Below are 57,671 nucleotides of genomic sequence, written 5' to 3'. Positions count from 1 at the left end.
ATGTAGTGAGAGTTGACCCAGTTTAACTTGTCAGTGTCAAAAATTCCTCCAGACTTCCCTACTCTTTCAAAGGAGAATTTTTCTATTAATTCATCCATTGTCATAATTTCTTCCCCATCTTCTGGTGACCAACCAACAAGGGCAAGATAATTTACAATTCCTTCAGGCAAATATCCCCTATTTCTAAAGTCTTCAACGGAAACATCGCCTTGTCTTTTTGAAAGTTTTTTTCTGTCCTTATTTAAAACTGTTGGAAGGTGAACAAATTCTGGCGCATCCCAACCAAAACATTCATACATAAAAACATGCTTTGGAGTAGATGGTAGCCATTCTTCTCCCCTTACAATGTGAGTGATGCCCATTAGGTGGTCATCAACAATTACAGCCAAGTGATAAGTTGGGAATCCGTCAGATTTCATCAAAACTTGGTCATCAATTTCGTCTGTGTTTATTGTAACTTTGCCACGAACTGCATCGTGAAAAGTTATGTCCTTGTTCTTAGGAAGTTTTAGTCTAACAACATAGTCTTCTCCTGCTGCAACTCTCTTCTTTGCTTCTTCAAGAGGAATGCCACGGCAAAGTCCGTCGTACTTAGGCACCTTTCCCTTAATTCTTTGTTCTTCACGAAGATTGTCTAGTCTTTCCTTGGAGCAGAAACAATAATAGGCAAAGCCCTTTTCAATTAGTTCATCAACATATTTTTGATAAATTTCTAGTCTATTTGATTGGATGTAAGGACCGCAGTCGCCCACATCTGTTATCTTTCCATCTTTTACAAAGACACCTTCGTCGTGAGTGATGCCTGCCCATTCAAGGGATTCAATTAGGTTTTCTATGGCACCTTCCACATATCTTGTCCTGTCTGTATCTTCAATTCTCAAAACAAACTTGCCACCATTTTTCTTGGCAAATAAATAATTGTATAGGGCAGTTCTTAGTCCACCAATGTGTAAATAACCAGTTGGTGATGGTGCAAATCTTACTTTAATATCTGACATTTTTTCTTTCTCTCTCCTTATTTTGCTGTGATTTCTATTACTTGATAGTAAGCCCAATGTTTTCTGTCTATATCTTTAAATGGGTTCTTTGAATATTTATCTAAGAAAGATTTATTTATCTTTCTATCTAAAACTTTGTTAAAAATTGTGGCAGCCTCTGCCCTTGTGATCTTGTCCTTTGGTTTAAATTCATTTTTAGATTTACCAACCATGATGCCCTGACTTGAAAGTGTGTTAATGGCATCTCTTGCCCAGAAGTTTTCCTTTACATCCTTAAAGTCAATGGGATTATTGCCCATTGGAAGCTTCAAATAATTTGCCATCATGCTGGCAAATTGTGCCCTTGTCATGGCTTCCTTCGGTCTAAAAGTTCCATCATCATAGCCAGAAATTAAACCTGCCTTTTCAATGAAAACTAAATCATCATAATACCATGCACCTTCTTTTACATCTCTAAAAGAAGATTTGTCATTGGCAGATGCCTTGTCGTCAATTACTCTTTTTAAAACTGAAGCAGCTTCAGCTCTTGTGATTTTTTCGTTGGGAGCGAATTTATCCTTAGAAATACCTGACATATATGGAAGCCTAATTACTTCAATGGACTTTTGAAGTTCCTCAAAGGATTTATTTATTTCATCACTGGAAACTTCACTTTTTACAACAACATATTCAGCTGATGCAATGGCAGCACGAATTCTTCTTTCATTTTGAATGTTTGCCTTAGCTGTTGAAAGATTCTTTGCAAAGTCTACATAATCATTTAACTTTTCAAGAGTCTTTATAGTACTGTAAAGTTCCTTTTCATCGTTGTTGTCATTAACAAGTTCAGTAGATTTCTTTGACTCAAGCTTTGCCTTGACAATGTAATCTAAACTTGCCTCTTTTTCCTTATTTGCAGCAACAATTCTAATGATTGAGCCTTCCTTTAAGTCTAAATTTCCAATTTTAAAATTGCCTTCTTCATCAGAAAGTGCATTGGAAACAACTTTTTTATCAATTGCCACCCTAACCATGGCATTTTTTTCTGTCTTTCCAACAATTTCACTAGATCCATCGTAGACATCCTTTATAGAAAGAACACCATTTTGCGTCTTAGTAGAAGACTCAAGATTTTTTTGGTCGCTCTTAGTTTCTCCAGCCTTGTCCACATAACTTAGGACAAAGGAATTTTTAAGATTAGAGCTTGAACCAACATCATTTTTAACCCTAGTGTCGATTTCAATATTTAATTTGTCGCCCTTGATGACAGAAAGATCGTTGGCATTTATTGTGACAATATTTTGGTCCTTGCCCTTAATAGACGTCTCTCTTATATCAAGTTTACCTTGAGACTCCTCTCCATCTAAAAGTTTTGTGCCCTTAACTTCAATTGCCTTGTCAAACAAAAGAGTTACAGAGAAAGATGAATACTTTTCCTTGTAATTTTTTGGCAAATTGACAATTAAATTATACTTCAAAGAGTCGCCACTCTTCACTTCAGAAAGAGCTGGTTGCTCCAAGACAACTTGAATATCTTCAGCTGCAAAAACATTTACAAAAAGTGTAAAAGCCATAAGTATGTATAAAAACATTTTTTTCATTAAAAACGCCCCCTTAATACTTTTATTATACTAAAGGGGCTTAAACAATTCAATAAATGAGTCTTTAAATGTCATTAGCTTAAGTTTTAAAATAAAATTTTAAAGATTTTCATAGTGAGTCCACATACTAATAATTTTTACGACCTTCTCCTCTTCATAAACTTCATAGACAAGTCTATGCTGGATGTTAATTCTTCTGTATATAAGTCCATCAAGGTCGCCCTTTAATTTTTCAAAGGATGGTGGACTTTCATAAGGATTTTTAGAAATTAGTTCAATTAAATTTTTTACTTTACTTTCTAAAGCCTTGTTTCCTTTAATTTTTTCCTTGTCCTTAAGGGCAGCTTTGGTTATTAAGATTTTGTAAGTCACCACTTAAGCTCCTGGCAGTCATCAAGACTTGCCTTTTTTCCATCAATTAATTTTTCCTTCATGCCAGGAATTGACAATAGATAGACAGTTTCTACTAAGGAATTATATTCGTCTTCGCTTATTACAATAGCATTTCCATTTTTTGTGCTGATATTTATGACATCGCCAAAGGAAACTGCTGAGTTTAAGTATTCAAAAATATTTTTTCTAAAATTCGTTGCATTTACATTTTCCATATAATCACCTCGTACACTTTCATGTACATTATATAAGATTTTAAATTTTTATTCAATATTTTATTTCATCAATCTAAAAATTCTTCAAAAAAAGACCTTAGCAGTAATTGCTAAAGTCTAAAAATTAAAGATTAAAAAGGTAGTAATGGTCTTAAATATCTAAGGGTAAAGATTAGAGCCAAGATATACATTACAGGGCTAACTTCTTTGCCACGACCTGTTGCTACTTTTAATATTACATAGGAAATCATACCAACTGAAATACCTTCTGCAATTGAATAGGCAAAGGGCATTGTAACCATTGTCAAAAAGGCTGGCACTGATTCTGTGTAGTCGTCTAATTTTATTTGGTTAATTGGACTGATCATAAATAGTCCAACCATTACTAGGGCAGCTGATGTTGCTTGGGCTGGCACAATAGAAAATATTGGGAAGAAAAATAGTGACAAGAGGAAGAAGAAGGCACAGGATAGTGATGTAAGTCCAGTTCTTCCTCCGTCAGCTACACCTGATGCTGATTCAACAAAAGTTGTAACTGTAGATGTTCCGAGGAGTGCTCCCACAACTGTACCAATGGCATCAGATAATAGGGCACGACCAACTCCTGGAAGGTTTCCATCTTCGTCGATTAAGCCTGCCTTTGTGGCAACTCCAGTTAAGGTTCCCACTGTATCAAATAAGTCTACAAATAAAAATGTAAACATTACTGAAAACATATCAAAGGTAAATAAATCTCCCCAGTGAAGTTTAAAGGCAACGGGAGCAAGTGATGGTGGAAGTGAAAATAACATTCCTCCTGGAAGATGTGTAACTCCTAAAATAAGTGCAAGGACAGTTCCCGTTACTATTCCATATAAAAGAGCTCCCTTGACATTTTTTGCTGTTAAAAGAGCCATTACCATTAGTGAAACTATAAATACAAAGGATGGTCTTGATGCAATTTCTCCAAGGGCAACAAGAGTTGCGTCGTTATTTACAATCATGCCTGATGATGTAAGTCCAACTAGGGTTATAAATAAGCCTATACCAACAGATACTGCATTTTTAAGAGACATGGGTATTGAAGTAAATATTGCCTCACGAATGTTGAAAAAGCTCATAACTATAAAGATGATACCTTCTAAAAATACTGCAGTAAGTGCATAGGACCAATCGTGACCCATAGATAGGACGACTGTGTATGTGAAAAATGCGTTAAGTCCCATTCCTGCTGAAAGTGCGAAGGGCAAGTTTGCAAATAAACCCATAAAGAGCATGGCAATAATAGATGCAACAATAGTGGCAGTGAAAACTCCACCCTTGTCCATTCCAGTTTCAGATAACATATTTGGATTTACAACTAAGATATAAGACATGGTCATAAAAGTTGTAAGTCCTGCCAAAAATTCTGTCTTGGCATTAGTCTTTCTCTCATTAAGAGAAAAAGTCTTTTCTAAAAAACTTGAATTTGTTTCCATTTTTTCCTCCTCATATAAAATACATTTTTTATTCTATCACATTGAAAGGCAAATGACACAAGGATGGTAAAGTTTTTATTTTATAAATTTACAAATTAAAAAGGACTCTTGATATCAAAAGTCCTTTGAGTCTATAATTTTTTAAAAATCTTTTTTCTCCACTATTATTCTAGAGACTGTATAAATTATTATAATGAAAATAATTAAAGATAAGGATAAGACAAGCTTACTACTTCTATTAATTATTCCTATAAAAAATCCTGCTGGATTCTTTCCAAACTTATCTAATATAGGAAGTAGAGCTGGCGAAGATGTAAAAATTGTTCCAATGCCACTTGTATGTCCAAAGTAAAGGTAAATTGGAATACTTATAAGATAATATGCCATTACAAAAAGCATAATAAAAAATCCAAGGTTAAATTCAATTCCATTTATTTCAACATCTTGCATGATGTAATAAATTAATATTGAATCTATTATAAAAATCATAAGGATCTTTATAAATTTTACATTTATTAGGTCAGCTCTTGTTGAACCAAGAGTCAAAAGGTAGGGTTTGCTCTTATCTATAATCATTCCTTCGCTGGATATTATATATAGGACATAGTGAATTAGTAGGCTTATAATAAATAATAGGGTAAAAGCTCTATCTGAATAGAAAGAAAATTCCACTGACTTTAGTCCTATAGTCTTTAGGGAAAATATCATTGCAATAAATATGAAATAAGCAATAATAAATTTTTTTCTAATTTTAAAATCATTTAGTAAAAGTAATTTCATACTATTCCCCTCTCCCTCAAATATTTTGTGGAAAACTTGTAGTCTAACTTAAAGGACAAAATGCAAATTATTATTGAACCTATAATAAAGGCAGGTCTGTAGTTTAATAAATTTTCGTAATAGGCTGCGTAGGTCATGGCAAAAAATATTCCTAAGCCTACAATCAAAATACTGTAAAGAAATACAACTATTCCCTTTTTATATTTTGTAAAAACAATGTGACTAAGGCTAAGTGCCATAAAGTCTAGGGCAATAAATATACTTAGATAAAGATTTATCATAAAATTTTTATCTTCATCAGCACTAATAATTAGTCCAATTAAAAAAACAAGAGTGGTTAAGATAAATATTATTAGATTTTTTATAATTTTTGCATGAGAATAGTCTTCTAAAGAGACTGGCATAGTCATGAACTTTTGAAAATCTTTAAAGTTATCTCCAAAGACACCTTGTGCCCTAATGATAAATATCATTGTAAGAGTCCATTGGCTAAAAAATCTGTTGAAGGCTTGTCCTGTTATCAAAAAACCTATAAAAAGTATGGAAGTAATAAATATAACAATTGGTAGGGCAAGTTTCTTTACAAGTTTAAAGTCATTATATAAAACTGCTTTCATTGTTCACCTCTTGATAAAAATATCATTATGTCCTCCACATTTGCCTTGTCCACAACTTCATTAGGATAAAATTCTTTAAAAACTTGGACATTTTTTATCAAAGCTTCTGTTGAGTATTTATTTTTTCTCGTCTTTAAAATAAAATCTCCGTATTTTTCTAAATTTTCTTCAGAAGTTTTTAAAATTCCATATTTTTCTATGAGAGAGTCCTTTTCATCGTATAAGATCACTCTTCCCTGGTGGATATAAATTATATAGTCGGCAATTTTTTCTATGTCAGACAAGATGTGGGATGAAAATAAAATTGTCTTGTCCCCATCCTTGATGTAGTCAAATAAAAATCCTATGATCTCGTCACGAATAACTGGGTCAAGACCTGAAGTCGGCTCATCAAGGATCAAGAGGTCCGGGTCGTGACAAATTGCAGAAATAATTTTTAATTTCATTAGGTTACCTGTAGAGAGTTCATTTAACTTTTTGTCCCTTGGCATCTTAAATTTATCTGCACAGTCATAAAACATATCTTCATCAAAATTTTTGTAGGCAACCTTTAAAATATCAACAACATCTTTTATCTTAAAGGTATCGTTGAAGAAGGAGTCAGGTATCACTGCCCCAATTTTTTCAAAAGATTCTTTATGAATTTTTTCTCCAAAAACTTTTATGTCTCCATTATACCTATAGAGGTCAAGGATGCACTTAAGTAGTGTTGTCTTACCTGCACCATTCTCCCCAATTAGTCCTAGGACTGCTCCTTCTGGTATTTCTAAATTGTCTATATCAAGGTCAAAGTCCTTAAATTCTTTTTTCAAATTTTTTATTTCTATGCTTTTCATACTTCACCCACTTCATCTAATGTCTTTAAAATTTCTTGCAATTCATCTATACCAATGCCAGAAGCCTTAGCAACAGTCATTGCGTCAGTAAAATATTTTTCTATTTCAGCAAGAGCATTTTCTCTTACAACTTCTTCATTTAATTTTTTTACAAAGGAACCCTTGCCTGGCATGGAATAAATGTAGCCCTCTTGTTCCAAGTCATTGTAGGCACGCTTTGTCGTTATGACAGAAACCTTTAGGTCGCTGGCAAGAGTCCTCATACCAGGAAGAGCTTCGTCTGCTCTTAGTTCACCAGCAACAATTTGAGCCTTGATTTGATTTTTTATTTGCTCGTAAATAGGAAGGCCAGAGTCATTGGAAATAATAATTTTCATATCACACCACCTTTTTGCCTGTATACTATTTTCTTTACACAATACTTAATACGATAATTTAATAATTTTTATAATTTTGTAAAATCAGAAAATAATTAGGATTCATTAACTTTCTCATATACAGATTTTCCCCAAAGTTCTTCATCCTTTATATACTTTGAAAATATGAAAATTCCAAATAATATTATTGAACTTACTATTGAAAATAAAGTTCCTTTTAAATCATAATGTTGTCCTGAAAATATATCCTTAGAAAAATCTGTGACAAATAGTATGGCAAGATTGTTGTTTAAATAATGAATCATAACAGGAGCCCAAATTGATTTTGTCCTATTGTAAGCATAAGTTAAAAATATCCCTAAAAATATACAAAATACAAGTTGTACAAGTATGGAATAAATTTGTGATGTCAATAGCCCATCTGAATAATAAAATAAATTAAGTGGTAAATGCCAAATTCCCCAAATAAAACCTGTCATTAAAATAGATTTTTTAACACCATAAATTTCTTTTAGCCTTGGTGCTAGGTATGCCCTCCAACCATATTCTTCTCCAATGAATGGCATAATATTTAAAAAAGAAAAAATAATAATAGACATAAAAACTTTTAAATTTTTAAGATTAAAGATTTCTACAAATTCCCTTGTTTCTCCTTCTAAAATGCAGCCAATAAATAATCTTAAAAAATATATAAATATAAAAATTAAACACATTAAAAGCGTCATCTTTTTATTTGGATTGTCTAGAGATAATTTCTTTTTAAGATCTTTATCCATAGTGAAGATGGCTATAATCATTGCGATAGCAGACATTAAAATTAATGTACCTGAAAAGCCATCAAATTTGGGATAAAAAATATTTAATATAGCAAATACAAACATAAAAATACTTGTAAATATATAAACTTTAAAAGGAAAAGCTTTTAAAATTCTTTTGTCTTCTTTGTATAACAAGGCTATTACAGCTAAAAATGGAATAAACATTTGAAATAAGGGATAAATACTTGTACTTATGTCGTGTAATTTGCAGTAATAAATGGCAAATCCCATTAGGTATGGAATAATAAATGATATAGCAATAAAGATTTTTAAATCTTTTTTCATATTTCTTCAACTCCTTAATTTAATTTTAAGTGTATATACTTTATATTTACACTATAGTCCCGTCAAATAATTTTGTCAAGACTTTTAAAAATTTTCTCCAATAAAAAAATCCGGCAGAGATTTTTCCCTGTCGGCTTTATAATTTATATTATTTATTTTTTCTTAAATCTAACTTTCTTTTGAATTTCTCCAGCTACTAGTGGTATAAGTGATGATCCAAGAACTACTGCGATTTCTCTTGGTCCTAAGTCCATTAGTCCAAAGGCATCGTTTAAGACTGGCACATAAATTACTACTAGCATTAGCATGAAAGAAAATAGAGTCGCAAGCACTAATTTTTTGTTTGTGAAAACTCCAATTTCAAAGACTGTCTTGTCAATTGATCTTGCTGTATAGGATCTTAGAAGCTCACAAATAATTAGTGTTGAAAATGCCATTGTCCTTGCATGGTGAAGTCCTTCCGCTTGTCCATACCACTTAAGTCCAACTAGGTATGCAAGAAGTGTTGCCACAGTTATAGCAATAGATTGAATTGCAACTGTGATTTTTATTTCTTTGTCTAGAATTGGCTCGTCAGGGTCACGAGGTGGCTCATTCATTATGTCAGCTTCTCCTCTTTCAACTCCAAGTGCTAGAGCTGGGAAAGAGTCTGTCACAAGATTAAGCCAAAGTAGTTGAATTGGAATTAGTGGCACTGGCAAATTCATCAAAATTGAAATTAAAACTATTAGGACTTCTCCCAAGTTACAAGAAAGAAGATATGCCACGAATTTTTTGATGTTGGAATAAATTATTCTTCCTTCTTCAACTGCATTTACAATTGTGGCAAAGTTGTCGTCTGTCAAAATTACTTCAGCAGTATTTTTTGCAACATCTGTGCCTGTAATTCCCATGGCAATACCAATGTCTGCCTTTTTAATTGCCGGTGCGTCATTTACACCGTCGCCAGTCATGGCTGTGATGTGACCATTTTGTTTTAGGGCTGTAACTATTTGTACCTTATTTTCTGGTGAAACTCTGGTGTAGACAGATTTTTCCTTTACGATTTCTCTAAGTTCTGCTTCAGACATTTCGTTAAGTTCTCTACCCATTATTGCCTGGTCGTCACGCTCAGCAATGCCAAGGTCCTTAGCTATGGCAAGTCCTGTTTCTAGGTAGTCACCAGTGATCATAATCGGTCTAATGCCAGCTGATTTACATTCTTTTATGGCTGCCTTGGCTTCTGGTCTTGATGGGTCAATCATTCCAGTAAGTCCAACAAAAACCATGTCTTTTTCTATGGATTCTGATGTTATTTCACTTGGCATGTCGCTGTGCTTTCTATAGGCGTAGCCTAAACATCTTAGGGCTGACCTTGCAAATTCGCTGTTCTTTTCTAAAATTTCTTTTCTTAATTTTTCGTCAAGTTCAACTTCTTTTCCATCAATTAAAACTTTTTCGCATCTATCAAGGACAACATCAGGTGCGCCCTTGGTAAAGGATGCAATTTCGTCAAAAATTTTATCATGGAAAGTTGTCATCATCTTTCTGTCAGAGTCAAAGGGAATTTCTTCCAATCTGTCAAAGTTTTTATAAAGATTATCTAGTCCGTTACCTGCCTTTTCTGCAAAAGTAAGAAGAGCTCCTTCAGTAGGGTCTCCAGTGATTGAGGCATCTCCATCCTTTACCTTTAATTTTGCATCGTTAGTTAAAGCTGCAATTGATGATAGGATTTTTAGGTTTTCATCTTCATCAATTGTGACAATTTCATCTTTTTTAGTGACATCGCCTTCTGGAGAGTAACCAGTTCCAGATACATGATAAACTTGTCCGTCAGTAAAGACTTTTACAACTGTCATTTCATTTTGTGTAAGTGTACCAGTTTTGTCGGAGCAAATTACTGTTGTTGTACCTAATGTTTCCACTGCCAAAAGTTTTTTAACAATGGCATTTTTTTCTGCCATCTTGCCCATGCCAATGGAAAGGACAATTGTTACAATGGCAGGTAGTCCTTCAGGCACAGCTGCAACTGCAAGTGAAATTGCAGTCATAAACATATCTAGTGGGTCGTGCTTGTAAATTAAGCCTACTCCCATTACCACAGCACAGATAACTATTACTAAAATTCCAAGAGTTTTGGAAAGTTTTGCAAGTTTTCTTTGAAGTGGAGTTTGCTCATCAGAAACTGTTGCAATAGAAGTTGCAATTTTACCAATTTCTGTCTTGTGACCAGTTTCAACAACTACTCCCATTCCTCTTCCGTAAGTGACTATAGTTGAAGAATAAGCTAAGTTTTCTCTGTCACCAATTTCCATTTTGCCATCGTAAACTTGATCAAAATGTTTTTCAACTGCAACAGATTCTCCAGTTAGTGAAGACTCGTCAATTTTTAAATTTGATGATTCAATTAACCTCAAATCTGCTGGGACAATATCTCCCGTTTCAAGGACAATAATATCTCCTGGTACTAATTTATTTGAGTCAACTTCTTCGTGGTCGCCATCTCTTATTACCTTTGCCTTTGGTGAAGACATCTTCTGCAAGGCTGCAATAGCTTCTTCTGCCTTACCTTCTTGGTAAATTGAAAGAAAGGCATTGACAATAACAATGGCAATGATAATTCCTGCATCAAGGCCTTCACCTACGAAGACAGATACAAGGGCTGCTGCAATTAAAATAATTATCATTGGGTCAAAAAATTGTTCCTTTAGTTTTTCGCCAAAGGATTTTTTCTTTTCTTCTGCTAGAGCATTTTCCCCATACTCTTCTAGCCTTTTCTTGGCTTCAACTTCTGTTAATCCCCTCTCCTTTGTGGTGGAAAGATTTTTTAGGACTTCATCAGGCGACTGATTATACCAATTTTTTTCCATAATTCCTCCTTATAAATGCTAAATAAAAATATTTAATAAAAAAGAGACCGATTGTTACATCGGTCTCACATACTTAATAATAAGCTTCCCAGCCGGGCTATGCCGTAATGACGACTGAAAATTTAAAAGTTACTCCCCTAAGTGAATAAATTATATCAAATTATTTTACCTAAAACAATCTAAGTATTTATTACCCAAATAAATTTAATTAAAGTGTTTTTTAGCAAATTTTATTTATTTTTTGGCACAATTTTTTCCATGCCGCCCATATACATTTGTAGTGGCTTTGGAATTTTTACGCTGCCATCTTCTTGTAGAAGATTTTCCAAGAAGGCAATTAACATTCTTGGTGGTGCAACTACAGTGTTGTTAAGTGTGTGAGCAAGATATGTGCCATCCTTGCCACGAAGTTTGATATTAAGTCTTCTTGCTTGTGCATCGCCAAGGTTTGAACAAGAACCAACTTCAAAATATTTATTTTGTCTTGGAGAAAAGGCTTCAACATCAAGGGACTTAACCTTTAAGTCTGCCAAGTCGCCAGAGCAACATTCAAGTGTTCTTACAGGAATTTCTAGTGAACGGAAGAAGTCCACTGTGTTTTGCCACAATTTTACAAACCAATCCTTTGAATCTTCTGGTTTACAAATTACAACCATTTCTTGCTTTTCAAATTGGTGAATTCTGTAAACTCCTCTTTCTTCAATGCCGTGAGCTCCAACTTCTTTTCTAAAACATGGAGAATAAGATGTAAGTGTAAGAGGCATTTCTTCTTCTGGAGTTATTGTGTTGATGTATTTACCAATCATTGAGTGTTCAGATGTACCAATAAGATAAAGATCTTCGCCTTCGATTTTATACATCATATTTTCCATTTCAGCAAAACTCATTACGCCAGTAACAACATCTGATCTGATCATAAATGGTGGAATGTGATATTCAAAGCCACGATCTATCATAAAGTCTCTTGCATAAGATAAAATTGCAGAGTGAAGTCTTGCAATGTCGCCCTTTAAATAATAAAAACCTGCACCAGAAGTATTTCTTGCTGAATCTAGATCAATTCCGTTAAAAGTTTCCATGATGTCAACATGATAAGGCACTTCGTAATCTGGAATTACTGGTTCTCCAAATCTTTCAAGCTCAACATTTTCGCTGTCGTCCTTTCCTATTGGCACTGAGTCGTCAATCATTTGTGGAATAACTTGCATTCTCTTTTTAAGTTCTTCTGCAAGGTCTCTTTCAGCTGCTTCAAGTTCTGTGATTTCTTCATTTATTTCAGCAACTCTTTTTTTTGCTTCTTCGGCTTTGTCCTTTTCGCCCTTTTGCATAAAGCCACCAATTTCTTTTGAAGTTTGATTTTTTTCTGCACGAAGGTTGTCGCCCTTAGTCTTAGCTTCCCTAAGTTCTTCGTCGATTTTTATAACTTCATCAACTAGTGGAAGTTTGTCATCTTGGAATTTCTTTTTAATATTTTCCTTTACTGCTTCTGGGTTTTCTCTTACAAATTTAATGTCTAACATAAATCCTCCCTTAAATTAAAAAAAGCCCCTCAATCCCTAAAGGGACGAGAGACCCGCGTTGCCACCCTAATTAACCAAATGGTTCACTTAAAAATACATAGACTATGAGGTGGATTCATTTTATTCGTTTACAGATTTGCACCAGCCACCTGCTCTCTAAAAAACTTTCTAAAATTACTATTCTCAATTATCGCCTTTTTTAGTTTTTTTTCATTATACCATAAGGAAAAATAAGTTCAAGCTTTTTGGCTAATAAAGTAAAGTCAATTGATTGATTTGTTTCGAAAGATTATAATAGGTATGAGGACATACAGATGGTCGCCCAATTTAATTATTGGGAGGTGCTTTTATGAGTGATTATGAAATTTTAAGTATAATGCTTAAGTTTTTAACACTTATAATCGCCATCCTAACACTTTGTAAAAATAAGTAGTTAGAAAAAACCACCTGTATCGTCACTACAGGTGGTTTCATAAATCATACTGCAGGGCGACCGTCTTAAACGGTGTCCTCTTTATCTATATTATACCATATCCTTTTTATTTTTAAACCCTTCTAGGGTTTTATTTTTTTAAGTATTTTATAAGGGCAAGGATTGCCAAAATTATAAGTACAAAAATTCCCACATAAACCCCAAAACCTAAAATTAAAGCAATAAGTGATTTAGATGTAAAAGCCATAGCTATCTCCCTTCCTTCTTTATTACATTATAACAGTAACATCTTCCTTTTACAAAATTTATTGTCCACAAAGAATTTTTCTTTTTGTTATAATACATTTGAGGTGATGAAATGAGAGAGTTTTTACTTTCACAAGGCGTTTCAGAAGATCTACTTAAGGGAGTAGACGAATTTGTAGAAAAACATGACTTAAAGGAAGAATATAGATATAGGATTCCAAAAATAAAATATAAATATTATGGCAAAAAAACTTGGGAGAAGGCTATTGCTGCAATTTTATCTGGCGACAACATCCTTCTATCTGGACCAAAGGCTACTGGTAAAAATGTATTGGCAGAAAATCTTGCCTATCTCTTTAAGAGACCACTTTGGACAGTTTCTCTTAACATTGCATCAGACCCATCAAGTTTAATTGGCTCTGATACCTTTAAAAATAACGAAGTAACTTTAAAAAAGGGACCCGTATATGAGGCAGCAGAAGAAGGTGGCTTTGCCGTTTTTGATGAAATCAATATGGCTAAAAATGAAGCCCTATCTGTTGTCCACTCAACTCTTGATTACAGAAGAGTCCTAGATATTTCTGGCTACGATAGACTAAATCTTCACGATGCAACGAGATTTATTGCCACAATGAACTATGGCTACATTGGCACTCGTGACCTTAACGAGGCTCTTGTTTCAAGATTTTTGGTAATCGACATGCCAACAATTGCAGAAAGTGACTTGGCAAAATTGTTTAAAGAAAATACAAATTTAAAGGATAGCGCCATAAAAATTTTCACAAAATTATTTTTAGACTTGCAAGAAAAATCTCTAAATTCAGAAATTTCTTCCAAATCAATTGACCTTCGTGGACTTCTTTCCAGTATCCAGCTTATGAATAGGGGCCTAGATATAAGAGATTCCCTTGAGCTTGGCATTGTAGATAAGACCTTTGACTCCTATGAGAGAGAAATTGTCACAGATGTAATTGACACCCTCTTTGTAAAGGACATTAAGAGAGCTGATTTATTTGAGAGATAAAAATAGACTAAAAAATATTTTTTGGACTCTTTCAGATTTTTACGATTTTGATATTTTTAATTTTTCCCTAAAACCAGTGGATGCCTACGAATCTTCCATACTTGGCTATGCATCAAGGCACTTTGATTTTTATATTATTGATGATTTTTTCAAAAAATATTTAAATAATTTAAACAACAAAAAAGACCTGTGGGAAATTTCAAAACTCATTTTGGAAAATATTTTTTCAAAAGAAATGATTTTGGAAAGACCTGGCACCCTTGATTTTAAAAAGTCCCATGACGAGGAAATTTTAAAAAATTTAAATAGACGAGAAATTATTTTAACAGTGGAGCTTAAAATTGGCTACATCAGAAAAGAAAGAGGCAAGTATCCAAAAGTTCAAAGAGTTTTAGAAGAGATGTTAGATGAAATTTATAATTTTAAGGATAAGGACACCTTTATGTATCTCGACTTCTTAAAATATCTCTTCAAAAAATATTTTCACATAAATAAAGATCTTCCCAAGGACCTTGATAAGACCTATGAGGAATTTAAAAAGGAAAAAAAGTCAAATTCATCTTCCAAGAAAAATTCTCCCTACAAGAGAAAAAATTTTGTAGACAATACCTTCCTCGAAAGATACAACATTGAATCTGCAGAGTTTACTTTTTTTAACGACGATTATAGGGACATAAATGTAAGGGAAGATGGCTTAAAAAATAATTTTGGCGACCAAAATATTTATGAAGCCCTAGAAAAGCACTACGGCGTAGAAAAGGTAAAGAGATATGTGTCTGATAAAATTTCTGAGGAAATTTCCACAGGCATACACAGAGACATCAAACTTTATTTCCCTAGCGGCGAATTTAAAAATAAAAATTCCTACTTTGCCCAAGAAGAAAAAAATAATTATGAGGATAACCTAAAATTTTACCAGGACAACAAGCTTCAAAATCAGCGTGCCATCAGAGAGCTTGCCGGAGTCATAAAAAATTCTCTCTTAAAGGAATCTGAAGATGAAATTGTAAAATCAAATTCAGGAAAAATTATTCCATCAGAAATTTGGAAGTCAAAGGAATTAAATGAAGACAGAATTTTTAGAAAAATAAATAGAAAGGACTCCAACGAAATTTTCGTGGACATCCTCCTTGACTCTTCTGCATCGCAAAATGACAGAAAGGAAATTGTGGCAACAGAAAGCTACATCATAGCAGAGGCTCTCACAAGCCTTAATATAAAAACTAGGATTTTTTCCTACAATAATTTTTACAATTATCTGGTCATAAAAAAATACAGAGACTATAAGGACCCATCTTCCAAGAACAAAGACATCTTCAAGTATTCCCCAAGCGGCTCTAATAGAGATGGTCTTGCCATAAAATTTATGCGCCACTTGATTTCAAAAAATCAGGACGCAAGAAGATTTTTAATAGTTTTAACTGATGGACTTCCCTTTGACGAAATCGACATAGGAATAGTTGGCGCATCAAAAATTCCTGGAGAAAATTATAAGGACGAAGAAGCTGTAATGGACACATCAAAGGAAGTGCTACTCACAAGACTAAAGGGCATCAACAGCTTTGGAGTCTTCACTGGAGAAGAATCTGAAAGCACAAACATCAAAAAAATTTATGACAGCGACTACGCCTATATCACAGACATCTCAAGATTTCACAAGGTTGTTGGCATATTTTTAAAAACTTACGCAAATAAAATAGAGTAGGTTCAATGAGAAACCTACTCTATTTTTAATGCTTTTGTTATATTAAATCCTGCTTTTACTAATGCCACAGAATAAATTAATCTTAAAATCAAATTGCCACTTTTTTGAGTCTCTGAAAGTAAAATTGACGCGGCTGCAAAAATAATAAGGTTTAAAAATATTATTAAAAATTTTTTCATTCTCATAAAATTATTTATTCATAAAGTGCTTGCAGGCTTTTTCCACCCTGTTTAGGCCTTCAACAATGTCTTCGTAGGAAGATGCGTAAGAAAATCTTACAAAGCCTTCTCCTGCACTTCCAAAGACTGTTCCAGGAACAATTGCAACACACTCTTCATCGAGAAGATACTTGCAGAATTCTTCTGCGCTTACTCCCACGCCCTTGATGTTAATGAAGGCATAAAAAGCTCCGTCAGGAGCATTTAGGCTAAGTCCATCAATAGAATTTACTCTTTCTACGATGTAGTCGCGTCTTCTCTTGTATTCCTTAACCATTTCTTTTGCGCCTTCTCTTCCTTCTTTTAAGGCAGTAATTCCTGCATGTTGAACAAAGGAAGTTGCACAAGAAGTGTTGTGTTGGTGAACAATATTTAAAACCCTAATAAATTCTTCTGGCGCTGCTATATAAGCAAGTCTAAAGCCAGTCATGGAATAAGTTTTTGAAAAACCATTAATAGTAATTGTTCTCTCCTTCATTCCATCAATTGAAGCAATAGAGACATGTTCCTTGTTTCCGTATACAATTTGTTCATAAATTTCATCAGCAATTACAAGTATGTCCTTTTTCTTGGCAAAGTCAGATAGTTTTTCAATAGTTTCTCTTGTAAGCATTGAGCCAATTGGATTTGATGGAGTGATAATTACAAGAGCCTTAGTTTTTTCTGTTACAAGATTTTCTAACTCATCAAAATCAATTTGAAAATCATTTTCTTCTGCTAAGCTGTATCTAATAGGCTTTGCCTTCATAATATGTGCCGCATTTATATAATTAGGCCAGCATGGATTTGGAAGAAGGATCTCGTCGCCTTCTTCTAAAATTACAGAATAAGTATCGTAAATTGCCTCACTTGCCCCTGCAGTTATTAAAATTTCTTTGGCAGAATAATCTAAATTATTTTCTTCTCTAAGTTTTTCAGCAACAGCTTCTCTAAGTGTCATAATGCCAAAATTTGAAGTGTAAAAAACATCTCCAGCCTCAATGCTTTTTATAGTTGCATCCTTGATTACCTTTGGAGTATCAAAATCAGGTCTGCCAAGTTCAAAGTGATATATTTTTTTGCCAGCTCTTTCCATTTCAATAGTTTTTTCGTTGATCTTTCTTATACCTGATGGTGCTACTTTACTAAATTTACTACAAATAAAATCCCTCATAGCTTCCTCCCTTATGAATTAATTATTTTTTCAATTGCCTTGCCTTCCACATTGCCGCCTGTAATAATTAAAACAAGCTTATCTCTGTCATTATATTTTATTTTGCCTTCAAGGATTGCTCCAAGACCAATAGCAGAAGATGGCTCAACAATTAATTTCTCTTTATTATACAACAAATCCAAGGCTTTTTTAATATATTTATCTTGGCAAGTTACCACATGGTCAACAAGATCTCTTACAATTGGAAATACATGGTCACCTGGCTTAACAGAAAGAAGTCCATCAGCAAGAGTTTCTCCTCTTTCGACATCAATTGGTCTTCCTTCCTTTAAAGAAGCAGAGTATCTTGCCACATTTTGTGGCTCAACACCAATTACCTCAGCCCATCTAGTGACCCCCTTAGTGTACATGGCAATGCCAGAAATAAGTCCGCCACCACCAATGGGAACAATCATCTTTAAGTGGTCCATCTTATTTAAAATTTCAACAGCTATAGTGCCTTGACCTTCAGACACATCTAAATCGTCAAAGGGATGAATAAAAGTCATGCCTTCCTTCTCAGAAATTTCTTTTGCAACTTCAAATCTCTTTTCCACAGTTGAAATTACAATCTCAGCTCCAAGGTCTCTTATGAGTTGTCTCTTTGTCTCAGTAGAAGTATCTGGCAAAACAATTTTAGCAGGAATGCCTAGCATTTTTGCGCAAGTAGCAATAGCCTTACCGTGATTTCCAGAAGAAGCAGTGATAAGACCCCTTTGAAGTTCTTCGTGAGAAAGCTTTCTAACTTTATTTAGAGCTCCCCTAATTTTAAAAGAATTTGTCCTTTGCATATTTTCCATCTTGCCATAGACAGAGGTGCCTAAAATTTCAGAAATATAATCAAGTCTAATTAAAGGTGTGTCATAAACATAATCCCTAATTCTCTCTCTGGCCTTTATTGTCTCTCTATATCCATTTTTGTAATCCATTTATCTCTCCTTAAAAATCCACTAAATTAAATACTGTTTATTAAGATTATAATATGCTAAAGTATATTTGTAAAATGTATTTAACTCTTATCATAAATAATTTCTCTTAAAAAATTTTTTACTTCACAATAATCCTATAAATATTTTCGAGAAAAATTGGAGCAGAATTTTCCGGCTCAATATTTTTAATTTTTCCGCCAAAATAAACTTCAACACTCTTCCCTTCAAGGCCCTCTGTAGTGACCTTACCATATTTAGAATTATCTAAATTTTCAATTGATAGAGAAATTGGCTTTGTCATTATTTCTTTAAAATAAAATCTATCATCAATTTGAGTTGCTTCAACCATAAGAGAATCACTCTCTACCTTTATTACCTTGCCTGTAAAATGAGCAACCCATTCAGGAATTTCTCTGCTTTCATCTTTTAGGTCAAGGTCCCTAAATAAAATCCACCTATTGTCAATTTGAACATTTATATAGCCCTTCTCCCAAATTTGGTAGTCATAACCCTTGCCAAAATTAGATTCATCATCCTTACTAGGCATCTTTCTCCCATCAACAGTAGTTTTTATTTGACCATCTGCAGTGCCGCATTTGACCATGGCATTTTCATAGCCTGTGTCCACATAGATTATGCCCTTAACTTTAACCATGGGTGGATAATTGCTTTCAGCTTTATTTTCACTTGAAGCTGTCTTATTGCAAGCAGCAAATAAAAACATTAGGCACGCCACTAAAATTAAAAAATATTTTTTCATAAGTTTCCCCTTTTTTATGAAGTTTTTAAAAACTTGCGAATAAATTTTTACGAATAAAAATATCAAGAAAAATTTTCCGCAAATTATTATATCTACAAAAATATTATATATTATTTTTCTAATTAAAAGGCAAATAAAAATCGGCACAAAGATTACTTCATGCCGAAAAATTTTAAGATAATTAATCTACAGCAAAAAATCTCGACATAAGCCGAGACTTTCTTTTTTTTATTTATTTTTTAATTTTAAAAACTATCTGCTCTTTAGTCTTTCTATTTCCTTATTTAGGCTGTCAATTTTATTTGACATCTTTAAGATCTCTGCCTTAAGATCCTTTACATCTTCCTTGCTTGATGGCTCTACAAAATTCATGTAGTCCATATTTAGACTAAATAATTCTTCTCTCAAAGACTTTGTTTCTTCTTCTGCCTTCTTGTAAACTTCCTTAAATTTGTCTACATCAAATAATTTTTTGTATTGTTCCTTGGTTTTTTCTTCGAAGAAGTCATAAACCTCTTGTGGGTCCTTCTTTTCTGCTAATTCTTCTAAGTCATTTCTGTACTTTTCAAAGGTAAACTCAGAAATTTTTGCAATTTCAGCATAAATTTCCTTGTAATAGTTTACATAAACTTCAAAATACTTCATTGATTTTTCTATAAAAGTCTTTTGGAATTTTAAAACCTTTGAAGTGCTGGCAAAGTATTCATTTCCACCAAATAATTTCTCGTATTCTTCTAAGTTACTTAGCATTTGTTGTGAAAATTTTTCCATGTTTTTGAAATAATCCATTTTACCAAAGAAATTATCTGTCATAAAAGGCATACTTCCAAAGTTAGGAATCATGAAGTTAAAATTGCCAAAAACTTTTTGGTTAAAGTCCAAAATTTCCTTTGCCTTATCTCTAACTTGTTCTGGCATAAAAATATTCATATAATTCTCTTGATATTTTTTGTAAGAGTTAAAGAGGTCCTTGGCAGCAGTGCTGTAATCTTCTACAAACTTTCCATTGGCACTTAGCATTGGAAAATAATTTTTAAAATTATTCATAAAGTCGCCATAAACTTTATTGGGCTCCTTTAAATTGTCTGCAAAAAATTTTTGGAAATTCATAAAATTTTCAAAGTAAGGGTTTACTTCAAAGAGTCCCTTCATTTTTTCGCCATAATCCCCTTGGAAAGGAGAGTATTTACTCATTGTATCCATATAATTTTTTGGCATTTCATAAATATTTTCCACCATTTTTTCATTTATTCTTGCCATTTCTCTGAAATAATCTTCTAAGCTTAAATTTTCTTTTTCATTCTTTTCTGTTCCCTGATTAAAAGATTTTAATAAATTCATTTGGGCATCGTATATATCCTTATATAAATCAAACATATTGGTACCTCCTTTAATGTACTAAATAGTTACCACAAAAAAAGACTTTCTAAACGCTAGAAAGTCTCAAGTCTTTACACTAATTTTTTGATGTAGTCTTTGATATCTTTATTTTTTTCTTCTAAATATTTTTCAAGGTCAGAGATAATTTCCGCTCCTGCCTTGGGATTCATAAAATTATAAGTTCCAACTTCAACAGCAGTGGCACCTGCCATTAAAAATTCAAGAACATCCTTATAATTGGTAATGCCGCCCATGCCTATTATTGGAATGTCAACTGATTTTGCCACTTGATGAAGGATCCTTAGAGCAATTGGCTTTACTGCTGGTCCAGAAAGTCCTGCATAGGTGTTGTTAAAGACAATTTCTTCTCTGTCAAAATCAATTGCCATGCCAAGAATTGTATTTATTAGTGAAAGTCCTGTGGCACCTTCAGCTTCCACAGCCTTGGCTATGCCCACAATGTCTCCTGCATTGGGAGAAAGCTTTACAAAAACTTTTTTATTTGTAACCTTCATGACCTCACGGACAACTCTTGCTGCAGAATCTTTGTCCATGCCAAAAGCCATGCCACCTTCTTTTACATTGGGGCAGGAAATATTTAATTCAATGGCTGCAAAATCATAATCATTTAAAATTTTTGTGGATTCAACATATTCTTCAATGGTGTTGCCACCAAGATTTACAAAAATTTCTGTGCCAAGGCCTTGCATTGAAAAGATTTTTTCTTTAACAAATTCTTCAACGCCAGGATTTTCAAGTCCAATGGAATTTAATATTCCTGATGGCGTTTCCCAAATCCTTATGCCTTCATTTCCCTTTTTTGGATGTCTAGTGATGCCCTTGGAAGAAATTCCGCCTAGAATTTTTGGCTCGTAGAAGTTTTTAAATTCTTCGCCGTAGCCATAGGTTCCACTTGCCATAATTATTGGATTTTTTAATTTTATGCCTGCTAAATTTATTTCAGTCCTAGAAGTCAATTAAATCACTCCCCTTAAAAATTGGCCCTTCCTTGCAAGATCTCTTTCTGCCGTCCATTGTATCGCAGGAGCAAGATAGGCAAGCTCCCACTCCGCAGCCCATTCTCTTTTCAAGAGAAACATAGGTTTTTACCTTGTGAGCTTTTGCAAGTTCCACAACTTTTTTCATCATAATTTCTGGTCCACAGGCATAAATTAATTCATGTTTTTCAAAATCAATTACATCTGTTATAAAGCCGCCCTTTTTTACTTTTATGTCGCAAGACACATCTTTAAAGGCCTTTTCAAGTTCAAGCTCTTCCCTCTCACCTATGTAGAGGGTGATATTTGACTCAGGCTTTAACTTTTGAATTTCCTTAATTAAATAGTGGAAGGGTGCCACTCCAACTCCGCCCCCAACTAGGGCAACTTCGTCAACATTGGAATAAAAGGTGTTTCCAAAGGGTCCGTAAAGTTTTATGTCGTCTCCTGCTTCTAACTTTTCAAGTATTTCTGTTCCTATTCCTCTTTTTTCTATTAAGAAGTCAACTCCCTCTGTTACATCGTAAACTGAAATTGGCCTTGAAAGTGTGGGGAAATCTTCCCAAGCTCTTAGCATAAAAAATTGTCCTGGATAAATTTTTCCCTTAAAATCCGTTCTAAGTATAAAATAATCTTTGCATACATGAATATTTTCTAAAATCTTTGCCATTTTATTCTCCATAAGTGGTAACTGTATCGCAGTATTCGCACTTGTATTCTTTTTTGTCTCTGTCGTAGAGATAAAATTTATGACCTGAAATTTCCCTTTCGCTATTTGAAATGCATCTAGGGTTTTTGCACTCCAGTACACCCTCAACTACTTCAGGAAGTTCCATGCGAATTTTTTTCACTCTTTCCCCATCTTCTATGAAGTTAACTGTAGTGTGTGGAGCAATAAGTCCCAAGACTGTGAAGTCCAAATTGTAGTCCGTTTCTATTTTTATTATATCTTTTTTGCCCATAGAAGTTGAAAAAATATTTTGCATAAGAACAACTGCGTCAGTAACTTTTTCTAGCTCCAATGCCTTATAAAGGACATGAGCGCGACCTGCCTCGATGTGGTCTAGGACAATTCCCTTTTTTATCTTTGAAACATTTATCATTTGTTAGCCTCCAAAAGTTTTATAATAAGTGCCATTCTGCCATACATGCCAAACTTTGTCTGTTCAAAATAAACTGCACGAGGGTCCTTGTCCACTTCTGGTGCAATTTCATTTACTCTTGGAAGAGGATGGAGGATGTACATGTCATCCTTGGCTGATTTTAATTTTTCTTCTGTTAAGATGTAGTAGTCCTTTAATCTTTCGTACTCGTCAGAAGATACAAATCTTTCCTTTTGCACTCTTGACATATATAGTATGTCTAAGTCACTTATGGCGCTCATAAGGTCTCTGGTCTCAGTGTAATTTTCCTTGTCAATGAAGTTTTTAAAGGGCTCTGGCATCTTTAATTCTTCAGGGGAAATAAATACAAATTTTACATTTTTGTAGCGGTTTAGGGCCCTCACTAGAGAGTGAATAGTCCTTCCAAATTTTAAATCTCCGCAAAGCCCAACTGTCAAGTTGTCAAAGGATTTTTTGTAGTGCCTAATTGTTATTAAGTCGGCAAGAGTTTGTGTTGGGTGAAAGTGTCCTCCGTCTCCTGCATTTATTATTGGCATCTTAGTAACCACCTTTGATGCAAGAAGGGCTGCACCTTCCTTGGGGTGACGCATGGCACAAATGTCTGCGTAATTTTCTATTACCCTAATTGTATCTAAAAGAGTCTCGCCCTTAGTTGAAGAGCTAACTCCTGCATCAGAAAAACCAATTACCCTTCCTCCAAGTCTTAGCATAGCCGTCTCAAAGGAAAGTCTTGTTCTCGTTGATGGTTCAAAAAAAAGACTGGCCAATAACTTATTTTCGCAAAAATGAGAATAGTGAATAGGATTTGCGATAATGTCATCAACCAGACTAAAAATTTCTTCGTATTCTTCAGTTGTAAAATCTAGTGGCTCTATTAAATGTTTCATCTTGACCTCCATCTAATATTTTATCTTTTTTATATTACTTCAAAAATTAAAATTTGTAAAGTAATTTGATATATGTGTTATACTTGTAATAATAAATTTAAAGGAGAGGCTATGATTTACTTAATACTTGGACACTCTGGCTCTGGCAAGAGCACACTTAGGGATGAACTTGCAAAAGAGGGTTTAAATAAAATAATAACTTACACAACGAGACCTCCTCGTCCCAAGGAAGTTGACGGTCTTGATTATAATTTTATAAATATTTCTGACTTTAAAAAAATGGAAGAGGAAAATTTATTTATTGGCTCAACTTGCTATGCAGGAAATTATTATTCAACTTTAAAAGAAGATCTTGAATTAAATAATAATGACAAAAGAGACTGCGTTATTATAGTGGATAAAGAAGGCGTCCTTGCCATAAAAAAGGAATTTAAAAATGCCCTCTCAATTTATTTAAAATGCTCCAAGGAAGTTTTGAAAAAGAGAATGATTAAGAGAGCTGAAGATGAAAGCGTCATAGAAAAAAGACTTTCTGTTTTAGAAAATTTAGACTCTTATGCAGATTATATCATCGACAGCGACAGAGAAATGAGTGAAGTGTTAAGTGATGTCCTAAAAATTATTAAGAGCCACAAGTTGGGAAAATGATTTTTCTCTTCTTGACAATTTATAATCTAGTGATATCATAAACTTATAAGTAAATAAAATTCTTCAGGGCGAGGTGCAATTCCTCACCGGCGGTAAAGTCCGCGAGCGCAAGCTGAATTGGTTAGATTCCAATACCGACAGTAAAGTCTGGATGAAAGAAGATAAATTTAAATTTTTGAGCCCTGTCTGGGCTCTTTTTTTATAGGTGATTTAATGTATGTAGAAAATTTTAACGACAGCTTTTATATGCTTCGTGCCCTAGAACTTGCAGAAAAGGGCATTGGTCACACAAAGACTAATCCTCTAGTGGGCTGCGTAATTGTAAAAGATGAAGAAATAATTGGCGAGGGCGCCCACTTAAAGTTTGGCCAAAACCACGCAGAGGTAAATGCCATTGAAGATGCAAAAAGTCGAGGCAATGACCTTAAGGGTGCCACTCTCTATGTAAACCTAGAGCCTTGCTCTCACTTTGGCAAGACTCCACCCTGCGCCAATCGAATTGTGGAAGAAGGCATAACAAGAGTTGTAATTGGAACGACTGACCCCTTCCCTAAAGTTTCTGGCGGCGGCATAAAAATTTTGGAAGATGCTGGGATTTCTATAACAGAAGGTGTCTGCCAAGAAGAATGTTTGAACTTAAACGAGAGATTTTTTACCTATGTAAAAAATAAGAGACCCTTTGTTGTCCTAAAGGCTGGCATGTCCCTTGACGGGAAAATTGCAACTTCAAGTGGCGAGTCCAAGTGGATAACATCAGATTTTTCTAGGGCATACTCTCATGAGCTTCGAGGAAAGCTTGACGCAATTATGGTTGGCATAGGAACAGTTCTTGCAGATGACCCAACATTAAATGTTCGTCATGGCAAATACAGGGTCAATCCCATAAGAATTGTAACGGATTCAAGGCTTAGGATTCCCCTTGATGCAAAGCTTCTTTCAGAGGATTTAGAAAGTCTTGCAATTATTGCAACTACAAAAAATTGTGACAGGGAAAAACTTGAAAAGCTTAAAAAAATGAAAAATGTAGAAGTTTTAATATGTGGCGAAAAAAATGACAAGGTTGATTTAAAGGACTTAATGGAAAAATTAAAGGACTACGACATTTCCTCCATCCTTCTTGAAGGTGGAAGGACTCTTAACGCTGAGATGCTAAAAAATAATTTAGTGGATAAATTTTATATTTTCATGGCGCCAATCTTGCTTGGCTCAAAGGGCATTCCTGCCCTTGGCGATTTGGAAATCCATGAATTAAAAGATGCCATAAAAATAAAGGACATGAAATGCGAAAAATTATTTGACGACATACTTGTCACTGGAAGGTGTGATTGAAATTTTTACGGGAATAATAGAAGAAATTGGAAGACTTGCTGACATAAAAAAGGAAAAGGACCTCTACACCTTAAAAATTTCCTGCAAAAAAGTTTTGGAAGGCACAAAGAGAGGCGACTCCATTGCCACAAATGGCGTCTGCCTAACTGTGACAGAGCTTGGCGATGATTTTTATAAGGCTGAAGTTATGGTTGAAACTATAAATTCAACTAACTTTAAAAATTTAAGCAGGGGTCAAGCCTTAAACTTAGAGCGTGCTCTTAGTCCTACAAAAAGACTTGACGGTCACATAGTCCAAGGTCATGTTGATGGAGTTGGCGAAATCATAAATATTTTAAAGAGGGGTCACGAAATTGTCTACAGGATAAAATTTGACTCAGATAATTTTAAATACATTGCCGAAAAGGGATCTATTGCTCTTGATGGCATTAGCCTCACTGTATCAAAGGTAGGCGAAAATTATTTTGAAGTCTCAATTATTCCAACCACAATTGCAGACACCAATCTTGCAAGTAAAAATCTTGGCGAAAAAATAAACATTGAGACAGATATTATTGGCCGCTATGTCTACAATTTTGTCAATACTAAAGAAGCAAGCAAAATAACAAAGAATTTTTTATTAGAAAATGGATTTTAAGTAAATTTTATATAGAAATTTGAGAGGAGAAGACATGAAAGTTAACACAATCGAAGAAGTTGTTGAAGCCTTAAAAAAGGGCGAAATTATAATAGTAACAGACGAACCTGACAGAGAAAATGAAGGCGACATGATTCAAGCTGCAGAATTTGCCACTGGTGAAAGTTTAAACACCATGGCATCTCTTGCCAAGGGACTTATTTGTATGCCAATGTCAAAATCTTACGCAGAAAAACTTGACTTAAATCAAATGGTTGCCGACAACACTGACAACCACGAAACTGCCTTTACAGTTTCCGTTGACCACATCGACACAACTACAGGAATTTCTGCTTGGGAAAGAGCCTTAACTGCAAATAAACTTGCAGAAGATGATGCAAAGCCAGAGGACTTTAGAAGACCTGGTCATATGTTTCCTCTTGTAGCTAAAAAAGATGGAATTTTTGTGAGACGAGGACACACTGAGGCAACAGTTGATTTATTAAAAATTGCTGGTCTAAAAGAAGTTGGTCTCTGCTGTGAAATTATGCAAGATGACGGTCACATGATGCGTGGCGAAGATTTATTTAAGCTTGCAAAAAAATTAGACATGAAAATCACTACAACTGAAGAACTTTTAATTTATAGAAAGAGACATGAAAAAATTGTAGAAAAAGTTGCAGAGGCAAAACTTCCAACAAAGTTTGGCGACTTTAGGGCTCATGCCTACATCGACAAGGTTACTGGCGAACACCACATTGCCCTTGTGAAAGGCGAAATTGGTGACGGCATGGACGTCCTCACAAGAGTTCACTCTGAATGTCTAACTGGCGATTGCTTTGGCTCATCAAGATGCGACTGTGGCAACCAACTTCACCTTGCCATGAAAAAAATTGACGAGGAAGGCAGAGGGATTTTGCTTTACATGCGTCAAGAAGGTCGTGGCATCGGCCTTGTCAATAAAATTCGCGCCTATGCCCTACAAGACCAGGGCATGGATACAGTTGAGGCAAACTTGGCTCTTGGCTTTCCTGAAGATGCCAGAGACTATTCAACTGGCGCACAAATCTTGCAAGATTTGGGAGTAAAGGAACTTCGTCTTCTTACAAATAACCCTGACAAGGTCTACTCTCTTCAAGAATTTGGCATGATCATAAAGGAAAGAGTGCCAATTGAAATTCACTCAACTAAGCACGACGAATTTTATTTGAGAACAAAGGCAGAAAAGATGAACCACATCTTATCTGAATTTAGCAAATAATTTAATATTTTTAAGAGAAAAAAATAATTAAGAGAAAAAATAAATGGAGGAATTATGAAAATTTACAGTGCAAATTTAAAATCTGAAGGAAAAAAATACGCCATAGTTTTGGCAAGATTTAACGAGTTTATAGTCTCAAAGCTCTTAGACGGATGTATAGACGGACTAAAAAGGCATGGAGTTAATGACGATGAAATCGAAGTGATTTGGGTTCCAGGGTCTTTTGAAATTCCCCTAGCAGCAAAATCCCTTGCCATGACAAAAAGATATGACGCAGTAATTGCCCTAGGCGCAGTTATTCGTGGTGCAACTACTCACTACGAACTTGTATCAGCAGAAGTTGCCAAGGGAATTGCATCTTCATCTCTTGAAACTGGCGTGCCAATAATTTTCGGCGTCATCACGACAGAAAATATTGAACAAGCAATTGAAAGAGCGGGCACAAAGGCTGGCAACAAGGGCTTTGATGCTGCAACAGCTGCAATAGAAATGGCAAACCTATTAGGCGATATTCGTGGCTAAGCTGGCAAAAGAAAATTTGCAATATAAAAATGATGGCCTTAAAAATGTAAAGTCCATAATTTTTGACTTTGACGGCACCCTTCACAATACCATTAAAATCTATTATCCAGCTTTTTCTTCTGGCGTAGAATTTTTGCGAGACCATGGCTTTGCATGGGACTTTGAACTTTCAGAAAAAAATGTGGCAAAATTTTTAGGCGAGAAGCCAAACTTTGCCTACGAACTCATTGCAAGGGGTGCAGATGAAAATTTGAAAAAAGAAGTCATGGCTCTTGTAGGTAAAAATATGGATGAAAACATAAAAAAGGGCATAGGCGAACTTTATGATGGTACTATAAAAGTTTTAGAAGAACTTTACAAGAATTATGACCTCTACATTCTATCCAACTGTCGAGAATCTTATCTAGACACTGCCCTTGATGTCTATGGGATAAAAAATTATTTCAAAAAATATTTTGCCGCAGAAACTTATGACTACATTCCAAAGGATGAGATCATAAAAATGGAAAGGCAAAAGATAAAGGAAGAGATCATCTTTGTGGGCGACAGACACCACGACATAAAAGCAGCAAGAATTAATAATTTAAAGAGCATTTTTTGCAGCTACGGCTTTGGATGTGACGAAGAAGGAAAAGATGCAAATTACAAAATTTCTTCTATTGGTGAAATTTTGAATCTCTTATAAACCTAACTTTAGACCAAAAGATAAAATGTAAAATAAAAACTTATCTTGCAAATAAAATTTCAAGTAATTAAAGCAAGAATATTTTATAAAATACAAAAGGAGGACTCCTAGTCCTCCAATTTTTTTAAATATTTAATTCAACTGATTTAATATTTCCCTCTTCATAAGAACTTATTCTTCCCCTTGCCTCATTAAAAATAAAAATATTTAAGAAAAACATGCCTATTAATAAAAAATAAAGTAGAGGCTTTAATTTCCTCAAGTCTTTCTTTAAGTAAAAATATAATAAAACAAGTGAAGGTATTATCAATAGGTTTAATCCATAAAAAAAGTTATATTCATAGATTGAATAGTCCCTTAAATATCCATTTAAGTAAAAATTAAAGGCGATTAGTAAAAGCAAAAGTCCATAGGCTGATGATAAGACGATTTTATTTGTTTTAGTTTTATTCATATTTCCTCCCATATCTAACTTTTAATATCAAAATATTTTAAGGCTTCTTTGCCTTAATTATATAAGTAATAAGCATAATGTCAATTAACTTTTGTGCAAAATTTAAGTCAAGCTATTATCCTATCCTTACATCAAAAATTTTTAAAAGGAATCAATGATTCCAAGATCCATAGCTTTTTTCATAAGTTCTTGGTAGTTATTGATGTAGAGCTTTTGATAAATTCGATTTAACATAACTGCAAGGGACCTCTCGGAGATAAAAAGTTCCTTGGCAACTTGACTTCTCTTTAAGCCTGAACAATAAAGTTTAACTATTTCAACTTCCTTTTCTGTCAACTTTTCTAAAATTTCCTTTTCCTTAAAAAATTTTTTATCATGAAGGTAGACTTCTCTTAATTTATTTCTAAGGCTTTCCATGTCCTCTTCCTTGGAGATGAAGGCATAGGCCCCAAGACTTTTTGCTCTTTCGCCATAAAAAAATAAATCATAGCCAGATAAAATCACTATTTTTATATTTTTGTCTTTACTTAAAATTTTTTCTGCCAAGTCTAAGCCGTTTAAAGATTCTTCAAAGCCCCTTAAGTTTATGTCCACAAGCAAAATATCATAGGACTTTAAAAAGTTTATGTCTTCTAAATTTTTCAAATCCTCTAATAAATCAATTTCAAAAAATTTATCTTTTTCCAAAAATTCCTTTAATGAACTTGCCATCATCTTATGATCTTCTATTAATAAAATTTTCATTTACAATCTCCTCTTGAATTGGCAGCTTGATAATAAATTCCACATAGGCTTGGTCTTTTGAATCTTTTTCTATCTTATCTTTAAGTATTAAGTCTCCCCCGTAAATTTTTAAGGTCTCCTCCATAAAACTGATGCCAGAGTGATTTTTCCTATTAAAATCTTCATCAAGGTAATCCTCAAAATTTTTAATAGTCAAAAATATTATTTCACCCTCAATTTCCAGCCTTAATTCAGAAAAATAGCCCTTGGAATGTTTGTAAAAGTTTGTGACCATCTCATGAATAAACTTATAAATTACCTTGTCATAGGGACTGGGCAGAAAAATATTTTTGTCGCAGTAAAATTCAAGGAGCTTGTCTTTGGGATACATTTCCTTTAAAGAATTTATGAGGTCTCTATAAATTTCGTAGTGACTTATTCCCTCTCTAAAGGCTGGCTCTATTAAATTTATTTTCAGCCTAATCTTTTTAATGAGACCCTTGTGAATTTCTAGGGACTTGCTCATATTTTTCTCATCTTCTAAAAACTTTTTCGACAAAATTATATCTTGCAAAATGTCATCGTGGAGAAAGCTCAGGCTTCTTCTCTCAAAATTTTCTGACAAATTTTTTGCCAATTTATTATTGTATAAAAATTTTTCGTAGGCTGACTTATTATTTGTTATCTTCCTAAATTTTATTATCAGCTTAATATTTGCCATATTTAAGGAAAAAATCATGGCAAAAAGAAAGGCTAACCTATAATTTTTGACAAAGCTTTCAAAAAATAGTGTGAAAATAATAATGAATATAAAGTTTATGGGATTCCTATAAAAATCAAAAATTACTTTTTTCAAATTTTTGTCCATGGAAACTATAAAGATTAAAATTGAAAGTTCCGCCACAAATAAAATTATAAATTCCCTAAGGTAAACATAAGTAAAGGTCTTTAAGAAGTTCATTAATAGAAATAAAAACAAGTAAATAAGGCTTATAATCCAGACATTGGAAAGCAACTTGTGACTATATTTTTTTATTTCTTTTCTATATGTAAGAACAAGAAATAGTGGAAAAACTGCAATAAAGAGCCTAGAAATTTTCACTAAGCCCATGTAAAAAGTACTGTTAAAATAATTAGAAATAAAGGCCAATAAAAAAATAATAAGGGCAAAATAATTAAAATATTTCCACTTAATCTCCTTCACCCTGCTTAAAAATATATAAAAATTATAAAAAATCAAAAGATAAATAAAGGACAGGCTGACTTCGGAAGTATATTTAAAATTTATTTTGTATCTATAGAGAAAAATATAGTCCAGCAAAATCCACAGAGAAAATAAAACCACTAGAGAGCTGTGATCTAGGAAAATTTTTCTGTCATCAGCTAATAAAAAAGTTAAAAGAGAAATATTATTTATAAGGCTTAGGGAGAATAAAAAAGACATTCCACTAAAATCTCTAAGCTTATAAATTTTTGCAGAATAAAATAATATGTAAAGCCCTATAAAAACATAGGCTATTAAAATACTTGCCCTCAAAATTTTTTTGTCCCTAGTCATATTTCCATCCCTCTCCAATTTTACTTAAGCCTGATTTTATTATATATTATTTTTAAATTTAAAAGGTCCTAAATTAATAGAACCTTTTGAAAAATTAATTATTTTAAAAAAATATATCCATCTTTTTTTACTCTTCCAAAATATTCACCATAATAAATATTTTTGTCCATTTTAACTGAGTCTGGATTGAATTTTAAGTCTCCCCTGTATCTTACCAAGCCCTTATTTGTCTTGTAAGTTATGTATTCAGGAAAGCTGTAGGCATCGTATCTCCTCTTTACACTTGTAATTTCCATTTCACTTTTAAAGCCGTTAAATAAAAATAATAGGGCTAAAAGAAGTAGACCTCCTAAAATTATCTTTGCACTTTTACTTTTTAATTTAGAAATCATAGAAACCTCCCAAATAATTTTATCTTTACCTTCATTATATTATTTCAAATTATTTTGTCAGTTAACTTTTGTGCAAATTTATTTGAAGCTAAAGGCTTCTGGTCTAATTGTGCCCCTGTATTCTGCGTAATACTTTTCAGAGTTTGGATCTTTTTTTATTTTATTTTCATTTAATTTTAAATCAACCCTATATTGGATTAAACCCTTTTTATTTTTATAGCTAATATATTCTGGGAAAATTCTTCCATAGCCACTTTTAACTTTTGTTATAGACTCCTCTCTTGGCAGTCCAAAAAATAAAAATAAAGTTAAGGTGGATAAAATTAAAATTGAAAGAAAAATATTTTTTATTTTAGCCTTTGTCATGTCATCACCTTATAAAAAAAGAGAAGGCTCTTGCCTTCCCTTAATCTTTTTAAAATTAATATTTGTAAAATCCTTCGCCTGTTTTTCTTCCAAGAAGTCCTGCTCTAACCATTTTCTTAAGAAGTGGATGAGGTCTGTATTTAGGGTCGGCAAATTCTGTATTAAGAACTTCCATAATTGCAAGAACTACATCAAGTCCTACTAAATCTCCAAGTGCTAGAGGTCCCATTGGGTGGTTTGCGCCAAGTTTCATTGCTGTGTCAATATCTTCTACTGATGCAATGCCTTCAGCGTAAATTCCAATTGCTTCGTTAATCATAGGAATTAAAATTCTATTTACTACGAAACCAGGAGCCTCGTCAACTTCTACTGGAGTTTTGCCAATTTCTTTTGAAAGTTCGATAATCATATCTTTAACTTTTGGATCAGTTTTCTTTCCTGAAATAACTTCAACTAGTTTCATGGCTGGAACTGGGTTAAAGAAGTGCATGCCAATTACTTTTTCAGGTCTTTTTGTTGCTGCGCCAATGTCAGTTATTGAAAGAGATGAAGTGTTTGATGCAAGAACTGTTTTTTCTTCACAAGTTTCGCAAAGTTCTGTGAAAATTGCTTTTTTAATCTTAGGATTTTCTGTTGCTGCTTCTATGATAAGATCGCAATCTGCTACATCTTTGATGTCAGCTGATGTTGACAAATTAGAAAGAGCTGTTTCCATTTCTTCCTTTGTCATTCTTTCCTTAGCAAGGTTTTTTTCATAACCTTTTTTGATTTTTTCCATAGCTTTTTCAAGAGCTTCTGGTGCTATATCTCTAACAATTACTTTGTGATATGGTGCAAGTACTTGAGCAATTCCTGCTCCCATAGTACCTGATCCTACTACTGCTATTTTCATTTTATTCACCTTATTTTCCTTTAAATTCAGTTTTTCCCTTATTTAAAAATGCCTTCATGCCTTCTTTTTGGTCATTTGTTGCAAAACATAGGCCAAAGTGAGTTTTTTCAATTTGCATTGCTGTATCTATATCTGTTTGAGAGCCATTTATTATTGATGCTTTAGAATATTCTACTGCTTTCGGTGCATTTTTTGAAATCTTTTTTGCCATTTCAACTGCTTTGTCAATTAATTCTTCAGGCTCATAAACATGATTTACAAGACCTATTTCCAAAGCTTTGTCCGCGCCTATCATTTCTGTAGTATAAATTAATTCCTTTGCATATCCTGGTCCAATTGTCCTAGAAAGTCTTTGTGTTCCACCAAAACCTGGTGTAATTCCAAGACCTACTTCTGGTTGACCAAATTTTGCCTTTGTAGATGCAATTCTAATGTCACAAGCTATGGAAATTTCGCATCCACCGCCTAGTGCAAAGCCGTTTACTGCTGCTATTACTGGCACTCTACATTTTTCAATTTCCATGAAAGTGTCCATGCCGAGTTTTGCAAAGTCATAGGCTTCACTGGCAGAAAAGTTTGCCATTTCCCCAATATCTGCACCTGCTACAAAGGATTTACCTGCACCAGTTACAATAATACATCTAACATCATCTTCTACATGTGAGAAGAATCTGTGAAGTTCCTTTAACATTTCAGAGTTAAGAGCGTTTAGGCTCTTTTCTCTATTAAGTGTCAAAAGAAGAATTCCATCACCTTTATTTTCAACAATTAAAAATTTACAGTCCATATTAGTCCCTTCCGACGATAAGAGCAGTTCCCATACCTCCGCCGATACAAAGTGTTGCTAGACCCTTCTTAGCGTCTCTCTTTTGCATTTCAAATAGAAGTGTAGTTAAGATTCTTGCACCACTTGCTCCAATAGGGTGACCAATTGCAATAGCTCCACCATTTACATTGACTTTATTGATGTCAAATTTCATAACTTGGTTAACTGCACAAGCTTGAGCTGCGAAAGCTTCGTTAGCTTCTATTAAATCAAGGTCATCTGCCTTAAGTCCTGCGATTTCAAGAGCTTTTGTAGATGAAGGAATAGGGCCAGTACCCATAATCTTAGGGTCAACACCAGCTGTTGCATAAGAAATAATATATGCAAGAGGAGTAACTCCAAGTTCTTTTGCCTTTGATTCTTTCATTAGTACAAGCATAGCTGCACCGTCGTTGATTCCAGATGCGTTACCTGCAGTAACTGTACCGCCGTCTTTTTTGAAAGCTGGTCTAAGTTTTGCAAGTCCTTCTTTAGTTACGCCATCTCTAATGTGTTCGTCAGTGTCAACAACTGTTACATTGCCTTTTCTATCTTTAACTTCAACAGGAACGATTTCGTCTTTGAATCTTCCTTCTTTTCTTGCTCTTTCTGCATTGTTTTGAGATCTTGTAGCAAGTTCGTCTTGCATTTCTCTAGTAATGCCATATTTTTCAGCTACATTTTCAGCTGTAATACCCATGTGATAATCATTGAAAGCATCCCATAGACCGTCTTTAATCATTGTGTCAACAACTTTTTTGTCGCCCATTCTTGCTCCCCATCTTTCGTTTGTAAGAGCATAAGGTGCCATTGACATTGATTCAGTACCACCAGCAAGAACGATTTCTGCGTCGCCAGCTTTAATAACTTGAGCTGCTAAACTTACTGCACGAAGACCTGATCCACAAACTACGTTAATAGTAACTGCTGGAGTTTTGATATCAATTCCTGCTCCTAGAACAACTTGTCTTGCAACGTTTTGTCCTTGTGCTGCTTGAAGTACATTACCAATGTAAGCTTCATCAACCATATCAGGTTTTACATTTGCTCTTTTAAGAGCTTCTTTTACTGCTACTACTCCAAGTTCTACTGCTGGAACAGTTTTAAATTGACCGCCAAAATCACCTACAGCTGTTCTTGCAGCTGATGCTATAACAATTCTATCTTCCATTTTTTCCTCCTTATTAGTCGCGTGGTGGCAATACTGTAGCCACACCGTCTAAAACAATTTCTCCCTTTTGATTTGTACAAGTTGTCTTGAGTTTTAAAATTTTGTCTTTAATTATCTCAATTGCTTCAACTTTTGCTGTAATTGTGTCTCCAATATAAACAGGTTTAGTAAACTTCATTTCTTGACCCATATAAATAGTGCCAGGTCCAGGAAGTTGCATGCCAAGAACTGCTGATACAAGGCCTGCTGTAAGCATTCCATGTGCAATTCTAGTCTTAAAAGCTCCCTTGCCAGCTTGAACTTCATTGATATGGGCAGGATTTAAGTCGCCAGTGATGCCGGCGTAAAGATATACATCTGTCTCAGAAATTGTCTTTGTAAATTCAGCAGTGTCGCCAATTTTAATTTCTTTTATAGTTTTTCCCACGATATCTACCTCCTAAAACTTCTAAATAAGTTATACCCATAATCTAGCTAGATAAATTAATATCCTAAAATTAATTCATCTTTTCTAGAATATCAACGATTTTCTTTGCTGCATGACCATCTCCATAAGGATTGACAGCCTTTGCCATTTCTTCGTACAATTTTTTATCATCTAATAAACTAATTATACTGTCATAGACATCTTGTGATGCTGTGCCTACAAGTTTAGCTGTCTTTGCCTCTACCCCTTCCATTCTCTCAGTCTCATTTCTAAGAACAAGAACTGGTTTACCAAGAGCTGGAGCCTCTTCTTGCACTCCTCCAGAATCTGTCACGACAAATTTTACTCTTGCCATGAGATTTGAAAAAGGCAAATAAGATAGAGGTTCAATGAGATGAACTCTGTCTAAATCAGAAAAATACTTTTTCGCAGTATTCCTTACAATTGGATTTAAGTGAATTGGAAAGACAATATCAATATTTTCTCTATCTAAGACCACTTGTCTTATGGCAGAAAAAATATTTTCCATTGGTTCTCCCCAGTTTTCTCTCCTATGTGCAGTTAAGAGTACTACATCTTTATTATAATCTAAATTGTTCAAAATTTCATCGTCAAATAGGAAATCTTCTTTAACTGAATACTTTAGTGCATCAATAACAGTGTTTCCAGTTATAAAAATATTTTTATCATCATAACCTTCTCTCAAGAGATTTTGTCTATTGGACTCTGTTGGTGCAAAATGATAATTGGAAAGCACTCCCGTTAGTTTTCTATTTGCCTCTTCAGGATAGGGTGAATACAAGTTGCCTGACCTAAGTCCTGCCTCAACATGACCTATCTTTATTTTTTTATAGAAGGCTGCAAGTGCTGCTGCAAATACTGTTGTGGTGTCTCCTTGCACCAAAAGTATGTCTGGCTTTAATTCATCTAAGATACCTTCTAAGCCCAAAAGTGTCTTTGTAGTTACATCTGTAAGAGACTGACCTTTTTTAAAAATATTTAAATCATAATCTGGCTTTATATCAAAAATTTCTAGGACTTGGTCTAGCATTTCCCTATGCTGACCTGTTACACAAGTGTATGACTCGAGATCTTTTCTTTTTTCGATTTCTTTTATAATTGGTGCCATCTTTATGCCTTCAGGTCTTGTACCAAATACAAATAATACCTTCAATTTATTCCTCCTTATTTTTTAGCATGCCTGCAGCTACTCCAGTAAAGACTATTATTAAAATAACTCCTATTGAAATAATAAGTCCAATGGATGAGTGGAACTTTGAAATTACATTTGCAAGTATGCCAAAGATTGCAGAAATGGAGTACAAAATCACAACTGTCTGTCTTTGATTTAGACCCATTTTTAAAAGTCTGTGGTGAAGATGTCCCTTGTCTGCTTCTACTATGGACTTACCTGATAATTTACGCCTTAGCATTGCAAAGGCTGTGTCAAATACTGGCACGCCTAAAATTACTACGGGCACGAAAATCATAAGTATTGCCGCTTGTTTAAGAAAGCCTGAAATACTTATATAGGAAAGCATAAAGCCAAGATATAGGGCTCCAGTGTCTCCCATAAATACTTTTGCTGGATTAAAGTTAAAGGGCAAAAATCCAAGGCAAGCTCCTGCCACAAGGGCGCAAACTAGGCTCACCTCATATCTTCCCATTTGATATGTTATAAAAAACATTGAAATTGCACATATCATAGAGACACCTGAAGCAAGTCCATCAAGTCCGTCTATTAAATTTATTGTATTAGTAATGCCGCAGACCCAAAAAATTGTAACTGGTATGGAAAGCATATTCAAAATAAGTAGTGCATCCTGTGAGTCAAAGGGGTTTGTGAAAAATTCTATTTTCATTCCACCACTTATTAGTATTATGGCTGCAAGGATTTGAAAGCCAAATTTCAACTTTGGACTTAAGTCGTACTTGTCGTCATAAAGTCCAGAAAGTGCAATTACAAGGGAACTTATAATTGCCAAAATAAGTGCCTTATCTGCCTTCAAAAAAACAAGCATTAAAATAGTCACACTTATTACCATTGCAATGCCACCACCTACAGGAATAGGCTTTTTGTGAACTCTTCTCCCATCCTTTGGCACATCTAAAAATCCCAATTTTTTGGCAAGCTTTATGACAAAGGGCATTTGCACAAAGGTCAAAATAAAAGCTGCAAAAAAAGGAACTAAAAAATTATACATATTAACCTCTTACTTCGTTCCAAATAATCTGTCTCCTGCATCTCCAAGTCCAGGTACAATATATCCATTTTCGTTTAACTTCTCATCAAGGGCAGCAATGTAAATTTCAACATCTGGATGAGCTTTCTCAACTGCCTTTAAGCCTTCTGGTGCAGCCAAAAGATTTATTGACTTAATATTTTTTGCACCATTTCTCTTTAATTCGTCAATGGCTTCTATTAGGGATCCTCCTGTTGCAAGCATTGGGTCCACAATAATCATTTGTCTTGCTGCTACATCTTTAGGTAATTTTGAATAATAGGTAACTGGCTTTAAAGTTTCAGGATCCCTATACATGCCAATGTGACCAACTCTTGCTGCTGGAATTATAGTAAGTAGACCTTCAACCATGCCAAGACCTGCTCTTAAAATAGGAACTATGCCAATTTTTTTGCCAGAGATTCTCTTTCCCACAGTCTTTGCAATAGGAGTTTCGATTTCAATGTCTTCTGTTTCTAAATCTCTTGTGACTTCGTAGCCCATTAAAGTTGCAATTTCATTTACAACTTGCCTAAATTCCATGGAGCTAGTTTCTTTTTTTCTAAGAATTGTCATTTTGTGATCAATAAGTGGATGTTTTATTATTGTGTATCCCATTTTATTCCTCCTCAATTTTATTTACTCTATTTATGTGTCTTCCGCCTTCAAATTTTTCATCTAAAAAGGCGTCTACTATTTCAAGAGCCATGTCATGGCCAATTAGTCTTGCCCCCATGGCAAGGACATTGGCATCGTTGTGGCGTCTTGCAAGCCTTGCAGAATAGGGCTCAGAGCAAAGTGCAGCTCTTATTCCCTTAACTTTATTTGCAGAAATTGAAATACCAATTCCTGAGCCGCAGATAACTATGCCAAAGTCCATCTTATTGTCTATTACTTCGTGACCAACTGCATGACCATAGTCTGGATAGTCAACTCGACCATTGTCAAAGGGTCCCATGTCCTTCACTTCAATATTTTTTTCTTCTAAGTACTTTATTAGGTCTTGTTTTAAATAAAAACCTGCGTGGTCAGAACCAATTGCTATTTTCATTTTTCCTCCTAAATTCTCATGACAACTTTTCCGCTACAAGCCTTCAAGAGTCTATTCATAATGCTTAGACCTATTCCCCTAAGTTCAAAACCCTCTGCGAAAATAATGTCTACATTTTCATCGTCGCATCTTCTAAGTGCGTCAAAAAGATTTGCCGCAACATCTTCAAGATTTTCTCTACTACCAAGGTTAATCAAAAGTTTTATATTTAAATTTTTGTATTCATTATAAGTTTCATCAGTTGCAAGAACTGCAATTTTTTTGCCCTTATTTTCTTTTATATTTTTTTTGATTTCATTGACAAGCTTATCTAGCCTTCCACCAAAACAAATTGCCTCTGCTCTTGGAGCATAGTGTCTATATTTTTGTCCTGGAGATTTTGGAATCTTACCACTTTTTGCATCAATTGTGGCATTGTCAATTGTTATATTTTCATCGATTTCCCTTAAATCTTCTAGGGTAATCTTTCCAGGTCTTAAAATCATTGGGGGATCCACTGTCACATCTAGTACAGTTGACTCAATGCCAACTACAGAGTGACCACCGTCCACAATTATGTCTACCCTTCCATTTAAATCTTCTATTACATGTTCCACCTTAGTTGGAGATGGTCTGCCTGACAAATTTGCAGAAGGAGCCGCCACTGGAAAGTCCACTGCCTTTAAAATAGCATGGGCGATTTCATTGCTTGGCTCTCTTATAGCAACTGTTTCAAGTCCACCTGTAGCTTCGTCTGGCACTATTTCAGATCTCTTAAAAATAATAGTGAGAGGTCCTGGCCAAAACTTTTCCATACATTTTTTTGCCACATCGGGAATTTCTGCAACTAAAGCATCAAGCTGCGAATTTTCTGCTATGTGAAGTATTAGTGGATTGTCGCTAGGTCTACCCTTGGCTTCGTATATTTTTTTGCAGGCTCTCTTGTTAAGTCCATTGCCACCAAGTCCATAAACTGTTTCCGTTGGAAGGACAACAAGACCTCCTTCTCTTAAAGTGTCGCTGATTTTTCTGAGATAAGTTTTATCCTTTGCATTTCCTTTAAATTTTATAATTTCCGTTTTCAAAAAAACACCTCTGTTCTTTACATTATACCAAGAACAGAAGTGTTTTTTAATACTTAATCCTTATTTAATTCATTGTGAGGGATAATTTTTCCACTTTTAATATTTTCTTTGAATTCTTTCATTATTTTTTCATAAACTTCATCATTTTTTAAAATTTCAAGACCAACTTCAACTATTGCTGCAATAACTTTTTTCATTTGACTAAAGGCATAGTCCGTCATTGTTGCATCTCTTAGCTCTACTGTGTGACCACTTACGCCCTCATCTGCAATTTTAAAGTAGCCATGAAGAGTTGGAATTTCGTGCGAAAAGTTTCCTGCATCAGTTGAGCCCTTGTTTAATTCTTCATCCCTTATCTCTTCGTCAAGATATTTTTCCATTTTTTCTCTTAAAACTTCGTTAAAGGCAAGGTTTCTCACTGTGTTGTCATTTCCCTTTTCATATTCAGAAATCTTAAGCTGGCAACCTGTGGCAAGAGCTGCTCCCCTTGCACAATTTTCTAATTTTTCTAAAATTTCTAAGAGATCTTTTTTCTCTGGACTTCTTGCGTAAAATCTTGAATCAGTGTAGTCAGGAATAATATTTGCCGCCTTGCCGCCATCCTTTATTATGCCGTGAATTCTCGCTCCGTCCTTAGTCTCTTGTCTAAGGGCATTTATGGCAGAAAATAAAACTATTTGCGCATCCAGAGCATTAATCCCCTTTTCAGGTGAATCTGCTGCGTGAGATGTTTTGCCAAAAAATTCAAATCTTCTTGTAGCAAGGGCAAGGGAATTTGGCGTAAGGGAATTATAAGAGGCTGGGTGCATTTCAATGGCAACATCCACATCATCTAATTCATGAGAGTTTGCAATTTCAATTTTTGTGCCGCCAACTTCTTCTGCTGCAGTTCCAAAAACTATTACGCGTCCGCCAAGATCATCTATTAACTTTGAAAGAACTATGCCTGCACCTGTTGCTGTTGCCCCTAAAACATTGTGACCACAGCCGTGACCAATGCCTGGCAGAGCATCGTATTCTGACAAGTAAGAAATTGTTCTTCCCTCTTTTTTTGAATCGTAAACTGCCTTAAAGGAAGTTGGACAGTCCATGTAGGGACATTCAATTTCAAAACCATGTTTTTTTAATAAGTCCATGTGAGCCTTGGAAGACTTGTATTCTTCAAAGCCAAGCTCTGGATTTTCGTATATAAATTTTCTAAGGTGGTCTAGGTCTAAAGAAATCTCTTCAACTATTTTTAGTATATCTTTCATAATTCACCTACTGATTTATTCTATAATACTCGTACTTTTTATAATCTTCATAAGCTTCCTTAGCCGCGCCCTTGACATCCTTTCTTGGATAAGTATTTACTCCGTCAAAGATAAAGTTTCTTGAAATAATTGGAAGTTTTTTTCTAAGCTCTGAATTGTAGATAAAGAAATTGTCTACTTTATTGTAATTTAACATGTCAAGAACCATTGAAGCAAGATAGTTGGCAGAAACTGCATTGCCATCTTGGATTTCAACATTTTCTCTATTTAAAAATGCCCTTCCACTTTCATTGGCAACTATTACATAAGGAGTTGAGTAAAATTCAATTTCCTTTTCCAAGTCGTCGTGAGACAATTTTATTCCAATTTCATCAAAGGCACTGGGATCATTTCCAAGACCAGGAAGATGGTCGCCATAAAAGACCATAATAGTTGGCTCATCTAGTGACATAATCATGTCGTAAACTTCACCAAGCATTATGTCCATGTCCTTTATTCCCAAAAAGTAGGAGCCAAAATTATTTGCAGCTTCCTCTGACAAAATGCTGTTGCACTGGTAAGGAAGATTTTTCCCATACTTGTCATAAAAATAAGGCCCGTGATTTTGAATATCTAAGCCGTAGGAAAAAATTGGCTCATCTGAGTTTTCTATGGCTTCTATAAATCTATTTCTAAAAATTTCTGAAAATTGTCTTTCAGAAACATAGCCACCCTTCATTTCAGGCTGGTCAATATTTTCTAAGAAAAAATTATCTTGAAAGCCAAGTTTTGGATAGACGTCTTGTCTTCCATAGAACCAAGCAAAGCCTGGGTGAAAGGCCATGGTCTTGTAGCCAATTGTGTTAAATAGGCTTGGCAAAGATGACACATCTCTTTTAATTGCATTAAAGGCAAAACTTTCATCAGGAGCACAGTCAATAGTTAAGGCTCCAGTTAAGACATCAAACTCAGTGTCTCCCGTTCCTCCACCAAAGGATGGAGTTACAATTCTTCCCTGCATGATGGAATTTCTCTTTAACTTTTTAAAATTGTGGTTGGGGTCATTTTCTTTGGAGAAAGAAAATTGCGGATTTTCTGAAAGATCGGTAAAGGCCTCTCCCATTATCCAAATGATGTTAGGTCTCGGATTATATTTTATTACAGAAATATCTTCGCCATGGTCAACTCTGTCTCTTTTTTCCATTTCCTTTTTATCGTAGCCTTCAGGAGGTCTTATAAAGGATTTTTTCAAGTTAAATAAAAAAGTGTAGTTAAATCCCTTGGAATTAAAGTGGTCTATTAGGTTAAATACATTTCCATTAAGAGGAAGACTGTTATAGATTTTGTCCCTTGAGTAAACAAAATTAAATAAAAGGGCTGATGAGATTAATATAGAAAGAATTCCTATTAACCTATCCTTTAGTCTTAATTTTTCACTTTTAAAAAACATTGAGAGAATAATTAAAATAAATAAACATCCCGCAAAAATTATTATAGATTTAATATCTGGTCTGTAGGAGTTTTGTGACATTTTAAGTGCCTCAAAGGATAGAGCAAGGTCTGAAACTCTAAAGGGTGCATTTCTATAAATTACCTTAGTTCTGTGAACTGTAAATAAGATTAAATAAAATAAGGAGTTTAGTATAAGGGCAAATCTTCTCCTGCCAAAAATTCCCTGAAATAAAATTCCTGTAAGAATTATTGGAATAATATTTAAAAGTAAAACTATAGGATTTCTCATTATTTTTTCCATAAAGGAAGCATCGCTTGGTGCCAAAAGTAACATGGCAAAAGTCAAAATAAGAGCAAATAAAATTTGACTGATAAAATCTATAGAATTAAAGCCTCTGGACTCACTATTTTTTTCTTTATTAAACAAATTATCACCTTCTAGTAGACAATTATATAATATTTTGTAAAATTTTGGAAAATTTTTTGTAAAAAAGCTCCTATTTCTATAAATTTAAGCAAAAATAAAAAGCCCCTAAGGACTTTTTATAAATTTTATTTTATTGGCAAAGTATTCTTTATTGTCTCAACAGACTTTTCCCACTTTTCTCTTTCTTCTTCATCTAAAACTAAGTCATAATGATCAAGAATACCATCTCTACCAACAAGAGCTGGATGACCAATGTAGCATCCGTCCTTTTCTGAATAAGATGAAACTGGTAAAATTGTCTTTGAATCTTGGAAAATTGCCTCAATTACTAGGGCAGTTGAGTTTGCAATGCCGTAGGATGTGTAACCCTTAGCCTTTATAGTTTCAAAGGCCCTAATCTTTGTCTCTTCTTCGATTTTCTTGCAAGTTTCCTTGTCTAAAATTTCATAAATTGGTTTTGTTGCTATGGAAACTTGTGACCAGGCAACGAATTGGCTGTTGCCATGTTCTGCAATTACATAGCCATCAACAGAGTTTGGGTCAATATTTAATTTTCTTGCAAGGGCATTTTTCATCCTTGCTGAATCTAAAATTGTTCCCGTTCCAATGACTCTCTCTTTTGGAAGCCCAGTAAGTTTTTGTAAATAATCTGCTATTACATCACAAGGGTTTGTAATGCTTACTATGATGCCCTTGAACTTGGATTCTTTAATTTTTTTGCCCCACTCTTCAGCGCAAGTTTTAGTATATTTAAACTCCAACATCCTGTCATTATTTTTTTGCAAAATTGTAATGTCTCCAGGAGCAAAGACAATTATGTCGGACTCATCTAAATTTTTTAAATTTCCTGCAGAAATATTTATGTGTCCGCTTCTATTTACATAACCATCAGATAAGTCGCTTACTTCTGCTTCAGCAAGTCCCTCTTTTTTGTCAAATAAAAAAAGCCTGTCGCAAAGAGATCTTTCAACAATTGTGTGGGCTACAGTTGCCCCAACATTTCCTAAACCTATTATAGATATTGTTCTCATTTTAGCCTCCCTATTTTTCTATAAATAATATAACACTTTTTTGTGGGATTATAAATTTTTTTCTCAAAGGAAATTTATTAAAAATAAAATATTTTAACTTTTCTCTTATAAATTTTATAAGATATTTTTAAAGTAAAAAAGACTGCCGAAGCAGCCTTAGTTTCTCTTTTCAGAGTGAAGATTGGTATAATTTTATTATTAATCTTAGGAGTTATGGGGTGTCCCAAAATCATTTTGTTAAATGACAATTGCTATCATTAACTGTCCTTATTATATTATAGAATTTTTTATTTGTAAAGGGTTTTTGATAAATTTTATCAATTTTATATTATGAGAATTTATTTAAAAAATTTCTCCTTATATTTTCTCAAAAATTTTTTGAGTCAAATTAAATTTTTCTTTAAGATAAAACTTATAAAAATTTTTTCTTGTGCTATAATTAAATTACCATAGAGAGAAGGCTAGAGACAAGCTCATTGACCCTTCAGCAACCTGCCACTGGCAAGGTGCTAATGCTTGGATGATGGATACATATTTGCATCCATCTTTGATGGGTGCTTTTTTCTTCTCTAAATTTAAGGAGGAAAATATGTTATTAGAAGTTTATTACAAAAATTACGCAAAAAATTGCAAGGGAAAATATTGGGAAGAAGAAAGGTCTCTGCCCTATATAGTTTTTGAAAGGGATTTGAAAAAAAGAAATGCCTTTTATGGATATTTAACATCAAGAGCTTTTAAATGTGTAAGTTGGAATTATTCCTATCCTGCCATTTTAGTAAATACTAAATTAATGCGCTTTGGCATGATAAATAAGGCTGCAAAATATCCATCAATTGACGAAAAAAACTACACAATTGATGAATTTAAAGAAGAAATTTTATCAAAAATTAATTTTGAAGAATAAAAAATAATAAAAATTTGTAAAAAAAAAAGCACCCAAGGAGGTGGGTGCAAGGGGATTCCGGTAATTGTGATATTAAGGAAAAAAAGCTGGTAAACTATAAGGGATTCTTAATAAAATATTTCACAATTAACTTGTACATAGTATATAATAAAATTATCACAAAATAAATTAAGAATTATTTGTATAAATCACAAAATATTTTTGATAGGAGGACTTATGAATTTCGAAAGTATTTATTATTTTACAGAGCTTGCCAAGACACTTAATATGAATGAAACTGGCGAAAAACTTTATATATCTCAACAAACTTTATCTAATCACATAAAAAGGCTGGAAGACTACTACGGCACAAAATTATTTTTCAGAAAGCCAAAGCTAATGCTCACTCCCATTGGAGAAGAGTATTTAAGCTATGCTGAAAAACTTTTAACTGCTGAATCGGATATGATAAATAAAATTCGCGACATGGAAAGCGAGGACAGGGGCAAGTTAATAATTGGCGCATCTTCTCCCAGGGCGGACATTTTTATTCCATCAATTATTGAAAAGTTTACAGAAGAGTTTCCCCAAGTTGGACTTGTCCTTTACGAAAAGCAGTCTAATGACCTGGAAGATATGTGCCTGGAAAACAAACTTGACATAGCCATTAGCATTGATGAGAATTATAAAAATGAAAACCTAAAGTCTCGCCTCCTCTTTGATGATAAATTATACCTCTGCGTAAGCGACAGACTTTTGGAAAAGTATGTTGATGATCTTGAAGCTTTAAAGGAAAAGTCCTTTAAAAAAATTGACTTAAGGGATTTTGAAAAAGTTCCCTTCCTCCTTTACACTCAGGATAACAGAATAAGGAGCCTAATAAATCAAAGCTTTAAAAATACAGGAGTTAGACCTATTGACTACATCGAGACAGCTTATTCTAGAATTGCCCTTGCCATTTGCAACAAGGCCCTTGCCGCAGTTTTTATTTCCCAAATGAATATAAAAAGATGGATGGAAGAATTTGGCGATGACATAAATATTTTTCCTCTCTATGTAAAAAATAAACCTGTAAGTCTTGGCATCTACGCCATAAAAAATAAAAATCGCTACATCACAAAGTACGCAAAGAGATTTGTTGAGCTTTTGGAAGAATATTTTGAATCAATTAATGCCGAAAAATTAGAAAAAATTGCAAAAAAATAAAGTGGCACCAAGAGGTGTCACTTTTTTAAATTTAAAATCCATTTTCAAATTCTTGTCTAAATCTGTTAAATAGATCTTGCTCTTCTTCTTGTCTCTTTTGATATTCCTTAGCTCTTGCTTCTTCTTGTGCCTTAATATCCTTTTGGGCTTCCTTGTCATTTTCTATAGAGTAATTAGAAAACTTAACTTCAGTTTTTGCTTCCTTACCCTTTCTTACATAAGTTACTTCAGCGCTGTCTCCTTCTTGATATTTATAAAGAATTGACTTAAGAGCGTTGTTATCTGTAACTTCGTCCTTGCCAATTTTTGTTATAATATCTCCAGCAAGGAGTCCTGCCTCTGCTGCAGGTGAACCTTCATAAACCTTGTAGACAAAAATTCCCTTATCAACATCAGTCTTGCCGTTAAATACTTGTGCTGCCACATTTAAATTCATTGTTAGCATGCCCATGGAAATTTCCTTGTAGCTTCCTGTTTCGATTACTTGTTTTACAATTGGCTTAATAAAATTAATTGGAATTGAAAAGCCAAGTCCCTCTGCAGATTGAACCTTTACAGTGTTGATGCCAATGACTTCACCTTCTGCATTTAAAAGTGGACCGCCAGAATTTCCCCCGTTAATTGATGCGTCAGTTTGGATAAGTCCAGTCATATATCCGCCACCACTTACTGCACCAACATATCTATCTAGTCCAGATATAATTCCTTGAGTTACTGTTTGAGAAAATTGTAGTGAAATTGGGTTTCCAATTGCAATTGCTGCATCGCCTATGGAAAGTGCATCGGAGTCACCAAGTGTTGCCACATTTAATTTTTCCTTTGTATTTATTTTTACAATGGCAAGGTCAACATTTTCGTCTGCCCAAATAGTTTTGCCTTCAATGTCCTTTTCATTGTTAAGTCTAACTGTTACATCTTCAACGACCTTGTTGTTTAATTTTACAACGTGAGCATTGGTAAGGATGTAGCCCTTTGGATCTACAATTACACCAGAGCCTACGCCTTGGACTTGGACTTGACCAAAGAAGGATTGTTGCACTCCCTTAGTTGTAATTCCAACAACTGATGACATTGACTTCTTTGCAACAGCAGAAGCAACGCTCATATTGTCCTTGGCTGAAATTGTAATATTAGAAGCTTTTTCATTGGATGTATTTGAATTTGTTTGTGGCAGCAATTTATAAGTAGTTATTGCTGAGCCAATTATTCCTCCAATTAGTGAAAAGACTAGGGCAATTATTACAAGGATTTTTCCCTTGCCAGAATTTTTATTTTCCCATCTATTATTATCCATATTATTCCTCCTATCGATTTTGATACTTTAATATTAGTGTGTTTGTGTGAAAAATTGATGATTTTATTATCAAAGATTTTTGAAATATTTTTATTTTTTCTATAAAATTTAGGAGAAAAATTTATAGGAAAATTTACCTGCAAAAAAAGAGACTCCACAGAGCCTCTTAATCTTATTCTCCAAAGGCAGGTATTACTGCGCCCTTGAATTTTTCTTCTATTAACTTTTTAGCTGCATCTGAATTTAAAATTTCAATGAATTTTTTGAATTTTTCTTTTCCAGCATCTTCTTTTCTAATGGCAATTAAGTTTGCGTAAGGTGAATCCTTTGGTTCTAAGAAAATTGAATCCTTAGTTGGGTCAAGTCCTTGTCCAATAGCAAAGTTTGCATTTATAACTGCAGCTCCAGAATCTTTATAAACTTGAGCAATTGATGGTGCATCCATTGCTGTGAATTTTAAATTCTTTGGATTTTCTGCAATATCTTTTTCTGTTGAATTAAGGTTTGTCTTGTCCTTTAACTTAATAAGGCCTGCATCTTCAAGAAGTATTAAGGCTCTTGCTCCATTACTTGGGTCGTTAGGAATAATAATTTCTGCTCCATCTTCAATTTCATCAACTGATTTGTATTTTTCAGAGTATATAGCCATTGGTTCAATGTGAACATATCCAAGTACATCAAGATCTTTAATTCCTCTTTCTTCTACAAAGCTGTCAAGATATGGTTTGTGTTGGAAGTAGTTTGCATCAAGATCTTTTGCTTCTAGTTGTAGGTTTGGTTGAATGTAATCATCAAAATTTACAACTTCAACATCAAGTCCTGCCTTGTCAAATTCATCCTTTAAGCCTTCAATGATTTCACCATGAGGTGTAGGTGACACGCCAATTACAATTTTGTTGTCGCCATCTTTAACTTCTCCTGCTACTTTGTTGTTTCCTTCTGCCTTAGCTTCTTCCTTCTTTGCTCCACCACAAGCTGTTAGTGTTAGAGCTAGCACTAGTGAAAGTGCCAAAATAATTTTCTTCTTCATTTTTTTCCTCCTAAATTTTTTTATTTATATTAATTCTAAGAAACTTAGAAATAACACCTATCTTTTATCTATATTATCTGCGATTTTATTTCCAATAAATTGTACAATTTGCACAAGAATTATAATTACTATTACTGCTGACCAAAGTATTAGCGGTTCATTTCTTTGGTAGCCATACCTGTTGGCGACATCTCCTAGTCCGCCACCACCCATGACACCAGCCATAGCAGAATAACCAATTACATTAATAAGCGTCATAGTTATTCCACTGACAACCATAGGCATTGCCTCTGGGATTAAAACTTTAAAGATAATTTCTTTATTAGTTGAGCCCATGGATTTTGCTGCCTCTATGATACCTGAATCCACTTGAATAAAATATCCTTCCATTAACCTTGCCACAAAGGGAGCAGCTGAAAGTGAAAGGGGAATTATCATTGCCGCTGTCCCATAAGATTTTCCAACAATTAATCTTGAAAGTGGAAATACAACTATCATGAGGATTACAAAGGGAAAGGACCTCAAAACATTTATTATTCCATCAAGTACGGAATAGACTTTTGCGGACTCATTGAGACCGCCTGGCCTAGTATTTGTCAAAATAATTCCCAGTGGAAGACCTATTAAGAGGGCAATAATTGTTGATGCCAAAACCATAACTAGGGTCTCTGGAATAGCTGGTAAAACTATATCTATTATTCTTTCCATTTAAAGCACCTCCACATTTACATTATTTTCTTTTAAAAATTCAATTGCCTTTTTTCTCTCTTCTTCCTTTCCAAGAATCTCAACTGTAAGATAGCCAACGCTTGAAATATTTAATTTGTTAATATTTCCTGAAAGAATGGATACATCAACATCAAATTTTTTCACACAGTGTGAAAGAATTGGCTTGTCATAATTGTCGTCGGCATAGGATAGTCTCAAGACATCTCCCTTGTAGTCGGCTCCATTTAAATAGCCTTCATCAACTTCATCTTCCAAGTTCTTTATAAAGGACCTTGTCACAGAAGTTTTTGGATTTTTAAATAGCTCTTTTGTTTCATTTTCTTCGATGATTTTTCCAGCCTGCATTACAGCAATTCTGTCACAAATTTCCTTTGCCACTTCCATTTGGTGAGTAATCATAATTATTGTCATGTTGTATTCTTTTACAATTTTCCTCAAAAGATTTAAAACAGATTTAGTATTTGCTGGGTCCAGGGCTGATGTACCTTCATCTGAAAGAAGAATTGATGGATTTGTGGCAATGGCTCTTGCTATGGCTACTCTTTGCTTTTGTCCACCAGATAATTCTCTTGGATAAGAATTTTTCTTTTCCTTTAAGTCTATAAAATTAAGTAACTCATCAACTCTCTTATCAATGTCGCTTTTACTTACTCCTGAAATTTCTAAAGGAAAGGCAATATTTTCTGCCACTGTCTTTTGCATAAAGAGATTAAAATATTGAAAGATCATTCCAATATCCTTTCTCGCAGCCCTAAGTTCCTTCTCATTTAAGTTAATAATGGACTTGCCGTCAATTAAAATTTCTCCACCAGATGGCTCTTCTAGTCTGTTGATGCATCTAACAAGAGTTGACTTGCCAGCGCCAGAAAGACCAATTACGCCGTAAATCTCTCCTCTATTTACTTTGAAAGAAAGGTCATCTAGGGCTCTAAAAGTTCCATCCTCACTTTTAAAATCCTTACTTAAATTTTTTACTTCAATCATTTTTCCTCCATAAAATAAAAAAAGAGCCTTCATCCATAAGGACGAAAGCTCGTGTTACCACCTTAATTTATCACTTCCTCACGAAAGTGACCTCTTCAAGTACTATCATACTCTACTTCTATAACGGGAAGACCCGTAAATACCTAATATCGATATTTCCTAGAGAAGGCCATGTTCACATAAAACTCATCCACTTCTTTCACCAAAACGAAGCTCTCTTTGCTCAAAATTTTAAGTTACTCTTCTTCTCAAAAAGTTTATTAACAAATTGTTTTTTTATTATAAGGTGAAAAAAATAAAATGTCAAGGCTTTTTATTAAATTATTAAATTTTTTATATCATCTTCAACATTTGTAATGCCAGCAATATTAAATTTCTCCACTAAAACATCTGTAACATTAGGAGATAAGAAGGCTGGAAGACTTGGACCAAGGTGAATATTTTTTACACCAAGTGAAAGTAATGCAAGTAAAACTATAACAGCTTTTTGTTCATACCATGCAATATTGTACACAAGCGGAAGATCGTTGACAGATTCCACTCCAAAAGCATCAACTAGGGCAAGGGCAATTTGAATTAAGGAATAAGAATCGTTACATTGACCTGCATCTAAAACTCTTGGTATGCCATTGATGTCCCCTAGATTTAATTTGTTATACCTATATTTTGCACAACCTGCTGTCAAAATCACTGTAGACTTTGGAAGCTTCTTAGCAAATTCTGTGTAATACTCTCTATCAGCCATTCTTCCATCGCAGCCAGCCATGACAATAAACTTTGTGATGTCACCATTTTTTACAGCTTCAATAACCTTGTCGGCAAGTTCCATGACTTGACTGTGAGCAAAACCACCAACTATACTTCCCTTTTCAATTTCTTCTGGAGCCTTGCAAGTCTTTGCAAGTTCAATTATTTCTGAAAAATCCTTGTGACCCTTTTCATCTTCTTCGATGTACTTGCAGCCAGGGTATCCTGCAGCACCAGTTGTAAATAATTTATCTTTATAAGAATCCTTTGGAGTTACGATGCAATTTGTCGTCATTAGTATTGGTCCATTAAAGGCTTCAAACTCATCTCTTTGCTTCCACCAGGCGTTGCCATAGTTTCCCACAAAGTTTTCATATTTTTTAAAGCTTGGATAATAATTTGCAGGAAGCATTTCTGAGTGAGTGTAAATATCCACTCCAGAATCCTTAGCTTGTTCAAGTAGCATTTCAAAATCCTTTAAGTCGTGACCAGAAACTAAAATTCCAGGCTTATTTCTTGTGCCAATATTTACATTACTTATCTCTGGATTGCCATAAGTCTTTGTGTTTGCCTTATCAAGTGTAGCCATGGCAAGATATCCCATAGAACCAGTTTCAAGAGTAAGAGAGACTAATTCGTCTAGGCTTTTTTCTCTTAAAAGTTCAGCCATTGTAGTTAAGATAAAATTATTTACCTTCTCACTTTCATAGCCCAAAACTTTTGCATGTCTCGCATAAGCAGCCATGCCCTTTAGTCCATAAGTTATTAGTTCCTTTAAACTTCTTACATCTTCATTTTCTTCAGCTAAAATAGAAACTTCGCCTGAACTTATTTTTTCCTCTATTTCAGAAAAATCCTTTGATGACCACTTTGCAGCATGGCTATAATTTTTATCTTCTCTCATAGAATTCATCAGATCAACAGTCTCTACAATCCTATCTTTAATTTGCTCATCATCAAAATTTGCATTTGTAATAGTTGTAAATAGATTTAAAATAACTCTGTCCACAACTTCTTTATTTTCCCTTTCACTTTTTACTGCAATTTCAGAAAGTCCCTTAGAAATCCAAATCAAAAAATCTTGCAAATTTGCAACATCACTTGTCTTTCCGCAGACACCTCTTTTTAGGCAGCCAGAATTTTTAAAAGTCTCTTGACATTGAAAACAAAACATACTCATAATTATCCCACCTTTTAAATTTGTAAGTTCTAACTTCTAAAATAATTATATTAAAAAAATTAAAAACTTTCTGTTGCATATGCAACATTTAAAAATTTTATCTACAAATAAAAAAAAAAAAAAAAGACCCATGCAAGCATGAGTCAAAATAGGTGTATCAATGAGGATTTATTATCTTAAGCTAAAGAATTTATTTTCCTTCCTTAGCAATTATTTCGTCAATTTTTTTGTATAGTTCATCAATTTTATCTTGTGAGCCAAGGCTTATGTTGTCAATAATTTTTCCGTCTCTTCCAATTAAAAGAGTTGTAGGAAAAGCTGTCAAATTTTTGAGATAAGAGTCGATTTCTTCGGAAGGTTTTACAGCAAGATTAGGATACTTAACTCCCTTTGCTTCAATAATTTTTTCAGCCTCTTCTTTAATTTTTTTATCTTCATAAGTGTCAAGGCAAATTGACATAACCTTAACATTTTTGTCCTTTAGTTCTTCAGAAATTTTTTGTAGAGTAGGCATTTCATTTATGCAGCCCTTGCAACCTGTAAACCAGATGCTCATTATTGTAACAGGACTGTCTTTAAAGACATCACTACTTACTGGATTGCCCTTGAAATCTACTGCGTCGAATTTTGGGAAGGCATCTCCATTTGATAGAGTTGGTCCTTCAGGTGCCTTGCTTGTGCAGGCTGTAACTGCTAAGGCTAAAAATAAAACAACAAAAATTTTACTAATACTCTTAAAAATCTTATTCATATCTTGCTCCTTCTTCTAAATTATTATCTATTTTATTATTTTTAAATGAGGTGGAAATCGCAGATGTTGGACAAGCTTTGATGCAGTCGCCACATCTTATGCACTCCAAGGCTCTTTGATTTTTTGACATATCTACATCCATTTTACAAATTCTCTTACATTTTCCGCAAGAAATACAAGAATCATTTACATGGTATTGATAAAAAGAAAATTTATTAGTTAATGCGTAAAAGGCACCCAGTGGGCATAAGTATTTGCAAAAAGGTCTGTAAAAGAATATTGAGAGTAGGATTATTAGACCGAGAATTCCTGACTTTAGCAAAAATAAATTGCCAAGTGCTCCTCTTATACTTTTGCTTGCCAGTGAAAGAGGAATTCCTCCCTCTAGTATTCCCTGTGGGCAAAGGTACTGACAAAAATATGGAGATGCAAAACCTAGTTCATCTGTCAGAAATACTCCAAATAACCAAACTACAAAGATTAAAATAAAATACTTGATGTACTTTAAAAAGCTAAATCTTCTAGTGCTAAATTTTTTCGATGGAATTTTATGAATTAAATCCTGAAAAAATCCAAAGGGACACAAAAATCCACAAATAAATCTTCCAAACACAGTTCCAAATAAAAGCATGAGGCCCGTCACATAGTAGGCAAAATTAAATTTTGACGACCCTACCACAGCTTGAAAGGATCCTATTGGGCATGATAGAGCTGCACCTGGACAGGAATAACAATTTAGTCCTGGCACGCAAGCAGCTTTCATCTTGCCTGTATAAATAGTTCCCTTAAAAAAATTTGGAATATGTAAATTTGTTAGTAGAGCAAAAGAGCCTTGCACGAGATTTCTTTTTTCTCTAAATTTTTTAAAAAGATTTTTTAACTTATCCAATCCCAACGCACTCCAAACATATTCTTATAGCTTTTGAAAGCACAGTATCAACTTCTCCTCTATAAACTCCCAAAATAATAAAGGCAATGGACAAAGCCAACATCGCGTATGAAAATTTTCTATTCACAATTTCTTTCATATTTTCACCTCACAGATAGTATAGCATTTAGCATGTAAAGATTATGTTAAGAAAAATTTATTTTTTAAATTTTTTTAATTTTTTTAAATTTATTTATTATCAAGCCATAAACTCCCCTCAAGTCTTTAATTTTCATAATACCCATCAATTAGTCTATCTTATTGGTATGCAATCGTTATTCTTTATAAATTTTATCTTAATAAATTATTAACATAATAATTAATTAAGTCTTCACAAAATCATTTAATAACAGTATAATTAAGTTAAAGGTAATTTAAATTTTTTATTTACATATTATTAAAATTGTTTTGAAAACGATATTATTAGTAATTTACCTTTAATTCTTTTTAAGGAGGCTGATGCTAAAAAGATATAAGTAATAAAGTTCGTAGAGAAATCTTGTTTTATTTTTGTTAAATTTGAGGAGGTATCTATGGAAAACAAAAATTTAAAACCTAAGGCTAATGGCGCAGCACTTCTACCTTTTATAGTTTTCGTGCTCGTATATCTTGCTACTGGACTAATTCTTAACGCAATGGGCGTTGAAATGGCATTCTATCAAGTAGCAGCACCCGTATGTATTTTGCCAGCTATTATTTTGGCATTTATTATGTTTAAAGGTTCTATGGACGACAAGTTTAACGACTTTGTTCGTGGTTGTGGAGACGAAAACATAATTATCATGTGTCTTATCTACATACTAGCTGGAGCTTTTGCAACAGTTTCTAAAACTTCTGGTGGAGTTGACTCTGTTGTAAACTTTGCACTTTCTCTAATTCCTGTACAATTTATTACAGCTGGCATTTTCTTAATCAGTTGTTTTATTTCTATCTCTACAGGAACTTCAGTAGGAACTATTTCAGCTGTTGGACCAATAGCCGTTGGCGTTGCTACAAAGGGTAACCTTCCACTACCACTTGTTCTTGGAGCCCTTGTTGGTGGAGCAATGTTTGGTGATAACCTATCTGTTATTTCTGATACAACAATAGCTGCAACAAGAACACAAAATGTAGCCATGAAAGATAAATTTAGAGCAAATATTAAAATTGCTATCCCAGCAGCTATTATTACCTTTGTTATTTTATTAGTTGTTGGAAAACCTGAAGGCGAAGTTAAGCTAGATGATTTGTCTTATAATTTTATACTTATAATCCCATATCTTTTCGTATTAATTACAGCCCTTGCAGGAATGAATGTATTCTTAGTATTAACTAGTGGTATCATCCTATCAGGTATAATTGGAATAATCACTGGCGGACTTACTATGATGACTTTTGCTCAAAACATCTTTGCTGGATTTAGTGGAATGTTTGAAATTTTCTTACTATCACTATTAACTGGAGGACTTTCCTATATGGTATCTAGTAACGGTGGTATTGAGTGGCTCGTTCAAAAAATTAGAGGCTTTGCTAAAGACGTTAAATCAGCAGAAGTTTCAATTGCTCTTTTAACTCTTGTAACAGACGCTGCAACTGCAAACAACACTGTTGCAATTATCATTGACGGCCCTGTTGCCAAAGAAATTTCTAGGGACTTCAAAGTAGACCCAAGAAGATCTGCTTCCTTCCTTGATACATTCTCTTGCGTAATGCAAGGTATAATTCCTTATGGTGCACAAATTTTAATCGCAGCTGGACTTACTAAAGAACTTGGAGCCCTAGCTGTATCCCCTGTTCAAATTATTCCATTTTTATGGTATCAAGCACTACTTGCTATATTTGCGATTATTTCAATCTTTGTTAGATTTGCAGATTCAAAAGACCAATGGGATTTTGAAAATGATGTGCCACTAGTAGAAACTAAGGGAAGCGCAAAATAATTAAGATAAAAAATTTTGATTTGTTTTATAAAAAGAATTAAAGATTTATTTAAGAAAAATTTTAGATTTAATAGATTAAGAAAAGGAGATATTTATGAATAGTAAAGACGAACTTAAGAAAATGCATTTTGAAACTAAAGCAATTCACGGTGGATACGAAAAGAATAAATTTGGTGCTCTAGCAACTCCAATTTATCAAACATCTACATTTATATTTGACGATGCAGAACAAGGCGGTCGTAGATTTGCCCTAGAAGAAGATGGTTACATCTATTCAAGACTTGGAAACCCAACTAATGCACAAGTAGAAGAAAAGGTTGCGCTACTTGAAGAAGGCGAAGCTTGTGTATCTGCAGCATCAGGTATGGGCGCAATTACATCATCAATTTGGCCATTCGTAAAATGTGGCGACCACATGATAGCAGCAAAGACTCTTTACGGATGTACTTTTGCTTTTTTAGAACACTCAGTATCAAAAATGGGCATTGACATTGATTTCGTTGACATAACAAATGTTGACAACATCATAAATGTTATGAAAGATAATACAAAAATTGTTTACTTAGAAACACCAGCTAACCCTAACATGGACATCTGCGACATAGAAGAAGTTGCTAGGAGAGTTCACGAAAAGAATAAAGACACTTTAGTAATCGTAGATAACACTTATTGTACACCTTATATCCAAAGACCACTTACACTAGGAGCAGATATTGTAGTTCACTCTGCAACTAAATATTTAAATGGTCACGGCGATGTTATTGCTGGCTTTGCCATTGGTAGAAAAGAATTAATAGACCAAGTAAGACTAGTAGGAATTAAAGACTGTACAGGAGCTGTACTTGCACCATTTAATGCTTATCTAATCCTTAGAGGAATGAAGACACTTCAAATTAGAATGGATAAGCACTGTTCTAATGCAATGAAAGTTGCAGAATTTTTGGAAAAACATCCAAAAGTTTTGAGCATCCAATATCCAGGACTAAAATCCTTCAAATATTACGATGTAGCTAAAAAACAAATGGCTCTTCCTGGTGCAATGATTGCCTTTGAAATTGAAGGTGGAAAAGAAGCTGGCGCTAAACTTATGAATAGCGTTAAACTCTGCACTCTTGCAGTATCACTTGGCGACGCAGAAACACTTATCCAACACCCTGCTTCAATGACTCACTCTCCTTACACAGCAGAAGAAAGAGCAGCAGCAGGCATCTCAGAAGGCTTAATTAGACTTTCTGTTGGACTTGAAAATGCAGATGATATTATAGAAGATCTAAAACAAGCTTTAGACCAAATCTAAAAAATTTAAAAGGGATTACATTAAGCTCTTTAAATATAATATGCAAAAACCCTAAAGTTGAAATTTATTCAACCTTAGGGTTTTTTTAATAAAAATATGAAATTTATTTTATAAATTCTTATTTAGAATTTTCCTTCTTATCCCTTCTATAGCCAAGAAAAGCAATTAAAACAACAATGACTAAATATTTAATAAGATTATTTCTTGTTCTCTCATTAACTTCAGACTTAACATCAATTTTTATAGGTTCTTTTTCTAAATCAATTTTTAATGAATTATTGTATTTAAAATTGCTAGCCACAGTATCAATTGATTTATCTTCAGTCATAAAATTGTCGTCAAGATTATAGCTATCAAAGAAAATAGATTTAGAATAAACAAATACATAAAACTTATCATTTTTTAACTTATAAACATATAACTTGTTGTAATTAATGTCTTCCTTTAAGTCTAAGGAGTAATTATTAATCTTTTCTTTTTCAAGAGTCATCTTATTATTATTTTCAATATTCTTCTCCTTTATGGTGTAAATTTTATAACCATTAAGAGTAAAAAATAAAATAAATATAATTGCAGCAAGGTAAAATACAAAATAAAACTTTTTCTTCAACATATATTTCCCCCAATTATTTTTAATTATAACATAATTTATTAACAAGAGATAAAGTGAGTTAAAACTTTAGAAAATAAAAAAATCTGTAGAATAAGTCTACAGAATAAAAAATGGTGACCCATGCGCGATTCGAACGCGCGACACCTTGATTAAAAGTCAAG

The 57,671-nt window shown here is 33.9% G+C and carries 59 protein-coding genes, 2 riboswitches and 1 other annotated feature (1 of these 62 running past the window's edge); of the genes, 13 read left to right on the top strand and 46 right to left on the bottom strand.

Features of this window, described 5'->3' with window-relative positions; all coding sequences use genetic code 11:
* The 12 genes from gltX to serS form a co-directional block, all read right to left on the bottom strand.
* Positions 1 to 998 carry the 5' portion of a glutamate--tRNA ligase gene (gltX, locus tag Q0U74_RS02985; RefSeq protein ID WP_297392618.1) on the bottom strand. It extends 478 nt beyond the left edge of the window, so only the first 998 of its 1,476 coding nucleotides appear in the window; the start codon lies at positions 996 to 998; its stop codon lies off the left edge, out of view.
* A 17-nt stretch (positions 999 to 1,015) separates the two neighbouring features.
* Complete coding sequence (locus Q0U74_RS02980; protein WP_288167541.1) at positions 1,016 to 2,578, bottom strand: S-layer homology domain-containing protein; 1,563 nt, start codon at positions 2,576 to 2,578, stop codon at positions 1,016 to 1,018.
* Between the two features lie 99 nt (positions 2,579 to 2,677).
* Positions 2,678 to 2,950 carry a Txe/YoeB family addiction module toxin gene (locus Q0U74_RS02975; protein ID WP_297392617.1) on the bottom strand — a complete coding sequence of 91 codons (273 nt, stop codon included), beginning with the start codon at positions 2,948 to 2,950 and terminating at the stop codon, positions 2,678 to 2,680.
* Positions 2,947 to 3,186, bottom strand: a complete 240-nt coding sequence (locus tag Q0U74_RS02970; RefSeq protein ID WP_019124076.1) for a type II toxin-antitoxin system Phd/YefM family antitoxin — start codon at positions 3,184 to 3,186, stop codon at positions 2,947 to 2,949. The genes Q0U74_RS02975 and Q0U74_RS02970 overlap by 4 nt, the downstream gene beginning before the upstream one ends.
* Positions 3,187 to 3,317: 131 nt before the next feature.
* Positions 3,318 to 4,643 (bottom strand): NCS2 family permease, encoded by a 1,326-nt coding sequence (locus tag Q0U74_RS02965; RefSeq protein ID WP_297392616.1) that lies wholly within the window; start codon positions 4,641 to 4,643, stop codon positions 3,318 to 3,320.
* A 141-nt stretch (positions 4,644 to 4,784) separates the two neighbouring features.
* Positions 4,785 to 5,423 carry a hypothetical protein gene (locus Q0U74_RS02960; RefSeq protein WP_297392615.1) on the bottom strand — a complete coding sequence of 213 codons (639 nt, stop codon included), beginning with the start codon at positions 5,421 to 5,423 and terminating at the stop codon, positions 4,785 to 4,787.
* Positions 5,420 to 6,040 (bottom strand): ABC-2 transporter permease, encoded by a 621-nt coding sequence (locus tag Q0U74_RS02955; protein WP_070610217.1) that lies wholly within the window; start codon positions 6,038 to 6,040, stop codon positions 5,420 to 5,422. The genes Q0U74_RS02960 and Q0U74_RS02955 overlap by 4 nt, the downstream gene beginning before the upstream one ends.
* Positions 6,037 to 6,876, bottom strand: a complete 840-nt coding sequence (locus tag Q0U74_RS02950; protein WP_297392614.1) for an ABC transporter ATP-binding protein — start codon at positions 6,874 to 6,876, stop codon at positions 6,037 to 6,039. The genes Q0U74_RS02955 and Q0U74_RS02950 overlap by 4 nt, the downstream gene beginning before the upstream one ends.
* On the bottom strand, positions 6,873 to 7,253 hold the full coding sequence (locus Q0U74_RS02945; RefSeq protein ID WP_297392613.1) for a GntR family transcriptional regulator: 381 nt from the start codon (positions 7,251 to 7,253) through the stop codon (positions 6,873 to 6,875). Before Q0U74_RS02945 ends, Q0U74_RS02950 begins: the two co-directional genes overlap by 4 nt.
* 95 nt (positions 7,254 to 7,348) lie before the next feature.
* Positions 7,349 to 8,356 (bottom strand): CPBP family intramembrane glutamic endopeptidase, encoded by a 1,008-nt coding sequence (locus Q0U74_RS02940; RefSeq protein ID WP_297392612.1) that lies wholly within the window; start codon positions 8,354 to 8,356, stop codon positions 7,349 to 7,351.
* A gap of 152 nt (positions 8,357 to 8,508) precedes the next feature.
* A complete protein-coding gene (locus tag Q0U74_RS02935) occupies positions 8,509 to 11,205 on the bottom strand; it encodes a calcium-translocating P-type ATPase, SERCA-type (RefSeq protein WP_297392611.1) in 2,697 nt (898 codons plus the stop codon).
* 230 nt (positions 11,206 to 11,435) lie between these two features.
* The gene (gene serS / locus Q0U74_RS02930; RefSeq protein ID WP_297392610.1) at positions 11,436 to 12,725 is read right to left on the bottom strand and encodes a serine--tRNA ligase; all 1,290 of its coding nucleotides are present in this window, start codon (positions 12,723 to 12,725) and stop codon (positions 11,436 to 11,438) included.
* A 349-nt stretch (positions 12,726 to 13,074) separates the two neighbouring features.
* Between serS and Q0U74_RS07785 the strand changes: the two genes are divergently transcribed.
* The 3 genes from Q0U74_RS07785 (at position 13,075) to Q0U74_RS02920 (ending at position 16,133) form a co-directional block, all read left to right on the top strand.
* Positions 13,075 to 13,158, top strand: a complete 84-nt coding sequence (locus Q0U74_RS07785) for a putative holin-like toxin (RefSeq protein ID WP_353934073.1) — start codon at positions 13,075 to 13,077, stop codon at positions 13,156 to 13,158.
* A gap of 358 nt (positions 13,159 to 13,516) precedes the next feature.
* Positions 13,517 to 14,428 (top strand): AAA family ATPase, encoded by a 912-nt coding sequence (locus Q0U74_RS02925; protein ID WP_297392609.1) that lies wholly within the window; start codon positions 13,517 to 13,519, stop codon positions 14,426 to 14,428.
* Complete coding sequence (locus tag Q0U74_RS02920) at positions 14,418 to 16,133, top strand: hypothetical protein (RefSeq protein ID WP_297392608.1); 1,716 nt, start codon at positions 14,418 to 14,420, stop codon at positions 16,131 to 16,133. Before Q0U74_RS02925 ends, Q0U74_RS02920 begins: the two co-directional genes overlap by 11 nt.
* A 189-nt stretch (positions 16,134 to 16,322) precedes the next feature.
* Here the strand turns inward: Q0U74_RS02920 and Q0U74_RS02915 are convergent, their stop codons facing one another.
* The 8 genes from Q0U74_RS02915 to pyrB all read right to left on the bottom strand — a co-directional run bounded on the left by Q0U74_RS02915 (position 16,323) and on the right by pyrB (position 23,621).
* Entirely contained in the window at positions 16,323 to 17,504 is a 1,182-nt protein-coding gene (locus Q0U74_RS02915; RefSeq protein ID WP_297392607.1) for a pyridoxal phosphate-dependent aminotransferase, read from the bottom strand.
* Positions 17,505 to 17,515: 11 nt separating this feature from the next.
* The gene (locus Q0U74_RS02910) at positions 17,516 to 18,472 is read right to left on the bottom strand and encodes a threonine/serine dehydratase (protein WP_297392606.1); all 957 of its coding nucleotides are present in this window, start codon (positions 18,470 to 18,472) and stop codon (positions 17,516 to 17,518) included.
* 118 nt (positions 18,473 to 18,590) lie between these two features.
* On the bottom strand, positions 18,591 to 19,232 hold the full coding sequence (locus Q0U74_RS02905) for a hypothetical protein (RefSeq protein WP_297392605.1): 642 nt from the start codon (positions 19,230 to 19,232) through the stop codon (positions 18,591 to 18,593).
* Between the two features lie 252 nt (positions 19,233 to 19,484).
* The gene (locus Q0U74_RS02900; protein ID WP_297392604.1) at positions 19,485 to 20,609 is read right to left on the bottom strand and encodes a hypothetical protein; all 1,125 of its coding nucleotides are present in this window, start codon (positions 20,607 to 20,609) and stop codon (positions 19,485 to 19,487) included.
* A 74-nt stretch (positions 20,610 to 20,683) separates the two neighbouring features.
* A complete protein-coding gene (locus Q0U74_RS02895) occupies positions 20,684 to 21,589 on the bottom strand; it encodes a dihydroorotate dehydrogenase (protein ID WP_297392603.1) in 906 nt (301 codons plus the stop codon).
* Positions 21,579 to 22,280: a dihydroorotate dehydrogenase electron transfer subunit gene (locus Q0U74_RS02890; RefSeq protein WP_297392602.1), complete on the bottom strand. Its 702-nt coding sequence runs from the start codon at positions 22,278 to 22,280 to the stop codon at positions 21,579 to 21,581. Before Q0U74_RS02890 ends, Q0U74_RS02895 begins: the two co-directional genes overlap by 11 nt.
* 1 nt (position 22,281) lies before the next feature.
* Positions 22,282 to 22,713 (bottom strand): aspartate carbamoyltransferase regulatory subunit, encoded by a 432-nt coding sequence (locus Q0U74_RS02885; protein WP_297392601.1) that lies wholly within the window; start codon positions 22,711 to 22,713, stop codon positions 22,282 to 22,284.
* Positions 22,710 to 23,621 (bottom strand): aspartate carbamoyltransferase, encoded by a 912-nt coding sequence (gene pyrB, locus Q0U74_RS02880; RefSeq protein WP_297392600.1) that lies wholly within the window; start codon positions 23,619 to 23,621, stop codon positions 22,710 to 22,712. The genes Q0U74_RS02885 and pyrB overlap by 4 nt, the downstream gene beginning before the upstream one ends.
* Before the next feature lie 111 nt (positions 23,622 to 23,732).
* Between pyrB and Q0U74_RS02875 the strand changes: the two genes are divergently transcribed.
* The 6 genes from Q0U74_RS02875 to Q0U74_RS02850 all read left to right on the top strand — a co-directional run bounded on the left by Q0U74_RS02875 (position 23,733) and on the right by Q0U74_RS02850 (position 28,682).
* Entirely contained in the window at positions 23,733 to 24,269 is a 537-nt protein-coding gene (locus Q0U74_RS02875) for a guanylate kinase (protein ID WP_297392599.1), read from the top strand.
* A gap of 55 nt (positions 24,270 to 24,324) precedes the next feature.
* A riboswitch (FMN riboswitch) is annotated at positions 24,325 to 24,436 on the top strand.
* Between the two features lie 46 nt (positions 24,437 to 24,482).
* Positions 24,483 to 25,598, top strand: coding sequence for a bifunctional diaminohydroxyphosphoribosylaminopyrimidine deaminase/5-amino-6-(5-phosphoribosylamino)uracil reductase RibD (ribD, locus tag Q0U74_RS02870; protein WP_297392598.1), 1,116 nt, complete (start codon positions 24,483 to 24,485; stop codon positions 25,596 to 25,598).
* Positions 25,591 to 26,235 carry a riboflavin synthase gene (locus tag Q0U74_RS02865; RefSeq protein ID WP_297392597.1) on the top strand — a complete coding sequence of 215 codons (645 nt, stop codon included), beginning with the start codon at positions 25,591 to 25,593 and terminating at the stop codon, positions 26,233 to 26,235. Before ribD ends, Q0U74_RS02865 begins: the two co-directional genes overlap by 8 nt.
* Before the next feature lie 34 nt (positions 26,236 to 26,269).
* Positions 26,270 to 27,475, top strand: coding sequence for a bifunctional 3,4-dihydroxy-2-butanone-4-phosphate synthase/GTP cyclohydrolase II (locus tag Q0U74_RS02860; protein WP_297392596.1), 1,206 nt, complete (start codon positions 26,270 to 26,272; stop codon positions 27,473 to 27,475).
* 54 nt (positions 27,476 to 27,529) lie between these two features.
* Positions 27,530 to 27,997: a 6,7-dimethyl-8-ribityllumazine synthase gene (gene ribE / locus Q0U74_RS02855; protein WP_297392595.1), complete on the top strand. Its 468-nt coding sequence runs from the start codon at positions 27,530 to 27,532 to the stop codon at positions 27,995 to 27,997.
* Positions 27,990 to 28,682, top strand: a complete 693-nt coding sequence (locus Q0U74_RS02850; RefSeq protein ID WP_297392594.1) for an HAD family hydrolase — start codon at positions 27,990 to 27,992, stop codon at positions 28,680 to 28,682. Before ribE ends, Q0U74_RS02850 begins: the two co-directional genes overlap by 8 nt.
* A 124-nt stretch (positions 28,683 to 28,806) precedes the next feature.
* Here the strand turns inward: Q0U74_RS02850 and Q0U74_RS02845 are convergent, their stop codons facing one another.
* From Q0U74_RS02845 to Q0U74_RS02765, 17 genes are all read right to left on the bottom strand, one after another.
* Complete coding sequence (locus Q0U74_RS02845) at positions 28,807 to 29,136, bottom strand: hypothetical protein (RefSeq protein ID WP_297392593.1); 330 nt, start codon at positions 29,134 to 29,136, stop codon at positions 28,807 to 28,809.
* 141 nt (positions 29,137 to 29,277) lie between these two features.
* A complete protein-coding gene (locus Q0U74_RS02840) occupies positions 29,278 to 29,880 on the bottom strand; it encodes a response regulator transcription factor (RefSeq protein ID WP_297392592.1) in 603 nt (200 codons plus the stop codon).
* Positions 29,852 to 31,417: a hypothetical protein gene (locus tag Q0U74_RS02835; RefSeq protein WP_297392591.1), complete on the bottom strand. Its 1,566-nt coding sequence runs from the start codon at positions 31,415 to 31,417 to the stop codon at positions 29,852 to 29,854. The genes Q0U74_RS02840 and Q0U74_RS02835 overlap by 29 nt, the downstream gene beginning before the upstream one ends.
* Positions 31,418 to 31,515: 98 nt before the next feature.
* On the bottom strand, positions 31,516 to 31,809 hold the full coding sequence (locus tag Q0U74_RS02830) for a hypothetical protein (RefSeq protein WP_297392590.1): 294 nt from the start codon (positions 31,807 to 31,809) through the stop codon (positions 31,516 to 31,518).
* A 78-nt stretch (positions 31,810 to 31,887) separates the two neighbouring features.
* Entirely contained in the window at positions 31,888 to 32,175 is a 288-nt protein-coding gene (locus Q0U74_RS02825) for a hypothetical protein (RefSeq protein WP_297392589.1), read from the bottom strand.
* Positions 32,176 to 32,230: 55 nt separating this feature from the next.
* On the bottom strand, positions 32,231 to 33,067 hold the full coding sequence (locus tag Q0U74_RS02820; RefSeq protein ID WP_297392588.1) for a 3-hydroxybutyryl-CoA dehydrogenase: 837 nt from the start codon (positions 33,065 to 33,067) through the stop codon (positions 32,231 to 32,233).
* A 10-nt stretch (positions 33,068 to 33,077) separates the two neighbouring features.
* Positions 33,078 to 33,854, bottom strand: a complete 777-nt coding sequence (locus Q0U74_RS02815; protein WP_297392587.1) for an enoyl-CoA hydratase-related protein — start codon at positions 33,852 to 33,854, stop codon at positions 33,078 to 33,080.
* 1 nt (position 33,855) lies between these two features.
* A complete protein-coding gene (locus Q0U74_RS02810; protein WP_297392586.1) occupies positions 33,856 to 35,043 on the bottom strand; it encodes an acetyl-CoA C-acetyltransferase in 1,188 nt (395 codons plus the stop codon).
* Positions 35,044 to 35,056: 13 nt separating this feature from the next.
* On the bottom strand, positions 35,057 to 35,473 hold the full coding sequence (locus Q0U74_RS02805) for a MaoC family dehydratase (RefSeq protein WP_297392639.1): 417 nt from the start codon (positions 35,471 to 35,473) through the stop codon (positions 35,057 to 35,059).
* Between the two features lie 67 nt (positions 35,474 to 35,540).
* Complete coding sequence (gene wecB / locus Q0U74_RS02800) at positions 35,541 to 36,644, bottom strand: non-hydrolyzing UDP-N-acetylglucosamine 2-epimerase (RefSeq protein ID WP_297392585.1); 1,104 nt, start codon at positions 36,642 to 36,644, stop codon at positions 35,541 to 35,543.
* A gap of 1 nt (position 36,645) precedes the next feature.
* Positions 36,646 to 37,674 (bottom strand): glycosyltransferase family 4 protein, encoded by a 1,029-nt coding sequence (locus tag Q0U74_RS02795; protein WP_297392584.1) that lies wholly within the window; start codon positions 37,672 to 37,674, stop codon positions 36,646 to 36,648.
* A 9-nt stretch (positions 37,675 to 37,683) separates the two neighbouring features.
* Complete coding sequence (gene upp, locus Q0U74_RS02790; protein WP_297392583.1) at positions 37,684 to 38,310, bottom strand: uracil phosphoribosyltransferase; 627 nt, start codon at positions 38,308 to 38,310, stop codon at positions 37,684 to 37,686.
* 1 nt (position 38,311) lies between these two features.
* A complete protein-coding gene (gene rpiB, locus Q0U74_RS02785) occupies positions 38,312 to 38,743 on the bottom strand; it encodes a ribose 5-phosphate isomerase B (protein ID WP_297392582.1) in 432 nt (143 codons plus the stop codon).
* Positions 38,744 to 38,751: 8 nt separating this feature from the next.
* Positions 38,752 to 39,807, bottom strand: a complete 1,056-nt coding sequence (locus tag Q0U74_RS02780) for an L-threonylcarbamoyladenylate synthase (RefSeq protein WP_297392581.1) — start codon at positions 39,805 to 39,807, stop codon at positions 38,752 to 38,754.
* Positions 39,808 to 39,860: 53 nt separating this feature from the next.
* The gene (locus Q0U74_RS02775) at positions 39,861 to 41,060 is read right to left on the bottom strand and encodes a M20 family metallopeptidase (RefSeq protein ID WP_297392580.1); all 1,200 of its coding nucleotides are present in this window, start codon (positions 41,058 to 41,060) and stop codon (positions 39,861 to 39,863) included.
* Positions 41,061 to 41,067: 7 nt separating this feature from the next.
* Positions 41,068 to 42,918, bottom strand: coding sequence for an LTA synthase family protein (locus Q0U74_RS02770; RefSeq protein ID WP_297392579.1), 1,851 nt, complete (start codon positions 42,916 to 42,918; stop codon positions 41,068 to 41,070).
* A gap of 125 nt (positions 42,919 to 43,043) precedes the next feature.
* Positions 43,044 to 43,949 carry a lactate/malate family dehydrogenase gene (locus tag Q0U74_RS02765; protein ID WP_297392578.1) on the bottom strand — a complete coding sequence of 302 codons (906 nt, stop codon included), beginning with the start codon at positions 43,947 to 43,949 and terminating at the stop codon, positions 43,044 to 43,046.
* 444 nt (positions 43,950 to 44,393) lie between these two features.
* Positions 44,394 to 44,506: riboswitch (SAM riboswitch) on the top strand.
* Between the two features lie 32 nt (positions 44,507 to 44,538).
* Here Q0U74_RS02765 and Q0U74_RS02760 point away from each other — a divergent pair.
* A complete protein-coding gene (locus tag Q0U74_RS02760; protein WP_297392577.1) occupies positions 44,539 to 44,853 on the top strand; it encodes a hypothetical protein in 315 nt (104 codons plus the stop codon).
* 216 nt (positions 44,854 to 45,069) lie between these two features.
* Positions 45,070 to 46,038 (top strand): LysR family transcriptional regulator, encoded by a 969-nt coding sequence (locus Q0U74_RS02755; protein WP_297392576.1) that lies wholly within the window; start codon positions 45,070 to 45,072, stop codon positions 46,036 to 46,038.
* Positions 46,039 to 46,069: 31 nt separating this feature from the next.
* Here the strand turns inward: Q0U74_RS02755 and Q0U74_RS02750 are convergent, their stop codons facing one another.
* From Q0U74_RS02750 to Q0U74_RS02715, 8 genes are all read right to left on the bottom strand, one after another.
* Positions 46,070 to 47,332 (bottom strand): S1C family serine protease, encoded by a 1,263-nt coding sequence (locus Q0U74_RS02750; RefSeq protein ID WP_297392575.1) that lies wholly within the window; start codon positions 47,330 to 47,332, stop codon positions 46,070 to 46,072.
* A gap of 172 nt (positions 47,333 to 47,504) precedes the next feature.
* Entirely contained in the window at positions 47,505 to 48,362 is an 858-nt protein-coding gene (locus Q0U74_RS02745; protein WP_297392574.1) for a MetQ/NlpA family ABC transporter substrate-binding protein, read from the bottom strand.
* A gap of 57 nt (positions 48,363 to 48,419) precedes the next feature.
* The gene (locus Q0U74_RS02740) at positions 48,420 to 49,070 is read right to left on the bottom strand and encodes a methionine ABC transporter permease (protein WP_297392573.1); all 651 of its coding nucleotides are present in this window, start codon (positions 49,068 to 49,070) and stop codon (positions 48,420 to 48,422) included.
* Positions 49,071 to 50,075, bottom strand: coding sequence for a methionine ABC transporter ATP-binding protein (locus tag Q0U74_RS02735; protein WP_297392572.1), 1,005 nt, complete (start codon positions 50,073 to 50,075; stop codon positions 49,071 to 49,073).
* Between the two features lie 34 nt (positions 50,076 to 50,109).
* Positions 50,110 to 50,336, bottom strand: a binding site (T-box leader).
* 55 nt (positions 50,337 to 50,391) lie between these two features.
* Complete coding sequence (gene hcp / locus Q0U74_RS02730) at positions 50,392 to 51,996, bottom strand: hydroxylamine reductase (RefSeq protein WP_297392638.1); 1,605 nt, start codon at positions 51,994 to 51,996, stop codon at positions 50,392 to 50,394.
* A gap of 196 nt (positions 51,997 to 52,192) precedes the next feature.
* Positions 52,193 to 52,753: a TlpA disulfide reductase family protein gene (locus Q0U74_RS02725; RefSeq protein WP_297392571.1), complete on the bottom strand. Its 561-nt coding sequence runs from the start codon at positions 52,751 to 52,753 to the stop codon at positions 52,193 to 52,195.
* Complete coding sequence (locus Q0U74_RS02720) at positions 52,746 to 53,642, bottom strand: 4Fe-4S binding protein (protein ID WP_297392570.1); 897 nt, start codon at positions 53,640 to 53,642, stop codon at positions 52,746 to 52,748. Before Q0U74_RS02720 ends, Q0U74_RS02725 begins: the two co-directional genes overlap by 8 nt.
* Positions 53,635 to 53,781: a CD1871A family CXXC motif-containing protein gene (locus Q0U74_RS02715; protein ID WP_297392569.1), complete on the bottom strand. Its 147-nt coding sequence runs from the start codon at positions 53,779 to 53,781 to the stop codon at positions 53,635 to 53,637. Before Q0U74_RS02715 ends, Q0U74_RS02720 begins: the two co-directional genes overlap by 8 nt.
* Before the next feature lie 433 nt (positions 53,782 to 54,214).
* Between Q0U74_RS02715 and Q0U74_RS02710 the strand changes: the two genes are divergently transcribed.
* Positions 54,215 to 55,600, top strand: coding sequence for a Na+/H+ antiporter NhaC family protein (locus Q0U74_RS02710; protein ID WP_297392568.1), 1,386 nt, complete (start codon positions 54,215 to 54,217; stop codon positions 55,598 to 55,600).
* A 94-nt stretch (positions 55,601 to 55,694) separates the two neighbouring features.
* Positions 55,695 to 56,897: a methionine gamma-lyase gene (gene megL, locus Q0U74_RS02705; protein ID WP_297392567.1), complete on the top strand. Its 1,203-nt coding sequence runs from the start codon at positions 55,695 to 55,697 to the stop codon at positions 56,895 to 56,897.
* Positions 56,898 to 57,015: 118 nt separating this feature from the next.
* Here the strand turns inward: megL and Q0U74_RS02700 are convergent, their stop codons facing one another.
* Positions 57,016 to 57,510 (bottom strand): hypothetical protein, encoded by a 495-nt coding sequence (locus Q0U74_RS02700; RefSeq protein ID WP_297392566.1) that lies wholly within the window; start codon positions 57,508 to 57,510, stop codon positions 57,016 to 57,018.
* Positions 57,511 to 57,671: the final 161 nt, after the last annotated feature.

The sequence above is a fragment of the uncultured Peptoniphilus sp. genome, from assembly GCF_946998875.1.
In the GTDB taxonomy this organism is placed as follows: domain Bacteria; phylum Bacillota; class Clostridia; order Tissierellales; family Peptoniphilaceae; genus Peptoniphilus_A.
This window is presented reverse-complemented; position numbering and strand designations above follow the sequence as displayed.

Coding starts and splice junctions, on each gene's coding strand:
- Q0U74_RS02980 (WP_288167541.1), bottom strand. CDS start 2,578: ATGAAAAAAATGTTTTTATACATACTTATGGCTTTTACACTTTTTGTA.
- Q0U74_RS02970 (WP_019124076.1), bottom strand. CDS start 3,186: ATGGAAAATGTAAATGCAACGAATTTTAGAAAAAATATTTTTGAATAC.
- Q0U74_RS02965 (WP_297392616.1), bottom strand. CDS start 4,643: ATGGAAACAAATTCAAGTTTTTTAGAAAAGACTTTTTCTCTTAATGAG.
- Q0U74_RS02960 (WP_297392615.1), bottom strand. CDS start 5,423: ATGAAATTACTTTTACTAAATGATTTTAAAATTAGAAAAAAATTTATT.
- Q0U74_RS02955 (WP_070610217.1), bottom strand. CDS start 6,040: ATGAAAGCAGTTTTATATAATGACTTTAAACTTGTAAAGAAACTTGCC.
- Q0U74_RS02950 (WP_297392614.1), bottom strand. CDS start 6,876: ATGAAAAGCATAGAAATAAAAAATTTGAAAAAAGAATTTAAGGACTTT.
- Q0U74_RS02945 (WP_297392613.1), bottom strand. CDS start 7,253: ATGAAAATTATTATTTCCAATGACTCTGGCCTTCCTATTTACGAGCAA.
- Q0U74_RS02940 (WP_297392612.1), bottom strand. CDS start 8,356: ATGAAAAAAGATTTAAAAATCTTTATTGCTATATCATTTATTATTCCA.
- Q0U74_RS02935 (WP_297392611.1), bottom strand. CDS start 11,205: ATGGAAAAAAATTGGTATAATCAGTCGCCTGATGAAGTCCTAAAAAAT.
- serS (WP_297392610.1), bottom strand. CDS start 12,725: ATGTTAGACATTAAATTTGTAAGAGAAAACCCAGAAGCAGTAAAGGAA.
- Q0U74_RS07785 (WP_353934073.1), top strand. CDS start 13,075: ATGAGTGATTATGAAATTTTAAGTATAATGCTTAAGTTTTTAACACTT.
- Q0U74_RS02925 (WP_297392609.1), top strand. CDS start 13,517: ATGAGAGAGTTTTTACTTTCACAAGGCGTTTCAGAAGATCTACTTAAG.
- Q0U74_RS02915 (WP_297392607.1), bottom strand. CDS start 17,504: ATGAGGGATTTTATTTGTAGTAAATTTAGTAAAGTAGCACCATCAGGT.
- Q0U74_RS02910 (WP_297392606.1), bottom strand. CDS start 18,472: ATGGATTACAAAAATGGATATAGAGAGACAATAAAGGCCAGAGAGAGA.
- Q0U74_RS02905 (WP_297392605.1), bottom strand. CDS start 19,232: ATGAAAAAATATTTTTTAATTTTAGTGGCGTGCCTAATGTTTTTATTT.
- Q0U74_RS02900 (WP_297392604.1), bottom strand. CDS start 20,609: ATGTTTGATTTATATAAGGATATATACGATGCCCAAATGAATTTATTA.
- Q0U74_RS02890 (WP_297392602.1), bottom strand. CDS start 22,280: ATGGCAAAGATTTTAGAAAATATTCATGTATGCAAAGATTATTTTATA.
- Q0U74_RS02885 (WP_297392601.1), bottom strand. CDS start 22,713: ATGATAAATGTTTCAAAGATAAAAAAGGGAATTGTCCTAGACCACATC.
- pyrB (WP_297392600.1), bottom strand. CDS start 23,621: ATGAAACATTTAATAGAGCCACTAGATTTTACAACTGAAGAATACGAA.
- Q0U74_RS02875 (WP_297392599.1), top strand. CDS start 23,733: ATGATTTACTTAATACTTGGACACTCTGGCTCTGGCAAGAGCACACTT.
- ribD (WP_297392598.1), top strand. CDS start 24,483: ATGTATGTAGAAAATTTTAACGACAGCTTTTATATGCTTCGTGCCCTA.
- Q0U74_RS02860 (WP_297392596.1), top strand. CDS start 26,270: ATGAAAGTTAACACAATCGAAGAAGTTGTTGAAGCCTTAAAAAAGGGC.
- ribE (WP_297392595.1), top strand. CDS start 27,530: ATGAAAATTTACAGTGCAAATTTAAAATCTGAAGGAAAAAAATACGCC.
- Q0U74_RS02845 (WP_297392593.1), bottom strand. CDS start 29,136: ATGAATAAAACTAAAACAAATAAAATCGTCTTATCATCAGCCTATGGA.
- Q0U74_RS02840 (WP_297392592.1), bottom strand. CDS start 29,880: ATGAAAATTTTATTAATAGAAGATCATAAGATGATGGCAAGTTCATTA.
- Q0U74_RS02835 (WP_297392591.1), bottom strand. CDS start 31,417: ATGACTAGGGACAAAAAAATTTTGAGGGCAAGTATTTTAATAGCCTAT.
- Q0U74_RS02830 (WP_297392590.1), bottom strand. CDS start 31,809: ATGATTTCTAAATTAAAAAGTAAAAGTGCAAAGATAATTTTAGGAGGT.
- Q0U74_RS02825 (WP_297392589.1), bottom strand. CDS start 32,175: ATGACAAAGGCTAAAATAAAAAATATTTTTCTTTCAATTTTAATTTTA.
- Q0U74_RS02820 (WP_297392588.1), bottom strand. CDS start 33,067: ATGAAAATAGCAGTAGTAGGATCAGGTACTATGGGAGCAGGAATTGCT.
- Q0U74_RS02815 (WP_297392587.1), bottom strand. CDS start 33,854: ATGGACTGTAAATTTTTAATTGTTGAAAATAAAGGTGATGGAATTCTT.
- Q0U74_RS02810 (WP_297392586.1), bottom strand. CDS start 35,043: ATGGAAGATAGAATTGTTATAGCATCAGCTGCAAGAACAGCTGTAGGT.
- Q0U74_RS02795 (WP_297392584.1), bottom strand. CDS start 37,674: ATGTATAATTTTTTAGTTCCTTTTTTTGCAGCTTTTATTTTGACCTTT.
- upp (WP_297392583.1), bottom strand. CDS start 38,310: ATGGGATACACAATAATAAAACATCCACTTATTGATCACAAAATGACA.
- rpiB (WP_297392582.1), bottom strand. CDS start 38,743: ATGAAAATAGCAATTGGTTCTGACCACGCAGGTTTTTATTTAAAACAA.
- Q0U74_RS02775 (WP_297392580.1), bottom strand. CDS start 41,060: ATGAAAGATATACTAAAAATAGTTGAAGAGATTTCTTTAGACCTAGAC.
- Q0U74_RS02765 (WP_297392578.1), bottom strand. CDS start 43,949: ATGAGAACAATATCTATAATAGGTTTAGGAAATGTTGGGGCAACTGTA.
- Q0U74_RS02760 (WP_297392577.1), top strand. CDS start 44,539: ATGTTATTAGAAGTTTATTACAAAAATTACGCAAAAAATTGCAAGGGA.
- Q0U74_RS02755 (WP_297392576.1), top strand. CDS start 45,070: ATGAATTTCGAAAGTATTTATTATTTTACAGAGCTTGCCAAGACACTT.
- Q0U74_RS02750 (WP_297392575.1), bottom strand. CDS start 47,332: ATGGATAATAATAGATGGGAAAATAAAAATTCTGGCAAGGGAAAAATC.
- Q0U74_RS02745 (WP_297392574.1), bottom strand. CDS start 48,362: ATGAAGAAGAAAATTATTTTGGCACTTTCACTAGTGCTAGCTCTAACA.
- Q0U74_RS02740 (WP_297392573.1), bottom strand. CDS start 49,070: ATGGAAAGAATAATAGATATAGTTTTACCAGCTATTCCAGAGACCCTA.
- Q0U74_RS02735 (WP_297392572.1), bottom strand. CDS start 50,075: ATGATTGAAGTAAAAAATTTAAGTAAGGATTTTAAAAGTGAGGATGGA.
- hcp (WP_297392638.1), bottom strand. CDS start 51,996: ATGTTTTGTTTTCAATGTCAAGAGACTTTTAAAAATTCTGGCTGCCTA.
- Q0U74_RS02725 (WP_297392571.1), bottom strand. CDS start 52,753: ATGAATAAGATTTTTAAGAGTATTAGTAAAATTTTTGTTGTTTTATTT.
- Q0U74_RS02715 (WP_297392569.1), bottom strand. CDS start 53,781: ATGAAAGAAATTGTGAATAGAAAATTTTCATACGCGATGTTGGCTTTG.
- Q0U74_RS02710 (WP_297392568.1), top strand. CDS start 54,215: ATGGAAAACAAAAATTTAAAACCTAAGGCTAATGGCGCAGCACTTCTA.
- megL (WP_297392567.1), top strand. CDS start 55,695: ATGAATAGTAAAGACGAACTTAAGAAAATGCATTTTGAAACTAAAGCA.
- Q0U74_RS02700 (WP_297392566.1), bottom strand. CDS start 57,510: ATGTTGAAGAAAAAGTTTTATTTTGTATTTTACCTTGCTGCAATTATA.